This is a genomic window from Bacillus haimaensis (genome assembly GCF_048270625.1).
GTDB classification, from domain to species: Bacteria; Bacillota; Bacilli; order Bacillales; family Bacillaceae_I; genus Sutcliffiella_A; species Sutcliffiella_A haimaensis.
Map to the genome: position 1 here is coordinate 3,340,909 of NZ_CP158164.1, position 57,671 is coordinate 3,398,579.

Below are 57,671 nucleotides of genomic sequence, written 5' to 3' on the forward strand. Positions count from 1 at the left end.
ATGAGATCCGCCGGCAACTACCTTCCGCTCATCCAATAAGGAGACAAGACGGTCAAACTGGCGCTCATTCACAATGCGTCCATAGTCTCTGCTCTCTTGCGGGTTTTCCCCATAAAAATCCTTGATGGTCCTAACCAGATTTTTTACGAGCTGTTCCTTTACATCACGGTGGACGAGAATATAATCAGGAGCGACACATGTTTGTCCTGCATTCATGTATTTCCCCCATACGATTCTTTTCGCCGCTACTTCCAGGTTCGCATCCTTGTCGACAATACAGGGACTTTTTCCGCCAAGCTCCAGCGTGACTGGCACAAGATTCTCCGCTGCCGCCTTCATGACGATTTTCCCCACTTCGACACTTCCCGTGAAAAAGATATAGTCAAACGGTGCATGGATAAGCTCGGAGGTGACGTCCTTTCCACCCTCCATAACGCTGATATATCCTTCTTCAAAATTCTCCTGAATGATTTTGGCCATTACCTTTGAAACGTTGGGGGTGAACTCGGAAGGCTTGAGCAGGACACAGTTACCCGCGGCCATTGCTCCGATCATCGGCTCCATCACAAGCTGGAACGGATAGTTGAATGGACCGACTATCAGTACGGTTCCATAAGGCTCCGGATAGATATAACTTTTCGACCCCAAGTGAACGAGCGGCGTTTTCACCTTTCGCACCTTTGACCAATCTTTTACATGCTTCATAAAAAGACTGATGCTGTCCAATACAAAACCGATCTCGGAAGCATAGGCCTCAAATGCGGATTTTCCCAGGTCCTTCGTCAATGCCTGGTTCAATTCCTGCTCATGCTCCACAATCGCCTTTTTCAGCTTACCCAGCTGAGAAAGGCGAAAATCCACATCCTTTGTCCTGCCGGTCGCAAAGAAATTTCGATGCTGCTCTAATCTATGTAAAACGGTTTTCATTATAGCGAATCCTCCTCTTACAGTTTGTTTGTTTAAACAATCAAACAAACGGCATCTCCACATCCAATCAATACTTTCATTATATCCCCTTGCCTCAAAATAAAGAAGTTGGGAAGCGCCGAACATGAAAAAAAGCTGCGAGTCGAACACTGCCCGCAGCTTACCAATTTACACTTATTATCTTTCCACTTTTACAGAAGCCATTACAGGATAGTGATCGGAAGGAAATCCCCCATCTATACTGTCCCTGATAATGGTCGTCGAAGAAAGCTCTGCCCCATTATCCGCAAAAATATAGTCAATCGGAGTGCCAGTAGTCCCACCTTGATAGGCATGGAAGGTCAGGCTGTTTCTCAGCTCCTCGTCCGTAAATTCGGCATAGCAGCTTTGCATCGACGCTACCGCCTGCAATGCTTCACTGTCCGGTGCATCATTGAAATCCCCTGTCAAAAGAACAGGCAACGCGTTTTCGAAGTCCATCTCCTTGATCACGTCCATGATCAGCTTCAGCCCTTCTTTTCTTGCCTGCTGCCCCATATGATCAAGATGTGTGTTGAAGAATCTCAGTACAGGTGCGGCTTCACCTTGAGGAATCAGCTCCACCCACGAACAGATTCTGGCACAGTGCGCATCCCAGCCCATGCTCCCGATCACTTCAGGTGTTTCCGAAAGCATGAAGGAACCCTTTCTGCCAATGGTGAATGTTGACTTTTTCACAAAAACCGCACTGAATTCCCCTACTTCAGTCGATGTCGTGCGGTTGACCCCATACGCCTCATAGCTTTCCTGCAGCATGTCCTCGAGCCAAGCCAGCATCGGGATATTCGCCTCTTGTGTCCCAATGCAATCCGGCTGGTAATTCTCTATCGTCTGTACAATCCAGTTCTTTCGATCCTCCCAGACAAAAGGGTCTGTCTGAACATCAACTCGCAGGTTAAACGTCATGATATTAAATGTTTTACTCATTTTTCTCCTCCTGATCATTTATGAGGTAAACCCCGCCTCTTTTTCTCAACTGACCTGGCGACATTCCCATTTTCTTTTTATACGCCTTGGAAAAATGGTGAATATTTGCAAAGCCGCAATATGAAGCAATCTGCTCCAGCGTCAAATCCGTTTTCTCCAGAAGCTCCTGAGCATGATTGATCCTCATCTCCAGTAAATATTGATGCGGAGAGCTTCCGAATTGCTGCTTGAAAAGGGTGCTGAATCTTGATATGGAAAGGTTTGCCCTTTTGGCCATCTTATGGAGCGTCAAGCGTTCGGACAGATGATTGGAAAGATACGATGGAAACCAGCTCAGCGGTTTTGATGAGGCCGATTCCAGGTTGGACGCGGAATGATGCTCGTCCAAAATGATCAGCAAAAGCTCGGTAGCAAGATGCTGTGCTTTTAGCTGCTGAATCGGGTCCCTGTTCTGCCAGGCCTCCACCATCTGCATTAGGTAGTCCCGAAACCTGCCGGGGTTTTTCAACTGAAGCCTCACCGGTACATGGATTCCATGCAGATCGTTCAATCTGGGCTGTAAAAGATGCAGATATCCAGCGAGATCTAGCTGCCCAGGCTTGGTCGGGAAGCTTTTTGTCCGTTCAGGATGATAAAAGAAATCCAGATGGGCAAACGGGGTAATCGTGGACGTCACCCCTTCAAGCTCTACAAGGCTCCCCGGTTGGATTAGACAAAACTCCCCACCTTGAAACATATACTCTTTTCCATCCACCTGAAAGCGGCATTGCCCCTCCTGTATGTAGATCAGCAAATAATCAAGAAGCCTTCTGTTTGGGGCGTGCCAGGGCTTTCGAACGGCGTAGTCGCTTTCCCTGATAAAAGGGACAATCGGCCTTACTTCAACAAGCTCCGATAAATGCTGTATGGACCTCACCCCCGACTACCTTTCATTCTCCTATTATTATACCTTAATTAACAGTAAGTTTTGACAACTTTGAAGGAATCTTTGACAAAGCCAGCCTGCGGTTTTGGATTTATAGTTAAGCTACCAAACTATAAAAAGAGGTGCAGGATAATGACAGTAAAAGAGAATATCGACTTGAGCACATTGCCATCCCTGGAGGAAAGCTATGACCTGACAAAGGAACAAATTGAAAGCTATCAGGAAAAAGGACACATCCTGCTGCGGAATGTGGCAACGCCGGATGAAATGGATATCTATGAACCTATCATCAGCCATTGGGTCAGAGAATTGAATTATCACGATAAGCCTGTCGAGGAAAGGGATACTTATGGGAAGGCCTTCATCCAGATAGGGCGCCTTTGGGAGCGGAGCGAGGCAATCGCGCGATTTGTTTTAGCGAAGCGTTTTGCCAAGATTGCAGCGGAGTTGATGGGAGTGAATGCTGTCCGGATCTATCACGACCAGGCACTATACAAAGAGCCTCATGGCGGCCATACCCCTTGGCATCAGGACCAGATCTACTGGCCGCTTGATACGGATAAGACTATCACCATGTGGATCCCACTCGTTCCGATCAGCGAGGAGGTCGGCTCGATGACATTCGCCTCCGAATCGCATAAAGAGGGATATATCAGCAAGGTGGTCATATCCGATGAATCTCATCGCACCCTGGAGCAATACGTAAAGGGCAAAGGGCTCGAGACGGTCACCTACGGGGCGATGGCTGCAGGTGATGCAACGTTCCATGCAGGCTGGACGCTCCACAACGCACCCGGCAATCCAACTAATATCATGCGAAAAGTCATGACGGTCATCTACTACGCAGACGGGACACGTGTAGCCGAACCTGACAGCAATGCAAGACGCGGGGACCTGCAAGCGTGGCTGCCTGGGCTGAAACCTGGCGACCAGGCACAAACTCCGATCAATCCGTTGCTATATAAAAAAGGGGAATAATCTTCATAACAGGAAAAAGCGCCGAAAATGGCGCTTTTTTCAATCCTCATCCTTAATATCAATATCCTCCGGAACCGGCTCATTGCGAAGCTCTTCTACAAGCTCCTTATACTTTTCCATCTGCTTTAAATGTGTGGCGAACTGTTCCTTATTAATCAAGTAATTCTCGCCATCGAATATTGCACGGATCTTATTTTGCTGAATCAGGCTTTCCACATACGAGGTAGAGCAGGATAAATATTCAGCTGTTTCTTTTATGGATAAATACATAGCTATCATTCCTTTTTATCGTACATTAGTTGGATGGCAGCGGCAGCGTGATAAGAAAAGTCGTCCCTGCCGCGGAGCTTTCCTGCACCTCTATTTTACCATGATGGTTCTCAATGATGCGCTGGACAATGGTCAGTCCCAGCCCCGTTCCTGTATCTTTCGAGGTGACAAACGGATCAAAGATCGTTTGCTTCATCTTTTCGGATATGCCTGAACCCGTATCCTTCACAAATATCTGGTAGACATTTTCGAGCTGCTTGGAATAAATGGTGATCGTCCCTTCACCCTCCATTGCCTCTTTGGCATTGCGAATCAGATTGTGGAATACCTGCTTCATCTGCTTCGCGTCCACCATGAGCGGTACCCTTTCCAATTCTACTTTTAAGGATATCCCCTCTTGAACTACTGAAATATAAGGAATCTCTTTTACTACATCCTCTAAAAATACGCACTTTAACACAGGTGCACCAGGCTTTGCTATCATCAGCATTTCCTCCACGATTGTGTTAATCCGGTCAAATTCCTTAAGGAGAAGAGGGATTTGATACTTATTTTTATCTTTTTCGGTGAAGGATTGCTTCATCAGTGATACAAAGCCGTGAATCACCGTGAGCGGATTCCGGATTTCATGTGCCGCCCCTGCCGCAAGCTCCCCGAGGACGGCAAGCTTTTCCGATTGATAGATCCGCTTCTCGAGTTCGGCAGTAGAGGTAATATCTATAAAATGAAAGATTCGTCCGATCAGGGCTCTCTCCTGGTCAAGCAGTTCGGATTGAGAGACTAGGAGATAATGGTCCCTGCCCTCTTTCACATAAGGAACTTTTATATTTTGGCAGATCTTTTGGGAAGCAAGAATACTCCAGAATGAAGCATTAATCGGATTCCCTTCCTTCACGCTGACCATTCCTTTCACTTCTTCCCCATCCATTTCCAATATGGTAGACGCAGCCGTATTCAGTGAAAAATTGGTAGAGTCATTGTCCACCGTAATGATTCCAACGGGAAGCGAGTTGAGGATCTGTTCTTGATAGATTTTGTCTTTGGTCATTTTTTCGTAGAGATGAAAATATTTTTTAAATGCTATAGACAATAACACAATGATAATGGTGTATAAAATTATTCCGAAAACAGGATATCCTCCTAATAGGATTGCCAATAAAAAAGCCATCACAAGAGAAATTAGATAGTTCAGGATCGACTCTTTTCCAATTGAGATAATAACCCCAGCCAGTTTTTCAGATAAATATAGGGAAAAGAAACTACTTATTACTAGTAGGTTAATGGAGTAATAGGCAACCAGTGACAATACATATGAAAGGAGGTAGTGGAGATTGAACACCCCAGATTCCCCTCCGGATAATAGAAAAACATAATTTGCTCCAGTTATCATTAATACGTAAATGGCGAAATTGAACACATGTCTCCGCATTAATATTTTCCGTTCAAATACCAAGTAGAGAAAACTACTGAAAAATAATAACCATAGTGTAGTTTCCAGCCCAAATATGAATAGGGAAGCAAGGTAGATGGAAGAATCCATACAAAGGGAATTTCCTTTTGGTGGAAGGACAATTGTAAAATGAAGGAGTAATAGAAGTGCTCCAACTAACAGCAAAAATAGAGGGAAATCCAAAAATATGATCTCTGAGGTAAATTTTATATGTACAATAAAAATACCTATTCCAAACAATGACATAATCATTAGATATATATTAGATTTATCCTTAAATAAAGAAAGTTCCTTCAAACTATATCACTCTCAAATCATTCTTTTATTAATTTGCTTGCAGTTCAAATAACAACCTTAATTGTAGATGAAAACGTATCCCAAAGCAATGAACACTCCTTAATCCTCCATTTATCCCAGGAAGTATTTTCCGAAATATCCTACTAAAAATTATATTTTTCAGAAAAATCTGTTGTTTTCACGCTTAATCATGTTAAAATGTTTCATAATTCTAAAACATTCGACAACAGGAGGCGAACAGAATGATTACTTTTTTTGGAGCACTAATTTTATTGATTGCAGGCTATGCCGTATATTCCAAATTTGTAGAACGGGTTTTTGTGATAGATGACAACAATCGGACCCCTGCCTATACAAAGCGTGACAATTTCGATTTTGTCCCGATGAACTGGTGGCGGGGCAACCTGATTCAGCTTTTGAACATCGCTGGTCTTGGTCCGATCTACGGTGCGGTTATGGGCGCGCTTTATGGCCCTGTCGCCTTCATCTGGATTGTCATCGGTACGATTTTTGCAGGAGCTGTTCACGATTATTTCTCCGGTATGCTGTCCATGAGACATGGCGGGGCTCAATATCCTTCCATTGTGGGCCGTTATTTGGGGAATACAGTAAAATCGTTGATAACCGTTGTTTCTCTTGTGCTGAGCGTGCTTGTTGCAGCTGCCTTTACAGCTGGACCGGCACAGTTGATAGCACAGCTGACACCACTCAGTTTTACCGTGGCATTATTGATTATTTTCGCCTATTTTTTATTGGCGACACTCTTGCCGATCAACCGCATCATCGGAAAGATTTACCCATTGCTTGGAGGTATTCTGCTCTTCATGGCGGTGGCAATCGGTATTTCCCTTCTTTTTCAGGACAACCCTATTCCGAACCTGACTCTTGCCAATATGCATCCTCAGGAGCTTCCGATCTGGCCATTGTTGATGGTTACTATCTCCTGCGGTGCAATTTCCGGCTTCCATTGTACACAAAGTCCGATTGTGGCGTGTACCATGAAAAGGGAATCCCATGGACGTAAAATCTTCTACGGTGCGATGGTCATTGAAGGCGTCATTGCCCTTGTTTGGGCGGCAGCCGGAATGACATTTTTCAACGGAACCGGCGGCTTGCAGGAAGCACTTGCACAAGGCGGTCCATCCTATGTAGTCAACGAGATTTCCGTTTCCCTGCTTGGAACACTTGGTGGGATCCTGGCCATTCTTGGTGTCATCATCCTTCCTATCACCACCGGGGATACAGCCTTAAGATCATCCCGTATGATTCTGACCGAAGGCTTATCCAAGTTTTTTAACATGGATGGTAAAGTGAAGGTCCTGATTGTGACTTTGTCAGTTGCTGCTCCAGCCCTGTTCCTGGCAACCATCGACTACACCTTCCTCTGGCGCTATGTCGGCTGGACCAACCAGGTGGTGGCGACCGTGATGCTTTGGACTGGAACGATGTATCTGTTGAAAAACCAGAAGCTCCACTGGATCTGCGGGGTGCCTGCGATGTTCATGACCGGAGTCGTTTGCACCTATATTTTCTACGCCCCAGAGGGATTGCATTTGAGCTATGGGCTTTCTGTGATCATCGGTTTCTCACTAACAGCAGTAGTTCTTGGCTGGTATGTAAGACAGATATTGATTCACCGTAATGCAAACCATGCAAAAGCACCTAATAAGGCGGCTTAAATCAATCTATACGAGAAAAACCTTCCCAAATGATGGAAGGTTTTTCTCGTCTTTTGTGTGATAAGTAATAATTTCATAGAGTGGAAGCTTGCAAAAATGATTAAACCTCCAGTCCTTTCTTCTCCCATTTTACAATCGAGTCAAAATACTTCAGTGCTTTGTTGTCACGGTCAATCCATGTAACTCTATTCCAAGTCTGCGCAAGAAAAATCTCCGCTTTGGCTATCTCGCGTGGGTCACCTGAAGCTGCACCTTCCAACGCTACAACACTTTCGAAAATCTTCACCATCAGATTGGCAATTTTTTTGGAATGGAAGGTTTGCAGATCATTGCTGCAGCTTGCTACATAATCACAGAGCTCCATCAGGGTGGAAATCGCGGACTCCACAGGCTCCATCAGGTCTTCTGAGACATTTACGATGCTGGTCAGCCTTGTGCGCATTTCCTCCACGAAAAGCCGGTGTACGTGATACTTTTTCATCAAACGCAACACCTCTAAGCCCAGGATATTAGCCGTCCCCTCCCATACCGTCAATACCTGTGCATCTCTAAGCAGCCTTGGAGTGACAAAGTCCTCGATGAACCCATTTCCGCCGTGCATCTCAATCACTTCATGAGAATAATGGACTGCCTGCTCTGCTGTCTCCTTTTTCAACAGGGCAATGAGCAGCCTATTCAATGCCACATCCTTTTCCGAAACAGTGCCGACCTTCCTCATGACCCGGTCAAACAAGGCAATCAACTCGAAAAGTGCGCTTGTTTCGACCTCCAATTTTACGGCCATCTGTACAAGTGACTCCCGGATCATCGGAAAATTGATCAAGTGATTTCCAAAGGTGTGTCGGTTTCCTGCATACTCCCTTGCTTCCACATAAGCCCTTCTCATGATGCCTATGGAAGCTACTGCATTACATACGCGCGATAAATTCAACGCCTCCATCATATAGTAGATGCCCTTGGATGGTTCCCCGACCAAATACGCTTCTGCACCTTCAAACACCACTTCAGCCGATGGAACGGCCCTGACGCCCAGTTTGTCCTTAAGCCTGCGAATCTGGATTCCATTCAATGATCCATCCTCCCGCCTCCAAGGAACAGCAAACAGGCTAAGTCCCTTCGTTCCTAACGGTGCCCCTTCCATTCTTGCAAGCACCATGGCTACACCACACTGGCCGGCGTTGGATGCAAAGTATTTTTCGCCATGGAGGCGATAATGACCTTCCTCCTGAAGGACAGCCTTCGTTTCGTTTGCCCCCACATCGGAGCCACCCTGCCGCTCGGTAAGGAAGGTCGCTCCTTCATAAAGATCCACTTCCCCTGTTGAAATGACATGTGGCAGGAATCTCCCCTTCACTTCCTCGTCCGCATAATGCTCAAGCATATAGGCGGTTGCCATCGTTAATGTCACCGGACAATAGAAACCCGGTTCCGATTGGGATAACAGGTAGCCCTGTGCATAGGAATACAGATAGTTCCCCTGCTTACCAAGCTCCGGAATCTCTTTATGGACAAAGCCGACAATGCCCCTATTGTACGTTTCTTCGACTGTTTTTTTGTATCCGTCATTGACCCAGACTTCTGAAATGTCCTCTCCCATCCGGTTGTACTTGATGAGTTTTGGTTGCCCTTCCCGGTCGGTATGCACCGCTCTTTCGTCAATCTCACCGGCACAGCTCTCCCCGAACTCCGTCAGTTCCTCTTTTGCCCATTGATAAAAGGAAGGCTCCAGATATTTTTGAAGCACCTCCTGTAAATGTTTATCCTCCGTGAAAAAATTACGCTCTTTTCCCATCTTCCTCATCGCCCCTTGTCGATTTTTTTGTTAAAACTCTTCAGCAAACGCTGCATTTCCTCCTTCAGTTCGGTCAGTTCACGGATGCGATTCTCCACTTCTATCACTTTTTTCGTTCCATACTCAATCGTTTTCTCGAGCTGCTTTTCCCCTGTACGGTCCTCGTCGAACAGCACCACCATCTCCTTGATCTCCTCAAGCTGAAAGCCGAACCGCTTTCCCCGGATGATCAGTCTGAGCCTGGCGTGCTCCCGTTTCGAGAACACACGTTGGTTTCCATCCGTTCTATCCGGCTTGATAAGTCCTAGCTCTTCATAATAGCGGATGGTACGGGTCGACACCTGAAATTCTTTTGCCAGTTGGGTGATCGTGAACATTTTATGAAACCCTCTTTTGTTAGAATATTTAGATTTATTTACATATTATCATTGACGTTAACGTAAAGTACAAGGGGTTTTTATTTGCAGTTTAAGAAATACATACTACCTGTGGTTTAAACGGAATGGTCTTATTAGAGGTAAGTGATGAGTTTGCGGATTTTCTTTTTTAGTAGGATTCTCCTAACTGGGCTGTTGTTGGTATCTTAACTACTTATTCTTAGACTGAGTGAAGGTATCATTCCGGTGTTTTGATTCCCTCACTAACTGATTTTGAGCAGAGTGAAGGTATCATTCCGGTGTTTTGATTCCCTCACTAATTGATTTTGAGCAGAGTGAAGGTATCATTCCGGCGCTATGTTGCTTCGATTCCCTTTCTACCTAGTAGATTCACTTGGGCTCCACGGTAGGCAAAAGTAATAAACATAATCTTTGATGCAAAAAAATCTGGTACCGACAATTATCGGGCCAGACTCTCTTTTGCTCAATCGATTTCCTTCTTATTCTTCCCTTTTACAAAACGGTACGCAAGGTAGGCAATATATAAGGGAATCGCGATATAGATCAGATATGGATATTGCTGATAGGTACCTTGGTAGATGATAAACAGCAAGCAACCAAGGAACACGGTGACGATGGTTCCGTACTTCGGTAACGGCACTTCCTTGAAGCTGGGAATCTTCAGGCGGCTGACCATCAAAAAGCATAGAGCTGTGAAGATGACGGTTGTCACGATCTGCGGAATATAGTTTCCGAACAGGGTTAGCAGGGCCATGATACCACCAGCCGCTGTTATTGGGACTCCCGTAAAATATTTTCCGGAAGAATTAGGAGGACTCACATTGAAACGTGCCAAGCGGTATGCCCCAAATAACGGGAATAGTCCAGCAATCGCAAGTCCAAGTAAGCCGAACTGATAGAAATATGTATAATACACCAAAAAGGATGGCGCCACACCGAATGTCACTACATCCGCAAGCGAATCCAGTTCTTTTCCTAGATTGCTGTCTGCTTTAAGCATGCGGGCAAGCCTTCCATCCATGCTGTCGAGCATCATCCCGATCAATATAAGAATGGCAGCGTTGCTGTACTGGGCGTTCGCCGCAAAACCTATCGATAAAAATCCACAAAATAAATTCCCAAGCGTGAACATGTTGGGAATGCCTTTAATAAAGCGCGTGCGCATCTGCATGTAATCACTCCGTCAACGTAAAATTTCCTATGTAAAAGATTAAGAAAAAAACTTCTCTGTTTATAGTCACCTTCAGCTAATTATATCATTCCGTCCTAATTTATGGATGAATTTTTTATCAGTTGAAAATGTTTCATCAAAAAATGCACAGGAAAGTGGACCGGGTGTTTAGCTTGAATGTAAACAATATCAAATTACTAACCATCTCCATAATTAAAAATCCCCTAACCTATCTGAATGGAAAACGGCACAGGATTTAATTCCTGGCCGTTTTCTCCTACATACATTCAATCCTCTATAATCAGCATATCGTTCTCGTCAAACTTCCAGTCTACGCCATAGGCCACTTCCCAATAATAGCCGTCTGGGTCCCGGAAGTAGCCACTATAGCCTCCCCAATCCGTTTTCGTTGGTTCTTTTGGAATCTCTGCCCCAACCTCTTTAACCCTGTGGAAAATCCCGTCCACTTCTTCTTTGCTCTTGGCATTATAGGCGAGCGTGATGCCAGGGAAGCCGCCTGTTGAAAGTGCGGGTGGATCTTCCTTATTGATATCCTTGGCCAACAGCTCCAAAGGGTAAAGCTCCAGCTTCGTCCCCTGATTTTTGAAAAACACGATGACTGGCGCCTCCTCGGGTCCTCTTACGGAAGCTTCAAAGCCGATCTCTCGGTAAAATTTGAGTGATGCTGCAATATCTTTTACTCCCAGGGCGATAAGATTGATTCTGTTCATCTAAGCCATCCCCTTAATATTTCGTATATGAATTCATTCGACAGAAACAGTCGATTTCCTGTAATAAAAACTACGCCTTCATCTTTTGCATCAGCCTTCCTGAAACGCTTCCGAATAGAAATACCAGACCTAAAAACATCGCGCCCCCTGTCCAATAGGTGATGCCTGTAGAGATGGATTCGTAAACGCCATCGAAGTAATTGGTTTTGGCACTGTTGATATTGGATATCATGATTGCTGTTGTGATGTGTTTTGCTGCATATAGAAAGGCTGCTATCATGATAAAAAAGCAACCGATTGCCGCTGTTGTTTTATTCACGTTTCTTCCCCTCCGCACTCCATTTTCTCCATTATACCTATTCATAAAAATTCAGTCCCGGTTTTAGAGTGATAAATGTTATGGTCCATTTTGAGGTATAATAACATCTGGAAGAACTTAACTTGTTGCTTTCTTTGCTAAATAATGGCACCCTTAATAGGTTGACTATTTTACTATAAATGAATGGCGAAGGTGATAACTATGATCGAAGTAAAAAAATCCCCAATTAGCGATGGGGAATTTAATAGAGGGGTTTTTGCAACCCAGGATATAAAAGAAGGCGTCATGTTCCACGCAGCACCAGTTATATCCTACTTGAATGAAGAACATCAGCATATCGAAAAGACGACTCTTGCGGACTACGCTTTTGAATACGGAGTGAACCACTCTGCCATTCTTCTTGGATACGGAATGCTATTTAACCACTCGTATGAACCGAATGCGAGATACGAAATCAACTTCGACGAGCACACTTTTGACTTCTACGCATACAAGGATATCAAAGCGGGAGAAGAAATCCTTATCAATTATAACGGCGACGTCGACCAGATGGATCCGCTCTGGTTCAACAAAGAAGACGGCGAAGAAGAAGAATAAAAACAAAAACCACCAAAGGGGCCAGACCCCATCCGGTGGTTTTTCACATTATTAAACCAATTCTTTGATTTCCACTCTTCTTCCCTGATCATGGGAAAGTCTTGCCGCGTGGTTGATGAGGGTAAGGTTGAATCCGTCCTGGTGTGTGATGCTGGGTGTCTCTCCTGTGCGGATTTCCTCAACCCACTGGTCCATAGGCATGATCAGTGGAGCAGGCAGGTCTTTCACTTCATGCCAGCCTTCTTCCATCAGGTTGCTGAAAATACGAATTTTTCCGTCTTCAATTAGGACCGTACCCTCAGTACCATACAGCTGCAATTGGAATGGACTTCCATTTGCAACAAAGCCCGTTTCAAGAATGCCCATGGCACCTGATACATATTCCACAATGGCCACTGCATTGTCATCCACATCGTACCCCAGTGTCTGCTGTAGCCTTGCAGTTACGGCAGAAGCCTGACCTCCGAGACGGTTCGTCAAATAGATCGGATGGGCACCCAAATCGATAAATGCTCCGCCTCCGCATTCTTCCATGTTATAAAAATGCTTCGGCAGCCAGCCATGTGGACTATTTTCATATGGTACCGCCCCATTGTGCGCCACCCTGCATCGGATGGTCGTCAGCTTGCCAAGTAAGCCTTCATCCACTACTCGCTGCGCATAGAGATAATAGTCAGCCGTTAAACGTGGCAAGGAAACCATCAGCTTCACGCCATTCTTTTCCACCACTTCCAATATAGCCTCTGCATCTTCAACGGTGATTGCCAGCACTTTTTCCGTAAAAATATGCTTCCCGCTCTCTGCTGCTCTAATAATAACATCCCGATGCATGGAAGTAGGGGTATCGACAATGACTGCATCAATGTCAGGATTGTTAAAAATGGACTCGATATCCTGGACAAACTCAACACCAAGCTCATCTGCCCATTCTCTGCCTCTCTCTTCCTTCTCATCCCAAACATGCGTGATTTCCACATGCTCATTTCCCTTTGCATGCTCTGCATATTCCGCTGCATGCACATGCCATTTACTTAGCAAGGCAACTCTTATCATCCGATTCATTCCCTTCTATGTATCTATCATCTTTACTATACCACGGTTATCGTAATATGTTTCATGCTAATAGACTGCTTTATCAAAATAGTAGAAAAGAGCGAAACTATATGTTACCTCATACGTATAGAGTGGTACAGGAGGTGCTCTAGTATGGATTTATGGTTCTATATTACTGTGATTGTTGCATTATCACTGATCTACTACGGCTATGATAAAAAGAAAAGCTATGAACTGCAGGAAAAGAAAGTAGAGCTGGAATATTTAAGATTGGAACTGGAAATGAAAAAAATAGAGATGGGGCTTCCTATCGAAAAAGACGAAAAACAAAAACCTTGAGGGGACGTACTCTCAAGGTTTTATACTTAACTATCTATTAACCCTTCAGTTCTACCTTGATATCAAGGTCTTCCCCGATTTTTTCATTGCTTTCGTTGGTTGGAGCTTTCATTACAAGCCGAACCCACTCGACATCTTCAGCTTTCGACTTTTCCAAAACATAGAAAACAGAAGCCTGCTTCTTTTCTTCGCCTGCAAAGTTCCCCTCTGGAAGCTCTCCCAATTTCGGGTTCGGAGCTGCGATCTCTTCTCCGGTACTTGTAATCAATGTAGCCTGATATGCATCAAAATTAATAGGATCTGTAGAAGTATTCGTCACTTGGATATCCACTTGAATGTATTCAAGTTTATCTTGTCCAACATGCTCTGCAAATTCCGGGGAAAGCACGCCGCTGATTCCTGCAACCTGGTCAAAATCGAGGGTCAGGGCTCCAGCCTCCACCGGTTCCACCTGATCGTTTCTCGTATGGAAGGTAAAGTCCCCACCTTCAGTGGAGATGGTTTCCCCGACAGGTGTAATCCAATCCGGATCTGTCTGTTTGCTCGGACTCTTCGGACTTTCCGTCTGCTGTGCAGGTTCCTTTTTTGTATCTGTCGCACTATTATCATTTGAACAAGCCATCATGGACGCTGCCAGAATCGCAGTCATCGATAACACTACTAATTTCTTCATCTCTTTAGTTCCCCCTTGATTGTATGTGTCTCTATTCTACTATTGATTATACTTATTTTGTCGGTAAATTGGTAGTATTGTGACAATTTTCTTTTAAGAGGTATTTTTTTGCAAAAAAACATCTAGATTTTGCGGCACTTCACGAAAAGGATATCATTCGGATAAGTATGGGTTTGCTGTTAGGCACGATTTTTTGGATTTTCGCCCGATTTTTCTGATTTACGCCCACAAAGTGAGATTTGCGCCCGATTCGGGGAGCTTTCCGCCCGGTCTCACCTACTTTTCGCCCGTACACCAAATTCAACCAGTTTCTGTTCCACCGATATCCATAGACAGCGGTCTAATCCACTGAAAAAACCGCTATCCCATCTCGGGACAGCGGCTCTCATCAAATATCACTAGATCAGCCTTCCAACAACAAATCTTCCGGATCTTCTAGCAATTGCTTCACTTTTACAAGGAACTGTACAGCATCCTTACCGTCGACGATGCGGTGGTCATAGGAAAGGGCAATGTACATCATCGGTCTTACTTCCACTGTGTCCTTGTCGTCCACTACTACAGGACGGCGTTGGATGGTGTGCATGCCAAGGATACCAACCTGAGGTGTGTTCAGGATGGGAGTGGAATACAGGGAACCAAAGATTCCTCCATTTGTGATGGTGAACGTTCCTCCTTGAAGGTCTTTCAGTGCCAATTGGTTGTCACGCGCTTTTTTACCTAGCTCACCGATTTCTTTCTCGATCCCGGCAAAGCTGAGTTTGTCTGCATCACGGACAACTGGAACAACGAGACCTTCCTCGGTGGAAACTGCCACACCGATATCATAGAATTTCTTCATCAGGATTTCGTCACCTTGGATTTCCGCATTCAATAATGGGAAGGACTTCAGCGCTCCGATTACCGCTTTGGTAAAGAAGGACATGAATCCAAGCTTTACGCCATTCTTTTTGAAGAAAGCATCCTTGCGGCGGTTACGTACGTCCATGACGGCCGTCATATCCACTTCATTGAAGGTAGTAAGCATCGCAGCAGTGTGCTGTGCTTCCACTAAGCGCTTCGCAATCGTTTGACGGCGACGGGACATTTTCACACGCTCGATACGGTCATCCTGTACTACAGCTTTCGGTGCTGCCGCTGGTTTAGAAGGAGCTGCAGGTGCTGGCTCGCTCTTTTTCCTTTCAGCGGAAGCCTGATGCGCTTCGACATCCTCTACGCGCACGCGGCCCATCGGATCACGGTAGCTCACTTCGTTCAGGTCGATTCCTAGCTCACGTGCTTTTTTGCGAGCTGCAGGAGATGCGACAGCAGTACGGGTTGCCACAGATTTCTTCTCCGCTTCCGGAGCTTTGGCAGCTGGTACTTCCTGCTTCGGCTCTTCCACTTTCTCCTCTTTCGGGGCTGCTGCTACTGGAGCTGCTACTGGTTCTTCAGTCGGAGCAGATCCTCCTTTCTCGCCAGCTTCACCAAGTACTGCGATGACCTGGCCAACTTCTACGTTGTCACCCGGCTCAAAAAGAAATTCCTTGATGACGCCAGTGTGCTCACTCTTTATTTCAACGTTTACTTTGTCCGTTTCAAGCTCAGCGATCGTCTCACCCTTTTCAATGGACTCGCCCACACTTTTTGTCCACTCTGCAATTGTTCCTTCTGTAATGGATTCCGCTAATTCAGGTACTTTAACTTCGATCATATGAATTCCCCTCCATGCCCTTTGCTAACATTTAATGCCGCTTGTACAATTCCAGCTTGCTCTTGTTTATGAATATGTGGCTCCCCGGTTGAAGGACTGGAACGTTTTGGACGTCCAATGTATTCAACAGCCAGGCCACTTGAAGCGATCTCATGCAATGGCGCCTTTACCACAGGCCATGCGCCCATGTTTTTCGGCTCTTCCTGTACCCATACGATTTCCTTCAGGTTCGGATACTGGGCAACAAGCTCTTCTACTTCCTTTTTCGGGAATGGATACAGCTGCTCCACTCTCACTATATGAAGGTTTTCGACATCTTCTCCAGACAACTCAGACAGTTTGCTTGCTAGGTCGATGGACACCTTTCCAGTACATAGAACAAGACGTGTAACCTTAGACTTTTCCAGCCCTGTTCCTTCCTGCTCTACAAGAAGCTTGAATGAGCCTTCGCTCAATTCGGAGCTGTTGGAAACTGTCATGGAATTACGCAGCAAGCTTTTCGGCGTCATCACAATCAATGGACGTGCATCCTCCGTTTTTGTGAGAAGCGCCTGTCTTCTTAATAGATGGAAATACTGGGCAGCACTCGTTACGTTTGCGACAATCCAGTTGTTCTCTGCAGCTGAATTCAGGAATCGCTCCACTCGACCGCTCGAGTGCTCCGGCCCTTGACCTTCATAGCCATGAGGCAGTAGCATTACAAGGCTTGATTTTTGGCCCCATTTCGCTCGGCCTGCAGCAATGAACTGGTCAATGATAACCTGTGCTACGTTCACGAAGTCCCCGAACTGAGCTTCCCAGATGACAAGGGATTCTGGTGATTGCACACTATATCCGTAATCGAAGCCAAGTACCGCAGTTTCAGACAACGGGCTGTTGTAGATGGAGAACGAAGCTTTCGCCTCCGGGATATTGTGCAAAGGCACATATCGTTCTGCCGTCTGGTGGTCATGTAAAACAAGATGGCGGTGGGCAAATGTTCCACGCTCACTATCCTGGCCCGTCAAGCGGATCGGTGTGCCGTCTGCCAGGATGGAAGCAAAGGCAAGCGTTTCTCCAAGCGACCAATCCACTTTTCCTTCCTCGCTCAACAGACTCTCCCTCTTTTTGAGGATACGTCCCAATTTCGGATATACCTTAAAGTGGGAAGGCCATTTGGCAAGGTTTTCATTAATGGAACGAAGGAGGTCAACAGAAACTGCAGTCTCCATTTCCGGTACATGTTCGACGATCTTGACCGGCACATATTTGGTGACTTCTTCTTTATTTTCTTTTTCTTTTAATTTATCAAAAGTCTCCTGGAACTTTTTCATCATCTCGGACTTTTTGTTAGTCGTGTCCTCTTCAGTCAAAATACCGCGGGAAACCAGTTCCTGTGCGTACTTTTCTGCAATGGTCGGATGATTATTAATCTTTTCATAAAGGTACGGCTGTGTCACGTTCGGATCATCCATTTCGTTATGTCCGAAACGGCGGTATCCTACTAGATCGATCACAATATCCTTATTGAACTTTTTGCGGTACTGGTAGGCAAAATACATCACAGCCAAGCAGCTTTCCGGATCATCCGCATTGACGTGAATAACCGGGATCTCGTATCCTTTTGCCAGATCACTTGCATATTTGGTCGAACGGGAATCCTGATAGTTCGTTGTGAATCCTAGCAGGTTGTTTGCAATGATATGGATTGCTCCGCCTGTCGCATAGCCTCTCAGCTTCATCAGGTTCAAGGTTTCCGCAACTACCCCTTCTCCAGGGAAAGCCGCATCTCCATGAATCAATACGCTGAAAGCAGATTGTTCATCCAGCGATGGATAGCCCTTTTCACTGCGGTCTTCCTGTAAGGCACGCGCAGCACCTTGTACAACAGGATCGACAAATTCCAGGTGACTTGGATTGTGCGCAAGATGGATGCTGATCACATTTTCCTTATCGCCTTTAATGTTGCGGTCTGCACCAAGATGGTACTTTACATCCCCGGACCAGCCGAAGTTGATTCCACGGGAACCCTCTGAAGGAACAAGCTCCTTGTTCGGCGAATGGTGGAATTCAGAGAAAATAAGCTCATACGGTTTTCCAAGTACATGAGCGAGAACGTTCAGACGGCCACGATGCGCCATTCCGATGCTGATATTTTTCGTACCTTCCTCACAGCCGGATTGTACCAGCTTGTCGAGCATCGGTACCAGCATATCCAAACCTTCAATAGAAAAGCGTTTCTGACCGACAAAAGTTTTGTGCAAAAACTTCTCGAATCCGTCCACATGCATCAAACGCTCGAACAATTCAATGCGCTCCTCTTTGGACATCGGTTGATGGATGCGGGACTTCTCGATGTAGCTGTTCAGCCAGTTCTGTTCCTCTTCATCATGGATATGACCAAATTCGTAAGCGATGGTACTTGTATAGATTCGTTTCAGGTGTTCATATGCTTCCCAACCATTTGAAATCGCGTCAGGTGCATCCTCCCAGACAAGATCAGCCGGAATCTGTAAAAGGTCTTCCTTGCTCAATCCATAAGTTTCCACATCCAGAAATCCTGCAGGATGCTTCTCCTCAAATTGGATCGGGCTTATATTTGCAGCCAGATGGCCTAATGTACGAATATTCCTTAAAAGCTTTGTTGCAGCAATGACTTTTTTAATCGCCGATTGTGGAGCTTGACTAGGTACATCTTTCTTTGAGGACGAAGACGTCTCCGTCTGCACTCCATACTCCATTTCCGGCGGTGGACCCATATCATCGAACAATTTCCGAATCGTATCGTCTACTGATTCCGGATCCTCCTGATACTTGTCATACTCTTCATAAATATAGCCCATATTCGGCCCGTAGAAGCGCTCCCAAATATGCGCACGGTCTTGATTACTCATCAGACATGCCTCCATTATTATTGCCTGTAACTGCTAGCTAATATATCAGAATAATAACTATATACGTACTATATTACATCATAACTGTAACTTATTAAACCGTTTACATTCCAATACCCTAAAAAAAGTATGAATAACAGGAAAATAGGTAGAATTCAATGCGAATATTGTCGAATCTTGTTATCAAAAACACTGGTTTAATGCGCTTTTTGACAATGAACCTATTCAGATCAATAAAAAGCACTTCTCCTAGATTTAGGAAAAGTGCCAGAATATTATTCTAGGTCGCCTTCATTAATAAAACGTAGGGGCTCGGTGTAGCTTCCAGTAGAATACCCACCGCCTCCCTCCCCATATGTTTTTTCCAAGCGAATCTCTTTGTCCATCTTGTTGAATGCCTGCCAGGCGAGATATGTTTGATGAGATTGATAATCCATAAACCATCCATGAAAGTCATTTACCTTATTAAAAGATTGGATGATTCCTGCCCATTCCTCAGGGATCGGGACGGCGCCGTATGATGTTGCATCAACTGGTACACGATGCCCCATCTGGATTTTCGGCAAGTATATTTCAATCCTATCATTTGCATTCACATTGGTCACCTGGAAGTACCTATCCGATAATAGATAGAACTGAAAATATTCTATCTTGTCATCGGGATCGACATTCCAAGTAAAAAAGGTTTTCGTCCCATCCTTACTCGTCCATGAAATCGGTCCCGAGGAAGTGGTCACCGAAACATTTTCCCACTTGCCGCCAAGCCACATCCAGATGCTCGAAGCATAGCGGTCACCTTCGAGGATGAATGGCACAAACATGCTCTTATCATCAAGAGGAACGATATCCTGAATCTCCTTCACCCTTGCAGTTGAATTTGTGAGGTAAAGCTCATCCATGATTTCTTCTTCCGTAAGAAAAGCTTTCGGCGTTTGCAGGTAGAAGACAGCCACAAGGATCACCGCTCCCGCTAGAAGAAGCCCGATAAGAAGTACTACTTTTTTATTCATCTGTCCCGCCCCCTTCGATCTTCAGAAAGGATTGCTCAGATCGAAAATAGTACTGCCTTTGGTTATCCGTTGTGACCAGCACCCCTTTGCCATCACTCTCGACGAAAATCTGGGTGGCAAGACCGCTGCCAAACTGAGATTTTGTTCCTGCCAGTATGTACGGAAACCTCTCTACTTTCTCTTCTTCCAATACAATGGAATTATACAATCTTTGAGTATCAATCTTACTTTTCTTCATATTCCCTAATGCTTGTTCAAAGGCTTCATTGTTTAGAATCTTCTTTTGAGCGGAGGGATGGATGACATGGAGGCTCGCATTTTCCGCCTCCCTGATGAATGTAGATGCCTGATCCTTCGGGTAGATTATTCCATGAAACAAAACCCCCGCCAAAGTGGTGGCCAATAGAATATAGTTTGCCCCAAACCCAAGCCACGCATATTTCCGGTAGGTTTCCCATTTACCCTTTCTAAGAGCGTATAGTATTAACACACCAAGCGGTAGGACGGCGATGGAAATCGGCGGTTGAAAAAATGTCAGCGGAAAAGTAAAAGCAATTAATCCGATGATAATAGCCAATATCCCTTTCCATAGCTTCGGACGCACTTCCTTTTCCTGCTTTTTGTAGATCCGATAAAAGAAAAAGAATACAATTCCCCAGCCGAAGAGAACGAAAATCGTTTCCAATCCATATAAATTAATGTTTAAGTTAAATTCCATTGTTGCTCCCCCTAGTATATATCTTTCTACATTTTACCAGATTAATGGTAGCTTATGTCTAAAAGATTGGGATTTTTCAAAGGGTTGGTTAGTGGGGTTTTTGTCCCGGACTTCTTGAGGAATTTTGTCGAATGGTGCGATTTGTGCATAAGTGGAGTATTTTTGAGCGCATTTAAAAAAATTTAAGCGCATATTCTATTTTTTGTGCATAACAGTTTGTAAATTGTGCACAAATCGGAATTTTTGTGCATAACCGTTTTTTCAGCACTCAAAGCCCATATAAAAGGCCGCCGATTCGAGATCAGCGGCCTTTCTTTTCTTATTCTTCGTTTGATTCCTCTGAATTTGTTTCAGTTCCGTCGTTATTGTTGTTCATTTCATCGTTGTTGCAGCCGGTTGCAAGTCCTAATAGCATAAGGGAAGATAATAAAGCGATTAATCCTTTTTTCATCTTTAGATTGCCTCCTTGGATTGCTTGCATGATTTGTACTACAGGACTATCATACAAAAAAATCGGGCAGACAGAAGTTAATTTTCAAAAAATTAACACAACTCATACAGTCGTTAACGAGGGGTTTACAATTTTCACAAACTACACAGCTACTCTAGCAAGCGACATTACTTCTCGTTGTCCTCGATAATCACCTCATCAATATGCCGCTTATTCATCTGGCTGCGCAGCTTGCGGTTTTCCTTGGATTCAAAGATGATATCATAGTCATAGCCTTCCTCGTAAAGCTCTTCCGCCTTGATGTAGAGGGTCAGGCGCTTGTGATTGAAGGTCCTCATCTCTCCTTTTACCTGCACCACTACATTTCCGCGTTCATCTGCCGGCTTATAGACAATCCCGAACTCGCCGATCGAAGGAATCTTCACGTTGTCCCCCATTTTAAAGACGATCTCCCGGGCACCTTTTTCCACAGCAGCATGCTTTTGCTTGTGGATATATTTCTTGTTCATCGCAAGCTGCCTGTTAAGCTCATGCAGGGATTTATCTGTTGCAGCCGTATAATCATGCTTTTCCTTATACGTGATTTCATGGGCACGTTCAATCAGCTTTGGATGCATCCCGAGGCGAAGCGCGATGGCAAATGCCTGGCTGGCCCCGCCTTCACCGACAATCAGGCGATATGTCGGCTTTAACGTTTCCACATCAAATTCCATCGAGCCGTTCATGAAGCCTTCCTGGGCATTGGCAAATTCCTTGATTTCGCTGTAATGCGTCGTAGCAAGCATAGTGGTTCCTTTGTTAAAGAGCTCTTCTAAAATCGAAGTCGCAAGCCCCATCCCCTCCGCTGGATCGGTTCCAGATCCAAGTTCATCGAGCAGCACCAATGTCTGCGGTGTGCTTTCCGCGAGAATGTCGATAATATTCTTAATTCGTGAGGAGAATGTGCTCAATGATTGTTCAATGCTCTGTCCGTCCCCGATATCAACGAGGATTTTTTGGAAGATGGCGATTTCACTGCCTGCTTCTGCCGGGATATGCATGCCACATTGCGCCATCATGGTAAGAAGCCCGACCGTCTTGATGGTCACCGTTTTGCCTCCCGTATTCGGACCAGTAATGACAAGCGCGTCGAAATCCTCTCCGATTACCAGGTTTAATGGCACGGCACTCTTACCTAATAAAGGATGGCTGGCCCCCTTCAACCGAATCAGGTGATGCTCATTCATTTGCGGCGCTATCCCGTTGATCGCGATGCTATACTTCGCCTTGGCAAAAATCAGGTCGTAGCTAACCATCATATCCATCGCAATTTTAATTTCGTGTTCATGCTCCTCCACGAGTCCCGTCAGGGCAAAAAGGATCTTTTCTTCCTCTGCCTCCTCCTGGAACTTGAGCAGGTTGATGGAGTCCTGGATGACGCTTACCTCCTCAGGCTCGATATAGACGGTGGAGCCTGATGCGGAAATATCCAACACTGCTCCCTTGATGTTGTTTTTGTACTCCTTTTTCACCGGGATGACGTATCTGCCATTCCGGATGCTGACGAGGTTTTCCTGCATATATTTACTGTATTTTGCCGACTTGGCAAGCTGTTCGACACGCTGCTTGATCCGCTCCTCCAAAGTGGAGATCTGCTTGCGGACCTTTAAAAGCTCCTTGCTTGCATAGTCATCCACTCTCCCGTTACGGATACAGCGAATGATCTCAGCCGCAATATGCTCCAGAGCAGAAATCGAGTAGACATAGGAAGTGATGGTCGGTGCCACATATTCCTTATCCTTCATAAATCGTCTTAGCTTCTCGATGCATTCCAGGAATTCGTATAGCCCCATGAGCTGATCTGGACGGCAGGGCACACCTTTATGAAGATTTTTCAAGATGTATTCGATGCCATGGAGGCCGTGGATCGGCACGCTTGCGCTAATTTCAAGAATCTTTTTTGCTTCTGTCACTTCATGGAGCCACGCATCTATCCTCTTCTTATGCGTGGATGGCTCAAGTGATGTGATGGCCTCTTTCCCAAGTTCTGAGATGCAATAGGATGCTGCCTCTTTTTTCAAATCTGTGAATTGCAATGCTTGATTGGTTGTGTGATTCAATGTTTTTTCCTCCTAAGATTTAATCTGCTTGATAAAGCTGATACGTGCGAGGAAAAGATGGAACAAAGTCTTCACCTTATTTTTGCATATAAAAAAACGCAGAGAACAACACTCGTTCTTTGCGTTTTGAATGGTAGTTTAATTAGAAGAAAGGTGACAGGCAGAAAAATACCTATTCACTCATCTCAACTAACATTTTATGGAGCAGGCGCAAACCCGTGTTCTTAACCTTTTCGCGAGAAAAAAAACATACTTAAACAGAGCCCGACCTTTAGCCGAACCAGCGTTTTTTCCACACGCACGTATCAAATTACGTTAGTTAAGAACTACACCTTCCATAAAACAATCTCCTTTATAGGTAAGATACTTACATTATATAGGATTGAAAGTTGGTTGTCACTAGCAGGTATCTGAATTATTTTTCTTCCACTTTTTAAAAAGTAAAGGTTTACCGTTATAAACGGTAATGAGAAGGGAAACGGAATTAAAAAGGAGGTCATCATTATTTCTATCATACTTATCTTTCTGACGATTTTATTTCTGTTAGCCAACCTTTACTATTTTTTCACTAATAAAACGTATAAGAAAAGTTATGCCAATTCCGCGCTTTTCTATAAACTCTTTTTTGTCTTGCTCAGCATTACCTTTGGTTTTGCCGTACTTTACTATCTATTATCATTTGAGGAAGTGATTTTAAAAATACCCAACTCTACTGGTACTCAGGGAAAAGGTGATTTTTTTACTTATCTTTATTTTAGTGGAGTCACGATTCTTTCTGTCGGCTATGGAGATGTGGTTCCGGTTGGCAGTGCTAGATTTTTCTCTCTTATACAAGCAAGTATCGGCTTGTTATTGCCAACCGCCTACTTTATGAAAGCGATGAACGGTTCCAACGATGAAAATTAATCCATTCTACAACAAGGAGGACAGGAAGGATGCAAACAACACCGATCATCATCTTGTTATTTATCGGATATATTATTTTCTCCATCGATAAAAAGAAGGAGGATTTCCCTGTCCCGCCAATATTGGTGCTACTGGGAATCGCTCTGTCTTTCATTCCTTATTTCTCTTCCATCGAAGTGACGAAGGATTTGATTTACCACATTCTTTTACCTGCTCTCCTCTTTATATCTGCATACCGCTTCCCTCCTTCTGCATTAAAGCGGAACGGCGGCATTATCGGTTTTTTTGCCACCATCGGGATCATATTGACAATTCTTCTTTTAGGAGGTGCCATTTATGCAGCGGCAAGTCCATTTGTTTCTTTATCCTTTATCGGATGTCTAGTGATCGCGTCGATGCTTACCCCAACTGACCCTGTATCGGTTGTATCCATTTTGGAGCAGTCTACGGGAAACAAGTTGATGGCGGATATCGTGGAAGGAGAGTCTTTAATCAATGATGGAACGAGTATTGTCATCTTCACCGTCCTTTCTGGGATGTATCTTCAAAATACCCAGTTTTCCATCGGCAAGCTTTTAGGTGAGTTTTTTATTATCTCTCTTGGAGGAATTATTCTCGGGTTAGCGGTTGGATGGTTATTCAGTAAAGCTATACACATTACCCATCATAAAGAGTACCAAGTAATGCTGAGCATCATCCTTGCATATGGGGTATTCAATGCAGCCGAGCTCGCAGGTGTTTCCGGTGTGTTGGCGACAGTATTTGCCGGTATCATGCTTTCCTTCGAGTTTGAGCGGTCGATAAAGGAAGACCATTTCAGAGAGTCACTGGATGGTTTTTGGGGTGTTATCGAGATATCGATCTTGTCCCTGTTATTCTTACTGATCGGGATTGTAGCTGCCCACCACCTATCCTTTAATAATTTAGGACTCGCCTTTGTTATTTTTCTTGCTTCTTTGGTTGTAAGGATTGTTATCATTACAGGAACTACCCAATTGTTTCCTGCATGGCGGAATAAAATCACCTGGAAGGAATCTATACTTTTAAGCTGGTCAGGGCTAAAAGGCTCCATGTCTGTCTTTTTGATATTAAGTCTGCAGGCAAAGGAATCACAGCATACGGACTTAATTATTTCCCTCACATTTACAGCCGTTTTATTATCGCTTTTTGTCCAAAGCATTGGGATCCATCCGCTATCCAAAAAACTGAGGTAAGAACTTTTCCGTAAAAAAATGCCTGACCATAAAATTGGTCAGGCATTATACTTTCAACTTGCTGTCTTTTCCGGCTTTGCTTTTTCTTGTTTCTTCCAATCCGGATTCATTTGCTTTTTATATTCTTTTCCTAGTTCTTTATACAATCCGTAACACATCACCAGAACAATGAAGGTCAGCGGAAGTGCACTGACGATGATGGCCGTTTGCAGCCCGGTCAATCCGCCTGAAGCAAGCAGGACAAGTGTTGATGCAGCCAAGATGATGCCCCATACCACTTTTACACCATTAGGGGGATTCAATTTTCCGCCTGTAGTCAGCATCCCGAGGACAAAGGTTGCCGAGTCTGCAGAAGTGACGAAAAAGGTCGTAATAAGCGCAACCGTCAGTACGGAAAGAAGCGCACCGAAAGGTAACTGCTGAAAAACAAAGAATAGGGCAGTTTCCAAGCTTTGGCTTGATACATCCAAGCCTTGAACGACCTCAAGGTAAATTCCTGTCCCTCCAAAAACCGTGAACCATAGTGCACATACAAGAGATGGAACAAGAAGAACCGCTATGGTAAACTCCCTGATTGTGCGGCCCTTGGAGACACGGGCAATGAACATGCCGACAAATGGAGTCCAGGAAATCCACCATGCCCAGTAAAAGACTGTCCAGCCTTGCGTCCACGCTGCTTCATTTGCATCAAAAGGAGCTAATCTCAATCCCATCAATGCAACATTCTGGACATAACTCCCTAACGTGGAAGTGAACATATTCAATAAAAATAAAGTAGGCCCAAGGATAAGCATGACGAAAAATAATACAACAGCAAGAGACATATTAATATTGCTTAAATATTTGATTCCTTTAGATATTCCTGTAGTTGCTGAAACAATGAAAAGTGCTGTAATGACAGCCATGATGATAAACTGCACGGTAAAGTTATTGGGAATTCCAATTAAATACTCCAGGCCGGCATTAATTTGCTGGGATCCCAATCCCAATGAAGCTGCAACACCAAACAACGTAGCAAAAACGGCAACCACGTCCACGGTTTTGCCTATCGGTCCTTTCACCTTTTCACCAAGCACAGGATGAAGCGTGGCACTCATTAATCCAGGGGCATTCCTATTATACTTTTGATAGGCAAGCGCCAATGCCACAATCGCATAGATGGCCCAAGCATGAAGACCCCAGTGAAGCCAAGTATAGCGCATGCCAAGTATGGCTGATTGTTCCGTCCCGCCTTCACCTATCGGAGGTGCGGAGAAATGAGAAATCGGTTCCGATACCCCATAGAACAAAAGGCCTATCCCCATTCCGGCAGAAAAGAGCATGGCAAACCAAGTAGGGCGGCTGAACTCCGGCTTGGTATCTTGTTTTCCGAGTTTAATTTTTCCATATTTACTGAAGATCATAAATGCGGCAAATAAGAGGAAGAACGTGGCAACCAACTGATAAAACCATCCGAATTTCTCTAATACGAAGCCTTTAGCCACTTCCATAGCAGCTCCCAATTGCTCCGGAATCAACACTCCGATCAGAACAAATACCGCTGCTATTCCAACCGAAATTTTAAAAACTGACCTGTCCATAACGCATCAACATCCTTCTACAATTTAATAAATTTACTAACCCTAAGTCTATCTAACTATTAAACCATATTAAGAAAAAATAGAAAAAAGCGCCCTGCACGGAAATACACGGGTATTTATCCATTTTACCCATCCAGCTACAAATAGCCTGATATGAAGCAATGTTACTATCGTATAGTTCCATATACTCTGGATAGCTTTTAAAAAAGATGGCTGTGTTAAAGACCGCTGTTGATTTCCGCACTAGGCTGCGCTTTCCGCGGGCGGTCCGGGAGCCTCCTCGGCTTCGCCTGTGGGGTCTCCCCTGTCCCTTCCTCCCGCAGGACAAGGAAGGCTGCGGCAGCGATACATCGCACGAAGAAAATGCTCGCATTTTCGAGGAGTCTTCGCCTATTGCTCCAATCAACAGCTAGATTCTTAGAAAATCAACACTACTCAATAACAGAGCCAAAAAGATAAAAAAATCAGAAGTTCACATCCTCATGAGTTTCTTTTTCCTTTTTCAAGCCCGTTTTTCCAGATCCTTCGCCGTTTTACTCGTCTCTACCTCTTTTTCATCCTTTAGCGTCCCAAACAGCACATCGACAAAGGGAGTGGAAACGCCATACCAGAAGTTTTCATTCTTATAGTGATGAAGGATGTGCATCTTTTTGACCCATATACCGAACCTTGATTTAGGCTTGATCGGCCGGTGTGCCACATAGTGCTTCCATTCATACAGGAAAAGCATTGTCTTCAGTCCGGCAGCAAACGCCAAGGTCAGCCAGATATCACCCGCAATCAGGTAAAAGATGACGGCCAACACCGACAAGTTCGGCAGACTGTACCATAATGGTAAAAATAAAAGATGCAGGTCATTCGGATTTGTATGGTGGTCATAATGCAGGCGTTTCAGCATTTTCAAAAGGATTGGGCTCTTCGGCGGCTTCAAATGGAAAACAAACCGGTGGGTCATGTATTCACTGAACATGAAAACCAGGAGTCCAAGCGCAAGACAGGCAACAGCGGCCCATGTGAGTCCATGCCAGACCTGGTAGGTAATACTCAGGAAAATCAATCCTATTAATATCGTAATATCAGGAAACAAAAGGAACTCTTTGTAATACCCTTTCACTGTACCCCACTCCCCATTCTTTTATTTAACTTTGGATTGCTCTTTCCACAATCTAATACTCTTTTCCATAATCTCCTTGACCAGGTTCTTCGCCTGTGTGCCGTCCCCAGACAGGGTTGCCGCCATCAGCTCACGATAATAGGCTCTCGAGGCATCGCGGTAAGTCTCTTCATAGAAGTAATGCGTTGCCATCTTCACATAAAGATGACCGAAACTGTTCAAGATCAGTAGATAGATAGGATTTGGCGATGCGGCAGCAAGCCCCCTTTGAAGTCGCCAGTCATATTCGGCAAAGTCGGCAGGCTTATCTGGAACTGTCTCGCTTTCTTTGAGGAGCGCGACGACGGATAAGGGCTTATACGTCACGGCATCTTTCACATACGCCGGCGACAGACTTTTTCGGAACTCTAAAAGATGCACAATAAATTCGTTCGGCATGCTCTCCTCCTCATCAAGAAGGTGCACTATGGTCATCAAGTTGCCTTCTTTCCAATAATCATTGACCACCGCCCTCTGACCACTGCGGATTGTCAGCCACCCATCCCTTTCGAGACGCTGCAGGACCTCACGGATTACCGGTCTTCCCACTTCATACTCTGCTGCCAATTCCCTTTCGGATGGAATCTGGGTTCCTGGTGAATACTCCTGCTGCAGTACTTTACGAATGAACAATTTTTCTATTTTATCGGTTACTCTCATTCTTACACCCCAAACTGGTAATACCAATATTTTATCTGGTATTACCAGTTTACGGCGTACCCCGTATTAAATGCAATAATTTTCAGAAAATATAATCTCATTAGTTTTCTACAAATCCTTTTTTAAAAGTATATTTTTTTCTAACCTCTTAACCGCTTCTCCCTGCTGCATTTCACATTTGGATTAAACAAACGTTTGTTTAAAAATTGCTATTTCAGGAAAGTCATAATAGTTCCTATGCTCGAGACGCTACTTTAAAAGACATACGTTTCTCTCTGAACTCGGAAGGGAAACTAAATAAACAAACATAGAAAAACCTGAAAGGATGATGACCATGAAAGAAACTGATAGATATTTTAAAAACAGTTATGAGGAATCCCGCAATACCTTCCGAGGACACCTGGTTAAAATAAAGGAAAAATGGCCAGAAGCGTTGCTGTCGAGCCACAAAATCGGACAGGAAAAAGATAACACAGTTGACATGATCTATTCCGAAGCACTAACTGACAACAGGCAGGTCCTATTTTTCACATCCGGGGAACATGGCATTGAATGGTATGCAGGTGCAGGTGCCATCCATCTGTTTGTGGACGAATATCTTGACTCCATCGATCCCAATACGACGGGAATATGCCTGATTCACGCATTGAACCCTTGGGGAATGAGGCATTTCAGACGGGTGACGGAGAATAACGTCGACCTGAATCGAAATTATTTATATGACCCGGATACTGTTCCAAGAGACGTCAATCAAACCTATGCGCAGGAAAAGGAGCTATTTCTCCCTAATGGAAGAATAATGGACATAAAGGAAGAGAAGGCAACCTTATATACCCTGCTGGCTGAGGGGGCGGCGCAGGCAAGCTATAATGCCATGAAGGAAGCAAAAGGCATGGGACAGTTCGAGTTTGAAAGGGGGGTCTAATACGGTGGAAGCAAAGAGGAAGAATCGACAGCCTTTCTTAAATCCATACAAAAGAAATTATTATCCACCTATCCACGGGTCATACATATGGATTGGCACACGGCGCTCGGCCCAACCAATGAAGTGACGATGTTGGCATCAGAGCTTGATCCCCGTTGCGAAGAGGAATTAAAGGCCCTTTACCCCTTAAAGAATATTCAAACGTTCACACCGAAAAAAGTAAAGGGTGACTCTACCAACCATTTTCATAAACTCAAATGTGAAGAGTATCCCGGGACCCACCTCTTCTCTGCTCTTTTCGAATTCGGTACCTTCGGAGAGGGAATCAAATCAGAATTACGCGAATTCACCACCATCATTTTAGAAAACCAGCTATATTGGGAGGGTGCTGAAAAGGAAGAAGACATGCAGTGGATCAAGAGTGAGTTCCATAAAATGTTCTATCCCGAAGATGAACAATGGCGTCAATCCGTATTGAATGAAGCGCGTATTGCGATGAAAGCAGTTTTAAAAGCGGAAAAGTTGATGAAGTAACGAGAAAGCACCTGCTTCCTTTTACGGGAAAAAGCAGGTGCTTATCTATGAAAATATTAGGCGAACCACTTATGCCAAAGCCTGTTGTTGCCGCCTCGGACAAATGTGTCGATGCGGTTTCGGTCCCACGAAACCGCTGCCGGTGAGGATTGGACCCCGCCACGAGGGGCACCAAGGTTTGCCCACTCGCTCCAGCGTCGGCCATTCCAAAATATCTGCCACATCCGGTCATCTCTGCCTTTTAAGAAGACATCAAGCCGGTTTGGTGCCCAGCTTGCTGCAGCCGGGGCGCCATCCAAGCCTCCACGCGGGGTACCGAGATTCTCCCATTGGCGCCAGCTTCTTCCGTCCCACCATTTGTGCCACAGACGGTTGTTGTTGCAGATGGCAAAGACGTCAATGCGATTCGGTCCCCATGATACAGCACCAGGAGATCCGCCTAGGCCGCTGCGTGGAGAACCAAGGTTTTCCCACTGACTCCAGCTTCTTCCGTCCCACCATTTATGCCAGAGGTTATCATCCATCCCCTGGACAAAGCAATCCAGGCGATTTTCCTGCCAGGATGCAGCTGCCGGTGATCCCTTGAAGCCGCCTCGGGGGGAACCTAAGTCCTCCCATTGACTCCAGCTTCTTCCGTCCCACCACTTATGCCACATACCATCATTCTGGCCCTGGACAAAGGTGTCGATTCGATTCGGTCCCCATGATACGGCACCAGGAGAACTCCTTAAGCCGCCTCGAGGGGAACCCAGGTCCTCCCATCTGCTCCACCGTCTGCCGTCCCACCATTTATGGAACATCCGGTTGCTCTCGCCGCGTACAAATGTATCCAGGCGATTTGGCGCCCAGGATGCTACGGCAGGTGCCCCTCGGAATCCTCTAAGCGGTGCTCCAAGATCCTCCCACTCCCGCCAGCTTGCACGCATATCAGACTGGGATACTTCCCCCACCAGGGCCTCCTGGTTGCGGTAATATGGTCTCGGATAAGGATATGGGTAATAATAAGGAGCCGGATAGTAAGGGTATGGATAATAAGGATAGTAAAAAGGACGTCTCGGACGCGGATAAAAATAGATGAGCCGTTCATTCGAAAGGTTGTTGCGGTAATCTAATGAACCATGCTGATAAATTTGATTTTGATTTTGTGGAAAGTACAAAAAGAAAACCTCCCCATAGTTGTTTGCCTAATAGCGTATGCTGCGGTAACGGGTGGAGGTGCGTGTCTATTTTTTATATTCCCTTTAAACGCAATTGTTTTAAAGAGCCTTTTTATAAAATATGCTTTCCTATAATTCTATCAAGCTTCCTGATATCCACTTTCTTATTTAGATTCAGCTTGAACGTTCCAGCCTTTGTCCATAGCTCCAGTTCAGCATTCATATCAAGCATTCCCCGTTTTCTGAGGAGTACATGATAATGCTCTTGAACGGAATGGTATAAACTTCGACTTTTTTCCCTGTAATCCCTTGGCGGTCTGCGATGATGATACGTTTGTTGGTGACAACCGCTACGTCTCGAACAGTTTTATAGGCGATTTCTGCCGTTTCACCATCAATAAGTACTTCTTCAATTTCCCTTGGCACACTTGTTTCTTCATAAAATGTCCATGTCATAATTGCATTTACTGCCATGACGTTTACCCCCATTCAATCTTCAAAATTAGTCTCTCCCTTTGACGATAGTACAAATATTGGGAATTAGCAACTTTTCCACTAACACTATCACTTTCTTCGTTTACTATGCAATAAACCGTAATAACCCTGTTACCTCTTTGTAAACAATCTTTACAGCTGCTACAAACGCACTTAATAGTATGGCAATATAATTACGCTTGTAAGTTATTAAACTTCAGGAGGTCCAAATCAATGGCATTATCCAAAAAGTTATTAACCGTAGCAATGGCGTCATCACTTGCAGTGAGTGGCTTGGCGTTTCATCAGGCTTCTGCTGAAAAAGGTGGAAACAAGAAGAAAGGTGAAATCCAGAATGTTATTTTCCTGATTGGAGATGGTATGGGAAATTCCTATACGACAGGATACAGGACGTTAAAGGATGATCCGAATACCCCGGAGATGGAAGATACAAAATTTGATCCTTATCTAGTAGGCATGCAATCTACTCATTCTTGGGATCCGGAAGAAAGTGTCACAGATTCCGCAGCTGCTGCAACGTCGATGTCAGCAGGTATTAAAACGTACAATGGTGCAATTGCCGTTGACCTGGAAAAGAAAGATGTCAAAACCGTTCTCGAACAGGCCAAGGAAAACGGACAATCCACGGGGCTGGTTGCCACTTCCCAGATTAACCACGCAACCCCGGCGGCATTCGGTTCGCACGATGAATCCCGCAACAACTACAATGAAATTGCCGATGATTACTATGATGACCTGATTAACGGAGAACATAAAGTGGATGTGCTGTTGGGTGGGGGGACAAGCTATTTTGTCCGCGACGACCGCGACATCACGAAAGAGTTTGAGAAAGATGGATATTCTTATGTTACAACACGCGATGAAATGCTGAATGATAAAAACGAGCAGATCCTTGGTCTTTTCGCTCCAAAAGGAATGGACAAAAAAATTGACCGTCCTGCAGAACAGCCTTCATTGAAAGAAATGACGAATGCTGCTTTGGAGCGCTTGGATAAGAATAAAAAAGGATTCTTTTTAATGGTAGAAGGAAGCCAGATCGACTGGGCCGGACATGATAATGATGTTGTGGCGGCAATGAGTGATATGGAAGATTTCGAAGAGGCGTTCCAGGCGGCAATCGATTTTGCCAAAAAAGATAAGAACACCCTTGTTATCGCGACGGCTGACCACTCGACTGGCGGGATGGCACTGGGCCGTGACGGAGTGTACAAATGGGATCCATCTGCAATCAAGGCAGCGAAAAAGACACCTGACTTTATCGCAAAAGAAATTGCAGAAGGTGCCCCAGTGGAAGAAACGTTGAAAAAGTATATTGACCTTGAGCTGACTCCAGAGGAGGTTCAATCGGTCCAGGAAGCAAAGGATACTAGCGGCGATGTTCTGGAAATCGACAATGCCATCGAGAAAATTTTTGACCTTCGCACCGGAACAGGCTGGACGACCGATGGACACACCGGTGAGGATGTAACGGTTTATGCATATGGCCCTGGAATGGAAAAGTTTGCAGGGAAAATTGACAACACCGACACGGCAAAAGAGATTTTCGCTATCTTGGAAAAGGCTCGACCTTCTCATAAAAAAGAGTAAAGCTTCAAATCAAAAAGCATTCCGCGGCCACGCTACGGAATGCTTCAATTTTTAGGAGGTTGCTAAAATGCGTTTGAAACCATGGATTGCACTTACCTTAACTGCCGCTCTTCTGGCGGGATGCACGGCCAATAGCTCAACCAAAAACGCTTCCGAGGTTCACGCGGTAACGCAAGCTAATGAAAAAAGCACCGAGATCCTTTCATTCAAAGACAGTCCACAAGCACCGGATGATAGAGAACTAACAATCAAGGATTCACAATTTCAAGACGAGGATGGCTCTATCACCCTTAAACAATTCGCACAGGTACATGAAAAGAAACAGACGGGAGATATATCGATGACCATTGCGGATGTAAAAGTCATGCAATACAAGCCATCCCCGGACCTCATCGACTTCTTTCACGGCTTCACCCACGAAGAAACGGAGTTCCCCTATGTCAGGGTCAATGTGGTTGTGAAAAATAACGGCGACAAGCCCGTGCATATTGCACCCGTTTCGGAAATCACCACCAACCAAGGGGAAACCGTTACCTGGGAGGATGATTTTTATCTGGAGAAACTAAACGGTGAACTCAAACCCGGAGAGGAAAAAGTCGGTAGCCTAGGGTTTATCCTCGATGAAACCAAACCGGAAGCGCTAGAAAGTCTTACTATCTCATCAAGTGAGGTGTTGGATGGTAAGAAGGATAAGGTAGCGGATGGTGTTGAGTTTGAAGTGCGATTTTAACTTTAAGATAGGTAAAGCGAATGGGTTTTGTACCGTCTCCTCTGTCGTTTTGCATGGGTGACGGTACGAATCCTTCTTTTTTTACCGTCTCTCCGAAAAGGGGCCTGACCCCCTCGCTTTAAAGCGATGGGGGTCAGGCCCCTACCAATTAATTCATCACCCATTTATCCTTCATAAACATCACTCTTGCGATTATAAAAGCAACCACGATACATACCAGATTGCTTCCTATCATGAGACCTAGGTGCTCGTAGTTGATGATCCCGAAGCTTAGTTCCTTAAGAATCGTGAATACGTTCATGATCGGGATGGCAAAGTGGTGGAATTGGAGCTCATTGATTCCGATTCCGGAAATCATCATGATCGGGAACATCCCTACCATCATGATTGGTGTACTGTAGCTTTGCGATTCTTTTACCGTTTTACCCATGATGCTTGTTACCATGAGAAGAGTTGCCACAAACATGGCGTAGATGATGGAAACAAGTATCGAAAAGGCGACTATAGCGTACACATTATCCCCTAATGAAACGGCACTCCTAAGATTTTCTGTCAGGTAGTTGATTTCCAATGCAACCACAATCAGTGTGATGATTCCAGTCAGCGATCCCAACGAGACAATCGTGAGCCACTTTGCTACAAGCAAGGTCATGCGGTTTACCGGTGTCATCAGTAAAGCTTCCATCGTTTTCTTTTCCTTTTCCCCAGCGAACAGGTCTGATGCTGCCGGCCCTGCTCCGATTCCGATCGCTAACCCCAAAATCAATGGAATTAACAACGCGACAAGGTTAATGCTAGGATTGTCTTCGGTGATTTCCTTTTGCTCCAACATAAATGGCTGAACCAATTCCTGTGCAGTTCCTTGCGCCTCTAGACGCTCTGCAATCACTGATTTTTCAAAGACTGCCAGTGCACTTGTTACCATATTCATTAGATTGGAGGACTTTTGGCTAAAGGAGTTGCCTAGGACGGTAACTGTTGCAGCCTCTCCCGCTTCCACGCTTTCCAAAAAACCATCGTTTAAAATAAGTGCTGCCTGCGCTCCCCCCTCTTCAACCACTGCTTCCGGATCATCCGACTCGACAAATTCAATATTTTCATAGGCAGCAAAAATACTCTCTTCTTCTGCGGAGAAATTTGTATCCACTGCTAGCTGATAAATTTCGTCCTTCCCATCCGACACCATGCTTTCATAGAATAGAACCAGGCCAGTCATCATCACAATCGGCAATAACACTGTCAAGAGCAGGGTCCGCCTGTCGCGGAAGGAGTCTTTCATTTCTTTCAGATAGATTTTACGAAGCATAATAATCGTTCCCCCTTACCAGTTTGCTCATAAAGATATAGTTAAGATCGCGGCTGCCCTCTGATTTATAGAGCTGCTCGAGATTTCCGTGATGAACAAGCTCGCCCTTGTGCATCATCGCAACGGTGTCACACAGCATCGACACTTCCTCCATGATATGGCTTGAGAAAATGATCGTCTTCCCTTCGCGCTTGAGCTGATGGACAAGCTGACGGAATACGTTTGAAGATGTAATATCAAGTCCTGTTGTCGGCTCATCGAACAGGATGATCTCCGGGTTATGGATGAGTGTTCTTGCGATTGCCACTTTCTGGCGCATCCCTTTGGAGAAGCCGCCCACTTTGCGATTCAGATAATCCTTCATGCCGAACATTTTTGCCAAATCGTCTATCCGCACCTTCGTTTCGTGCTTGCTCAGTCCGTATAATGCCGCGAAATACTCGAGGTTTTCACGGGCGGTCAGGCGGTCATACAGCCCGGTTTCCCCGCCGAAAAGTACACCGATTTTCCTCTTGATCGCGTCCGGATTTTTCACGGTGTCATATCCACCGACACTTACGCTTCCTTCAGTCGGAGTCAATAATGTGGCAATCGTTCTTAGTAGAGTCGTTTTTCCAGCTCCGTTTTCACCAAGCAGTCCGACGATCTGGCCTTTTTTCACAGAAAAGCTAACATGCTTCAACGCCGTTACAAACACTTTTTTATCCTGAAATTTTTTCGTCACTTCATTTATTTCAATCATGCTCTCAGCCCCTCATTTATTTCTTGTCTTCATCTTAAAATAAATGAATCTCGGAATCTCTAGTTATGTCGTGAATATTCCGTTTAATGTCGCGAAAATGTCCATTCCTCCCTTTTACATGGTAATATAAAGATAAAAATGGAAAACAACAGGAGAGGGAAATTGCAATGAGGGTTGGGCTTGTCGATGACAGATACATAGATTTGGATAAACTGAATGGAATTGTGGCGGGGATCCCAGAGATTGAGATCATCTTTTCCACACAGTCCGCAGAAGAAGCCTATGAGCACATTAAAAAGGAATCGGTCGACCTGTTGATTGCCGACATTGAGATGCCGAACCTTTCGGGGTATGAGCTGGCGGACATCATCCATTCCCATGCCCTGAACATTTCCGTCATTTTCGTGACAGGAAGCAGCGGCTACGCTGTCCATGCCTTTGAACTGAACGTGCATGACTACATCATGAAGCCCTACCCTAAGGACCGCCTGATCAAGTCCATCGAACGGCTTCTCGAAAAGTCCAAATCCGCGGAAATTGCCGGAAGACTCTATCTTAAGCAAAAGAACGACATACATATTATCCAAAAGAAGGACATCGTGTTTATCGAGCGTTCCGGACGCTCTACGACCATCTACACGAAAACAGGTCCGGTCAAAACCTACCAGACCTTGAACGAACTCGAAGGCGAGCTGAGAGAGCGCGATTTCCTCCGCTCCCACCGCTCCTTCATCATCAACATCCACCATGTTAAAAACTTTTCCCTCTATGCGAAGAATTCCTATATCGTGAGCTTTGAGGGGATGGAAGAGCAGGCGATGATCACGAAGGATAAGGTCGAGTTTCTGCAGCAGCATTATTTTTGATTGGGAGGGATCATCGTGAAAACTTCACTTCTATATTGGGTCCTCCTTGCAGCGGTCGGAACCTTTCACCTGGAATTTCTTTTGAACAACCTGACATGGAATGTGCCTATCTATCTTGTGAGTTTACCTGTCATCGGGGTGGTGTATTATTTATATAAAGGAACCCTCCTAGAAATCTCGAGTATCGGAACTCGCTGGAACTTGATTCTGCTTACCATGCAGCTCTTGCTGGTGAGCCTTTATTTTACGGTTGAGCTTTCCTGGGCCACTTTTGTCCCCTTTTTCATTTTTGTTAGTTTGGAGGCAATCCGCCTGAATGGGTCCCGGAAGATTTCTGACTTGACCCGCAGCTTGCTTGAATATGAAGAACAGCAGGAGCAAATCAACGAAACCTTCCTAATTGTCCGCGGAGAGCGCCACGAGTTCCTGAAGCACGTTTCCGCAGTTCATTTTATGCTCGAAAATGGCAAGGATAAAGAGGCCAAGCGCTATTTGGATGATCTCGTGGATGGCTACGAAGAGACCAACCTTTCGATAAAAGGGGAGCGTGGTGTGGTGGCAGGCGTCCTGCACCAGATGTATCGCAGAGCCCAACGCAGCGGTATTTCCGTCGTCTACGACCTGGATCTTCCGCTCTCGACTCTGCCCGTTACCGATTCCAACATGGTCAGCCTTATCGGCAATCTGCTTTCCAACAGTATCGATGCCTGCTGTGAATGGCAAAAGCATTACAAGAAGCAGGCCGTATTGACCCTGCAATTTTACAAAAGAAGCGGACTGTATCTGCTCGTCTGCAAAAATAACAGTCTACCCATTCCGACACCAGTGCTCGATGAACTCTATCACTCCTATGGCCATACGACGAAAGGCCAGGGACACGAAGGGCTTGGCACTAAAATGGTAAAGGATATAGTCGAGGGCCATCAGGGCTTCCTCGACTTCGTTTATCGGGACGAAGAATTCACTGTAAAAATAAAGATACCTGCGATACGTTAAAAAATTTTTAGGAGGGACTAAACATGAACCTACAACAGAAAATAAAGACCCTCCCGTCCACCCCTGGCGTCTATCTGATGAAGGATTCGTACGGTACCATCCTCTATGTCGGAAAATCGAAAGAGCTGAAAAAGCGGGTTCAATCCTATTTTCGCGCTTCCACCGTCCATTCCCCAAAAATCAAGCGGCTTGTGACCCACGTCAGCGACCTCGACCATATCGAGACGGACACGGAGTTCGAGGCGTTTTTACTGGAGTGGGAGCTGATCCAGGAATACAAACCGCATTATAATCGGAAAATGAAAAGCCCCCAAGGCTTCATCTACCTCGCGATCCCGAAGAAGAATAGGGAGTTCCGCAGCCTGAAAATAACAACCCAACCGATGAGCAGCGACCGTTTCCACTGCTTCGGCCCCTATACAAGCAGAAAGACCGTGGTCCGTGCCATTGAAGGCTTCAAGGACATCTTTCAATTCCAGTGCAGCCATCCAAACAATAAAAAGTCGCTTTGCCTGAACTATTCACTTGGATTTTGCAACGGGCTCTGTCTGGGCGGAGTTGCTTTAGAAGAATACGATTTGATGTTAGATATGCTGATTTCCCACCTTGAACATCAGGACACCCGGTTAATCGAGCATGTAAAAAACAGGATGGAATCAGCCGCTGAAAAGCTGGAGTTCGAACAGGCTGCAAGATACCGCAATTACCAGAACATCCTGAACTCCTTGTTCTATAAGGAGGAAGTGATTCATTTTACAGAAGCGAACCATAAGCTTGTGATTGTGGAAGAAATCGATGAGGAAACGGGAAAAGTATTTATCATAAAGAGGACTTATGTGGTCTATGCGGAGAAATTCGCTTTTGAGGATGGTCTGGAAAGTCTAAGAGGAAAAATCGTAGAGCATCTCTCCTCCTCTTCTACGAATGCACCATTTCAAGCAGTTACTAAGTTCGAAATAGATAAGGCGCAGATCATTTATAGCTATCTTAATAGTGGGAATTGCCGGTTTGTCATTTTGGAGGATGCATGGTTAGAGGAGGAAAACGAACGGATACTTTTGGAACAGCTTAATGAATTAAAATCGCAAAAGAATGCCTGAATGAGCATTCGTAATAAACTGGACGAGCACACTCATTCCCTCACACGCCTAGAAAAAAATTGGATGCCCAAACTGATATAGTAAACTCATTCAAAATCGATATTGATTATCTAGTGCAATAACAAGCAAAACAAGACATGGAACTGAACAGAATTAACAAGCTGATTAAGATATAGTCAGGAAAATAAAAAGGTTGAGAAACTGAATGCCCAATCAGTTTCTCAACCTTTTTTTAATAAGCCAACCCATAAATCAAAAACCGCTCATTTTCATTCTGTTCATACCCCTTCAACCGAACCTCCCGTTTCCATTCGAACGAAGGATGATTCTCCAGAAAATACACGTAATCCTCAGATGGATAATAGAAAATAAGTTCAATGTCGTGGTAGTGCTGCTCCACGGATGCCAGGATATGATCCGCAACCTTCATGAAGATCTGCACAGTAAAAGGGTTAAAGAAATAGAAGCGGTTATCGGAAGGATGAACCTCGTATTCTTCTGCCAGACAACATAGGAACTTTATATCTCCATCCCCGATTCTGTGCTTCGTCAAGTAACGCTCGCGATTTTCCAGTGCTTCCCTATAAAAGTCTTCGTTCATTTCAATCCCAGTGACACTTGCGCCAAAACGATAATGAAGATAGAAATTCAACCGTCCTTTGCCACAGCCATAATCCACTACACGGTCCCCGCTATTCAGTTGACATTGTTCAAACAGCTCGTCCAGGGCCTCATAAGGTGTAGGCTCATAACGGTGATAATGGTAGGATTTAAGAAAGCCCTTTTGTTCTTCTGAAGTATGGATGTGAAGTAGTTTATCGTAGTCTTTTTTGATCATGATGTCCTCCTGGAGGGGTACTACATTTCATTATACTAGACTAACTTCCCCTTCCCCCTCCATTATAACCCATGGAAAAATTCAGTAAAAAGAGAAACATCATTCCTACTTCAGCCTTTTAGCCATCCCATGCCATACATATTGCACCTCTTCTGCCATTTTTGCCGCGTCCTGTAAAATCCAGCCCGCCAGATCCCTGAAGCGTCTTTCGTCTTCTTCAATGGGGACAATACCTCTCCCCACCTCCAGCATTATCAACACAATACAGTCATTCCTTAGGCGTTCTTCTTCCAGGAAGCACTGAAATAACCTGCTGAATTCTACCCGTATGACAGCATCCTCTACTTCTTTTTTCAGCTGCTGTTTTACCCATCTCTCCCAGCCTTCCAAAACTAGAGTAGTTCCACTTTGCCATTTTAGATCCCAGTTTGATAACAGGTCGTTGTGGTAGGAAGAAACCCAACTGAATTCTTTATGCTTTTTCCTCACTATATCCCTTTTTCCGGCAAAAGCACCTCCGATAACGAGTTGCATGTCCACTCCCCCTCTTCTCGTGTCAAAGAAATCCGCACACCCTGCCCATGCTGGATGGCCCCCTCCCAGAAGGTGTCGGTCGCTTTAAATCTAGCAAGTAGAAACCGAATTACTCCACCATGTGTCACCAAGAGGATGCGAGCTGATGGTTTTTCTGTTATATGTAGAAACCGTTCATGAATAAAGTCGTCCAATCTTGCTGTGAATCCCCTTCCAGATTCACCATTAGGCGGAGATTCATTTTCCCAATCTGCTAGCCATTTTCTGTAATGATCGTTATCCTTTAGTTCCTCATAGGTTTTACCTTCCCACTCACCGAAATTCAGTTCCCTCAATCTCCTATCCGTACATGCCATCGCACCATAACCCAAATAGGATACAGTTTCCTGGCAACGCATCAGGTCACTTGTATATACATAATCAAATGAGTGGTTCATCAGTTCCTTCCTCAACGCATACAACCTAAAGAGTTCATGTATCAATACTCCCCTATCCGTATGCCCTAAGTATCTTTTATCCCTATTCCAATCCGTTATCCCATGGCGAACAAGAAATAGATCCACGTTACCGCAAGTCCCCATAACTCTCCTCCTTCAATGGCGGTTCCAAGCAAATCTCCATTGATCCCTTTAAATGCTTTTTTTACCCACCATCCAAACACCAAAATAAATAAAAGATAGCTCGGCAGTAAAAAGAGAAACTCATGCAGAAAAAGAAAAGCTGCCGCAACAGGAAGGGAGGCCAAAACCACATCCCACCCATTCAGATTCCGCCTCCATTCCCATGCTAGGCCGCTTTTCTTTGCAGGAGGCAGTATGTACATAAACACTACTGCACCAAACCGGGATAAAGCCAGAATCAGCAGAAATGAATAGATTAACTGTAGCGAATCCTCCAAAATCATGTAAATAAACATGACCTTCCACGCCATTAAAAAGAGGAGCGTTATTATTCCGAAGCTGCCTACATGCGGATCCTTCATGATTTCCCATTTCTTTTCGATTGGAGCATTCGAGCCAATCGCATCTGCCACGTCCATCCACCCGTCCAAATGCAGGCCTCCTGTTAGCCAAACCCAAAGTGTGAGGGCCAGTAGGGATAAAAAGAATAGTGGCAAATGACCTTCCAAACTATTAAATACAAGAACGATCACGGTCCCTAAAACCGTTCCGACTAGCGGGTAGGCCCTGATTGCCCATCTGCTCGTTTGTTTGGTCCATGGACAAGAAACAGGGACAGGTAGACGCGTCAAAAATTGAAATGCCAATAATAAACCATATAGGCTATTCTTCATTCTTCTCCCCCTTCCAGTAGGTCGGAATTCCAGCTATAGTCTGGATTGCATATTGTGCTTCTTGAACAACCAGTTGATGGAGCCGTTCCAGGTTATACATATATTCGTTTACTAGTTCAAAACGGGAAGGGCACCCTTCATTCAAATCATTGGACACGATGATGAGCTGAAGCTGTTTTTCTTTAGCGATACTGCACCATTTTGAAACCTCATCGACTAGTTCGGAATAAGAATATGTTCTATCAAACATCATGTTGCTTAACCAAATCGTCAGACAATCGATTAAAATCACATCTCCAGGTTGGAAGTTTTCAAGAATTCGAGATAGTTCATAAGATTCTTCCTCTACCTGCCATTCATTCGCTCTTTCCTGCCGGTGAATCTTAATACGCCGCTCCATTTCTTTATCGCTTCGTTTAGCGGTAGCAATATAGATTAACCGTGCATTTTTTGCATTCGAATAAATAGAGCGGGCCATCTTCTCTGCATACGTGCTTTTCCCTGACCGTGCCCCTCCGGAAATAAAAATAATCATGTAACTATCCTCCACTTTTGAAGAGCTGAAACTAAGTAGCCGTTTTCCTCTTCAGACCGTATGGCAAGCCGTAGAAAATTCCCGTCTAGCCCTTTAAAGTTATGGGTATGTCTCGCCAGCACACCATGGTGAAATAAATATCGGAATAATTCGTCTGTCTGTTGGGGATGTTGACTATCTTGCAATAGATAAAAGTTTGCTCGAGATGGGGAAACATAGAACCCCATAGAGGCAATGGAGGACCTTACTTTTTGCGATTGCTCCTGCAGCCATAATTTCGTCCGGTCTACAAATCTTTTATCTTCCAGCAGCTTTGGCACAATAGCGTCCGCATATGCATTGATGCTCCATGGAATCTGCTCCGCTTTCAATATATTTATCAATCTATTGTTTCCCATCATGTATCCCAGGCGAATCCCGGGGATGGTATACATTTTTGTTAGAGAGCGCAAAAGTAGTAAATTCGGATACGAAGCGACCAATGCAGACAGCGAAAGGTCCGGAACAAAGTCCACGAACGCCTCGTCCACCACGACATATGTATTCGTCTTTAATCCTTCGTCCAATAACGCTCGAATTTGTTTTTCCGGAACAACCGTACCTGTCGGGTTATTTGGTCGGCACAGGAACAGGACATCCTTTTCGTGGAGCTTTTCCATAACAAGATCAAAAGGTAAGGCAAATCCATCCTGAGGCAATAACCCTATATCCTCTGTTTCGATATGATAATGTTTGCACGCTCGCGCGTATTCCACGAACGTGGGCTGCAAAATCAAAGCCTTCTTTCCTTCAAAATATTTCGCTGCCAAAAAGATCGCTTCTGCTCCACCATTAGTCAAGAGTACCTCTCCCTCTCCCACCCTCTCATGATAAGCGAGGCTGGCGATGCTACGAGAATAGCTTGGATCGGGATAACGAGTAAGGCTCTCATACTGGCCATTCAACTCCTTTTTCAGCCATTCTGGTGGCCCTAAGGGATTTAAATTTGCGCTGAAATCAAGGATGGTTTTCTCCTTATCTAGTTGAAAAAGCTGTTTCATTGTTGCTGGTTGTCCGCCGTGCTCTGGCCATTTCATCGATGATCCCCCTCCATTACATGAACTGTCCAATATAAAGTGCTATTAATAGAAGCCCTAAAAACCCAAGCCAGCCTCCATGCATATAGCAGATGGCTTTATCAATATCTGAGATCAATAATTTTCTGGTGGAATTACCCATTGTCGCCCGTTTTGAAATCTTGCCTTTATAGTAATTGACTCCGCCCAATTGAACGCCCATCAATCCAGCTACCATTGCCTCAGACCAACCGCTGTTCGGACTCGGATGCTTTCTGGCATCTCTCCATGTAGTTTTCAGTGCTTCCATATGCCTTGAGCCCCGCAAAAAAAATGAAGAAAACCACATAGTCAAAGCAGTCAATCTGGCCGGAAGCCAATTGACGATATCATCCAATCTCGCAGATGCCCAGCCAAACTGGATGTACTGTTCATTTTTATAGCCAACCATGGAATCGAGCGTATTTATCGCCCGGTACGCCATCGCTAAAGGAGCACCGCCAATCAATGCCCAGAACAATGGCGCTGTTATCCCATCGACAGTATTCTCGGAAACAGTTTCTACCGCTCCCCTCACAATCTCGCTTTCCTCTAGATGCTCGGTATCCCTTCCGACTATCATGCTGAGGCTTTTCCTCGCCGCCACTAAATCCCCATTAACCAGGGGCTTCTCTACACTTTTCCCGGCAGAAGCAAGCCCCTTTATCGCGATTGTGGTGGATATCAAGCAAATCTCCATCACTATACCAACTGCATAATAAATGTGATAAGCGATACTGACGAAGAAAAATGTCACAACATAAACGGTCAAAACGACGGTACCTGTAAGAAGCACGCCTTTTATCCTTCTATTTGTTCCACGGTTCCATTTTCTCTCCAAAAATGTAATGAGCCTTCCCATCTGAATGACAGGGTGCGGCAGCCATCTTGGGTCACCAATCCATAAGTCCAGTAAAATCGCTCCTATCAGTATCAAACACCCTATGTAGAACGGTGCTTCCATCATCCCTGGACCCTTTTCAAATACTTCCGGATCGCTTGCGCTGTAGCCTGATAGACAACATGGCCAATTCCCTTCCCGACAACCGTTCCCGACCCTGCATAAGGTGTCTGTACCCCTTGCTGCGTGACAGCTAGAACCATCGCATCGGTAGAAGTCCCGGTTGCAAGCGTTTTTGTTTCCGGATCCATAATTTCCAGATCCTGCAGCGCCTTCACTTTGGCTTCCGTTGCAGACATAAGTCCATTAACTAGTGCTCCGTCCGTAAAATGGGCATCGATAAATATCATCATATTGATGGTCCCGATCTGGAGCGGTAAATTGGCTGGATGCCCCTTCGAGATATCTACCGCATTTCCAACCCCGGCAGTAACGACTGCCAAAAATTCAATTCCCTCTATTTTCTCCATCACAATCGTGACATCCTCAAGCTGTACAGCCGTCATCAATCCTACAGCCTGTTCAGGGGGGATATGATATTTTCCCATCCAATCATATAGATCTTTTTTCGGATTGGAGCAATTATAGTTTTTTGAAACGTGAAAATTACAAAAATGCTTCAGCCATTGAATGCCATCCCCCACCACACCATTGGAGATACAACGCATTGGCTGATTGAATTGAACATGAATATAATCGGTCGTCTGTTCTATCTGGTAGGCTTCGCGAAGGCTATAAGATTGATTTGGCTGCTCAAAGCTTGGCGTCATAAGGAGCTGAGGCTTCGGTACGATTGGGTGTGATTGCGTTTGGATCTCTACTTCATAGACTTTTTTCAACTGATCTTCCTTGCGCAATGTGTCGGTGTCCCCCACTTCAAGAAACGAACCCTCATAAAGCAAGGCAAGTCGATCGGCATAGAGGGAAGCAACATTCAGATCATGCAGAATGGAAAATATGGTCAGTCCTTTGGATTGCTGCCATTCCTTTATCAGATCCAGCATTTGAAAGGTGTGCTTGATATCCAGATGGTTGGTGGGCTCATCCAATAAGAGAATTTCCGGCTCCTGAGCCAATGCTTTTGCCAATAGTACCCGCTGCTTTTCCCCTCCGCTAAGCTTGTGGAATTGCGTGTCGCGAAACTTGGTTATTCTGGTTTTTCTCATCACATATTCCATGACCTTCTTATCTTCTTTGGATAGGCTTTTAAAAATCCCTGTTTGATGTGGATAGCGGCCAAGGCTAATGATTTCCTCCACCGTATAATCAAAAGACACCTGGACCTCCTGGGTCAGTACGGCCACTTTTTTCGCTTTTTCCAGCTTAGAAAAGGAAGTAATTGGTTTTCCATCGATAAGAATTTCTCCTTGCTGAATGGGAAGTTGTCCTGTAATCAATTTAAACAAGGTCGTCTTCCCACTTCCGTTCGGTCCCAACAGCGCGAAAAACTCCCCTTTTTGAATATCCAAATCAAGTTCTTTAATTACAGGGCCAGCTGAATAACCACCTGTCAGCTTTCTGACCTTAATCAATTGCCTTCCCCCTTCCTATTCTTTCTCGAACCAGTAACACTGCAAAAACCGGTGCGCCAATCAATGCCGTAATGACCCCAATCGGCAATTCCTTTGGTGCGATAATGGTTCTTGCTCCCAGGTCTGCCAAAACGAGAAACCCTCCACCAACAAGCATGGATAAAGGCAGGACATGCCGGTGATTGGGACCTGTTATGAGCCTTATAAGATGAGGAATGACCAAACCGACAAAACCGATGGACCCAGAAACCGCGACTGCCGACCCTGTTAAAAGGGAAGCCCCCACTAAAATGAAAATCTTACCCCGTTTCACATCTACCCCGATATGATCGGCTGCCTCCTCTCCCAAAGCCATGGCATTCAATTCACGATAATGAATGAAGAGGAGCAATGTACCAAGTATCATAAAAGGAACGATTAGCTGTACATGACTCCAGCCTCTCATTCCGACACTTCCATAAAGCCAATAGATGATCTGTGTCATGGAATCCCGATCCCCTAAGGAGATGATCAAGGAGATGATAGAGCCGATAAAGGCACTGATGATGATTCCTGCCAAAATGATTGTTTCTATTGCCAACCCTCTGTTACTTAAGCGAACCAATCCAAAGACAAGCAATAGGGAAAGCAGTCCACTGATAATAGCGACAACCGGAAGGGTAAAGCTCCCTAAACCAATAATCGTAACCTGAAAGAACAGAACAGCAACCGCTCCGAGTGCCGCTCCCGATGAAACACCGATCGTATAGGGATCTGCCAACGGGTTGCGTAACAGCCCTTGAAACGCGGCACCCGCCAACGCCAATGAAGCTCCCACAAAAAGGGCAAGAAGGACCCTGGGAAAGCGGATATTCCAAATGATCATCTCTTCATTTTTCGGGACTTCCTCCAACCACCCCAGCCCAAAACCATTTTCCAGGACAATATGGAGGACGGTAGTGATGGGAATGGTTACACTGCTGCTTAATAGACCAAGGAGGGCTGTACCAAGTACAAACCCTCCACATCCTATATAGAGCCAAACGAGCTTATTAGTTAAATATTTCCGGATAAACGATTTTTGCAAGTGTTTCCACCCCTTCAATTAAACGAGGACCAGGTCTCGTTACCATATCGCTATCCACATCATGAACTTCTCCAGATTTTATAGCAGGAACCTCGGCCCAGCCATCACGTGTCATCACCGCTTCCCTTGGACTTTCCACATAGTATCCGTACGTGGTGACAATCACATCAGGATTTAAATGAACGATTTCTTCTTCGGTCATCTTGACCCATCCCTCTTGGTCGCCAGCTGCATTTTCAGCTTGGATGGATTCCAGCATTTCGTGCATAAACGTTCCTTGGCCGGTCGTGAAAATATCCGGAGCCGGTGATACCTCGACCCACACTTTCTTTTTATCCGTTACAGCTTGTGCCTTTTCCTTCACCGTTTCAAGACGTTCTTTCATATCGGAAACCAGCTCTTCGGCCTCCGCCTTCTTACCTGTTGCAGTACCGATCAAATCGATTGTTTCGTACACATCATCAAAAGAAGTCTCACTGCCAATAACAATGACCGTAATTCCCGCTTCTTCAAACTGGGACAATATTTCAGCATGCGTTTCCAAATGATAGTCCGTCACAAGGGCAATATCCGGTAGTAGTGTAAGGATACGCTCGACGTTCATATCCTGCGCCCCAACCTTTTCTACTTCCAGTGCTTCTTGTGGATAGTTGCAATAGTCGGAAACCCCCACCATTTTGTCGCCTAATCCTAATGCATAAGAGATTTCAGTACTGCTGGCCTGTAGGGAAATAATAGATTCCGGTTCCGCTTCGATGACAATTTCCTCGCCGGTTTCATCTTTGATGGTGACAGGAAATTGCTTCGCTTCTGTTCCTTGCTCTTCATTCGCAGCAGTTTCATTTACTTCGCCACTTGACTGCTTGTTCGTATCAGTACCATTCATTCCACATCCCGCTAAAATTGCCATTGCCATTATTAGCGTAATAATGCTCCACTTTTTCCATAATTGCTTCATGTTTTTTCTTCCCCTTTTTCTGCTTTTTTGTCAAATAAAAAAACGCTATCCAAAAGGAAAGCGTTGAACGTAAAAATGCACCTATATTCCCTGTCTATGAGACTGGCAAAATAGGAATGGTCTCTGAATAACCACGCACTTTAAACATCCCTTTCCTCGAAGGTGTTTAAAAACAACATAGGCAGGTCTCCTGACTTGCACTTCATCAGTTGGCTACTCCTTCCCATGCATCATCATGCAAAGTGGAGATACGTTAGCCTTCCTCAGCGCTTACAGTGGCGGGACCGTGTTGGACTTGCACCAACTTCCCTTTTCACCTTAAACTTCATTGTCATGAACATTTAAGGAACCTATTTGTCTTAATATTCGTTTTTTTATTCTAAAAGTCATTATAGTTTAACTTCATACGCTTGTAAATTTAATTTTTCCGCTTCAGGAGATGGTCGATTCCGATACTCCTGCAGAGGAAAAAGTGGCCATGTCCTTCAGGATCCTGACAGAAGCCTCGACGATAGGATAAGCGAGGGCAGCTCCCGATCCCTCCCCGAGCCTCAATTCCAAATCAAGCATGGGCCTCTTTTTCAGCAGCTCCAAGGCACGCCTATGCCCAATTTCCTTTGATTGATGACCGATTATCAAATATCCTTTGATAGGCTGGCACATTTCTACCGCTAATACCGCAGCCACTGTACTAATAAATCCATCTATTAAAATAGGAGTTCTCTTTTCGGCTGCAGCAAAAATTGCTCCTATCATTCCTGCTATTTCGAGTCCACCAAGCTTCGCCAATATATCCAATGGATCTCCTGGATCAGGATGACGATTTTCAATGGCCTGTTTGATCACCTGCTGCTTATGCTTGATCTGCTGCACTGATATTCCAGTACCTGTACCTACTATTCTTTCCAGGTTATTTTCCCCGAGAAGCACAGATAGGATAGCGCTGCTGCTTGTTGTATTGCCTATTCCCATTTCCCCGAGCAGTAGACACTTAGCTCCCCGTTGAATCATATCATTTGCGACGTCCATACCCACTTGGATGGCTTCCAGCGCTTCATCCGGACTCATGGCATCTTCCTTTAAAAAGTTCCCTGTACCATAACGGACTTTTCTTGAGATGAGCCCTTCCCTTACGATCTCACCTGCTACACCAATATCGACAATATCAAGCTTTGCTTCAATCTGTTTTGCCAGCACATTAATCGCAGCTCCGCCATTCAGGAAATTATGTACCATCTGGACAGTAACTTCTTGTGGATAAGCAGAAACTCCCTCTCCTGCCACCCCATGGTCCGCAGCAAATACGATCACACCAGGGGGAGAAACCGTCGGAAAACGGCTGGAAGTGATCTCCCCGAGCTGAATTGCCAATTCCTCCACCATTCCTAGGCTTCCAATCGGTTTTGTTAAGGTGTCTAAATAAGCACGCACTTCATTCCCTATACTTTTATCAACTGGTTGTATTTTCTCACATATCTTTAACATGGCAGGCACCTTTCTGAAATTCCTTCATTTTTTGATAGATTGCATCCAATTGAATGTGTTCCCTCACAACATCCGCCAACCGGTCAAAGGATTCTTCTCTTTTTTTGGCAAAGGAGACCCTGTCATGGATAGGATCCAATCCTTTTTTCCCTCTTAATTCATTCAGGAGGAACTCCCTGAACTCGTCGTTATGAAAAATCCCGTGAAAATAGGTCCCCATTATCAGCCGATTCTCACTCCATACTCCCTCTACCCTGTCGTCCAGTTCGATTAAATGATCGAACCCTGATTCAAAATGTGATTTTCCCATATGTATTTCATAGCCGGAAACAGGAATTGTATTATCTTGAATCGTGATGACCCCTTCGGAGCGGATGGTTGTTTTATTAGGTGTGATGGAGGTATTCATGGGAATCAGCCCTAATCCCGGAGCCTGCTTAATAGGAGATTCAACTCCCAACACATCCTCGATTTCTTTCCCCAGCATTTGAAAACCGCCACAAATGCCGACTATCATCGTCTTTTTTTCCGATAATGACAGAAGACGATTAGCCAATCCGCTGTTATGTAAAAATAGTGAGTCCTCCACCGTATTTTTACTTCCAGGTAATATGATTAAGTCCGGTGTCCCTACTTCTTCTGCCCGGCTAACAAATCGCACATGACAATCAGGCTCCTCAAAGAATGGATCGACATCTGTAAAATTTGAAATCAGCGGGTAGCGAATGACGGCAATATCCAAATCCTTGGACGTATCTGTTTTGGTTGAATAATTGCCTAACACTACCGAATCCTCTGCCTCTATTGTCAAATGATCAATAAAAGGGATGACCCCAAGGACAGATACACCTGTATACTCCTCAAACCATTTCAAACCTGGTTCCAACAGGGATACATCTCCACGAAATTTATTGATGACCACCCCGATTACTCTCTGTCTGTCTTCCGGTTCAAGTAGTTGCAGCGTTCCTACCAGACTGGCAAATACCCCGCCCTTCTCAATATCTCCAACCAAAATGACTGGCGCATCGGCCAGACGCGCCACACGCATGTTGACAAGCTCCCTATCATTCAAATTGATTTCAGCCGGACTTCCCGCTCCTTCTATCACTACACATTCATAGCCTTGCACCAATTTCTCATAGGAATCCTGAATCAGCTTTAATCCTTGTTGGAAAAAGTCCTGACGGTACTCACCTGCTTTCATATTTTGATAAGGGACACCATGCACTACGATTTGTGATTCATAGTTTCCGGTAGGCTTGATCAGTATCGGGTTCATATCGGTGGTGGCGACAATACCTGCCGCTTCCGCCTGAACACCTTGCGCTCGTCCTATCTCCTTGCCATCGAGGGTGATATAGGAATTCAGGGCCATGTTCTGCGATTTGAACGGAGCTGTTTTAAATCCATCCTGTGCAAATATCCTGCATAAGGCTGTGACAATCGCACTTTTCCCTGCATCGGAATGAGTGCCTTGAATCATGATGGGCATCGCTTTATCCACTTGCTTTCCACTCCAGACATTGGTTTATCCAATTTTACTTCTATCCATCATTCCGCTTCCTTCACTCAGAATTAAAACTCGATTCCTTTTACAGCCGGCACTCCATCGTTGTAATAATGCTTTTCCGGCTCAATGATGGATACTAGATCTGCCAATTCCTTTATTTCATCCTTTGCATCTCTGCCGGTGATGACCAGGTGCACGTGTGCCGGTTTATTTTTCATCACATCCATGACCTCTGCTAAAGGAAGAACATCCTCTATCGGAAAACGGTCGATTGCCAATGCATTGTTCAATTCATCTAAAACCACTACATCGAATTCCCCACTCAGCACAGCTTCCTTCGCCTTGGGCCAACCACTTCTCAACGCCTCTCGATGGTCCTCCGGTGTTTTCGTCCAAGTAAAACCAGCCCCAAGCTGTACCATCTCAACTCCGAGTTTCTCTAAAGCTATTTGTTCCCCATAGGAACGCTCCGGTGACTTGATAAATTGAAAAATTCTCACTTTCATCCCTCTCCCTGTTGCCCGAAGAGTCAGTCCCAACGCCGATGTCGTTTTCCCTTTCCCATCACCTGTATAAATAAGTGTCAACCCTCTTTGCTTTTCTTTGCCCATATGAACCTCCTGTAAAAAAGTAATGTAACAGTTTAAGAGAATAAAAAAACGCCTCTCCTATATTAGGAAAGACGTTAAAGCGCATTATGAATCGCATATCCACTTTTCACAAAATAAATCTATGAAAGCAGCGAAATAGTAATGTCACTTTAAGCATTCCTTCCTCGTAGAATCCTTAAAAACAAATAGGCAGGTTTCCTGACTTACGTCTCATCACAGCGTTAATCCTTCCCATGCAAGAAAAGCACAGTGGATAAAAGCTAACACGGTTCAACGTTTACAGTGGCGGGGTCCGTGCTGGTCTTGCACCAGCTTCCCTTTTAACCTCCGAAAAGGCACCTAAATGTTACTATGTAATTGGGTAATTTATTTCTTCACCATATAGTGTATCGTATTGCACTTTGAATGTCTTGAAGATTTTTTGTATCGTATTGCACTTTGAATGTCTTGAAGATTTTTATCATGCATGTTGTTTCGCAGCGGCAACATGGTGCTTCAACGCATGGCGCTCAATTTTAGCCAGTTCCTCTAACAAATCATTGATTGCTATTAATTTATAAAAAATAACGGTGTAGGACGCTAATTCTCTATGCATGACGGATTCTCTTATAAAAATAAACAATGCAACAACCTTATTTGTTATAATTTTGGTATACATTGGAATTAACGGGGAGATGGTAGATTTGTTGTTTAAGAAGAAAGCATCCAGTGGTGAGGTTAATGGTGTCTCCTATTTGAATGGAGAAATATCCTTGAAGGGTGTTTCTTTAAATGTTTACAGCTATTTGATTGATGGCATGTTAATCGATACCGGGGCACACTCTCTACATAAATTTTTTGAACCATTCCTTGATGAAGCGGATTTTGATCAGGTCATGCTCACTCATTTTCACGAAGACCATACTGGCTGTGCCGCATATGTCCAAAAAACGAAGAATGTGCCGGTCTATCTTAATGAAATATCTATCGCTTCCTGTTTGATGCGGGCAGATTATCCGCTCTATCGACAGCTATTCTGGGGAAGACGCAAGCCGTTTCAAGCCCAACCTGTCTCAGGGAGCTTCCAATCCAGAAGTGCCACTTGGGATGCCATCGACACCCCCGGTCATGCCTATGATCACAAAGCCTTTCTTAACAGGGAAACAGGACAGTTGTTCACCGGCGATTTGTTTGTAAGTGCGCGCACCAAGCTGGCATTGGCTGATGAAAGCACCCCTGAAATCATCCGCTCCTTGGAACGTATTTTATCCTATGATTTTCTTGAAGTTTTTTGCAGTCACGCAGGATATCTGGAGGACGGCCGTAAAGCAATTGAAAGAAAACGCGACTATTTACTTTCTATTCAAGCGGAAGTACTATCCTTGTATAAAGACGGCTATTCAGCTGAAGAAATTCGTCGCAAGCTTTTCCCCAAGACCTTCCCAATCGTAAAATTTTCGCGAGGGGAATGGGATTCAATCCATATTGTCACATCTATTCTGAGAGAACATAGTTTACAACCGCATAAATAAGAAAAACGAATTCGCAAAGGAATTCGTTTTTTCTAGAAGGAAACTACAGGCTGCAAAAGGGGCCTGACCCTCACTTTGTTAAAGTATTAAAGTGTAAAACCCCTGATACACGAACCAATGTCACGGAAGCGGCATGGAAGGGCCGCCATGGATAGTTAATAGAATAGGATTTTCCGAGTTTTCAGCCTGGATGAGGATCGATTGGTCCACTCCGCCGATATGTAACTGTTAAACAGAACTGATTCCGTTTTCTCCAATAGCGAAATCCCTTTTATTTTTGATTATTTTCACAAGCCTGCTCCCTTTCCTCATCAGCTTTTCTTCCAAAACTCTATTATCGTTTTCAGGAAAATATCACCTATTCGGCGGATTTTATTATTTCACTATGTTTCGCTGTAGCCAGACGGTGCTTCAACGCATGGCGCTCAATTTTTGCCAGTTCCTCTAACAAATCATTGATTGCTATCAGCTCATAAAAAATAACGGTGTCCGTCGATAAAATATGATAATAGGCTTCTGTTGCAGCAGGAATTCTTTCAGCAAGCTGATCAAAAAGCCTGTCCACCGATTGATGATGCTCTTCCGTCATGTCATATTCTTCATTTTGTAAAACTTCATTCATGTTTCGTACGGTTGAGAGTATGAGAGACGATTTGTCCTGATCGGCTATCCGTTTGTGACTTGGGATGAAAATCAAATTCCCGACGTGATAGGTCAGCTGTGTCAAGACTTTCAATTTTCTATTTTCATAATAGAAATGTCGCATGTCTTCTCTCTTGTAGCGATGGTATTTCCACTCCTCTTTCTGATAACGGCAAAGGTCCTCGACACGCTCCACCTCTCTCACTATCTTATGAAAGGCCAATCTTGTCTGCCTGGGATTGGCGTGCATTTTCCCTTTTATCAGCTCCCCGCCGCTTCTTTCTATTAAGAGGCCTGTTTCCTTTAACAGCCCCCTGATTTTTCCGGAGATGGCTGGCGTGTAGTTCGGCTTTAACACCAGCAGATTCACAAGCGTGGATACAGATAGTCCAGTGATGGTCGTCCCCAACCTGACCAAAAAGGAGGAAAGATAGTGATCATGAACGGTCGTAATCATCGCCACACCAGTCAAGGTGGCAACTAGGATTCCATCATCCAGGTGCAACTTATGGCAGGTGATGATGGTTGCAAGTGCCACCAACGTGTACGTTACAGGATTATCGCCAAAACCCATATAAAATAAAATGGCATATCCTGCGCCGATGCCCGAGGCCGGAAACCGGACAAACGCTTTTTTTATCGAATTGGCAGCGGTCGGTTCAATGGTAACGATTGCAGCAATGACAGCAAACATCGCTGGCCATCCCAAAGCCTCGCAAATCAACGCGGTAATGAACACCGCAATGCCTGTTTTGAGTATCCTTCCACCAACAAAGTGCTTTAGTTTATGTATGTAGGTCATTATGTTCAGTCCCTTTAGTAAGCGTCTACTACTATTATAACGTAAAGGGTTAGTGGAATAGGGAATTAATTGAAACACTGTTTTAAGCAATAAAAAATGCCGCTCTATTCAGGGGCAGCGGCGAATTCGACCTTCTAACAAAGAATCCGATGGAGACTTTAAGGCACCATCGGATTCTTTTGGAATTTATACTTTACCCCTTTAAAGCAGCGGGGGTCAGGCCCCTACATACAAGTTCATAAACTCCCTCCACCGCTTCCTCTACATTACTTGCTTCCAGCACTATTCTTTTGCAGTCTTTGGCACTATGCAGGTATCTTGGATCGTAGTAATGCTCCAATAGTAGGTGGATGGCGGGTTCATATTGTCGCTGCTCGAGTTGGGTTTCAATATCGGCTGCGATTGGGGTGTGGATGTATTTTTTTATTCTGCGGAATGCCAGTACACATTCATCGTGATAGTCCCATGGTTTATATTCATTCATTATATTTTGCACGCGGACCTCCATGGGCATTTTGATAAAGATGTGCGTGGATTCCTGTTTTTTCTTCGTAATGAATTCGGGAAGCAGGATTTTTCCCATTCGTTTGCTTTCGGCTTCCACAACCAGGTAGGGTGCTTGCTGACTCTTCAGGACCTCTTGAAGGAGATTTGCCTCGAACATTTTCTGGCTGGTGGACGTCAAGCCTATCTGTCCGAAAACGGAACCGCGGTGCATTGCCAGCCCTTCCAGATCCAGAACCGGAACCCCTTTTTCCTGTAGCTTGTGGAGAATGGCGGTTTTCCCTGTACCAGTCCCCCCATTTAAAATATAACCTTCAGGAAGAATGTCCATATCCTCCAGTTGCTCCATTACCCAGCGACGGTAAGCTTTGACCCCACCCTGAAGCCGTCGTACTTTTATGCCCATCAAATCAAGGAGCGTAGCAGTGGTTTTGCTTCTCATCCCTCCACGCCAGCAAAAGACAACAAGTTCCCCTTCAAGCTTTTGGAACGCCCGAATAAAGTCAGGCAGTTTTGCAGATACAATTTCCAGTCCTCTGTCCTTGGCCGCGTCCACACTTACCTGCTTATAGATAGTTCCCACTTCGGCCCTCTCTTCATTATTGAAAAGCGGGATATTGATGCTTCCCGGGATGGTCATCTCTGCAAACTCTGCAGGAGAACGCACATCGATTACCGTACATCCAGGTTCACCAGTGCGTCCAACCAGTTCCTTCACAAATATCTCTCGAACCATCGTTATCAACCTCTCCATCTTTCACCGAATAAAGAAAATTCAGATACTACCATTTTAGCCGAATGAGGGAAAGGTTAACAGATTTGAATAGATAAATTAGTCCAGGTTATATATAAAAGACTAATTTTCCCGTTCCGATTGAGCATATTAATAATGATTGTACTATTGGAAAGCGAGATGATGAGTGATGTCAAAGCAAGGTAAAGTGAAAAAGGAACAGACAAGAGAGCAAATTGAAAAGCAGGATAACAACAATAATAATATGGAATTCGGCAATGAATACACTATCGGAAACACAGCTTCACAGAGCCAGAAGAAAAGCGGGACCCAAGCAAATAAAAAATAACCTTATAAACTAAAAAACAGCCTCCATACTCGAGGCTGTTTTCTTATTAGTTTTCCGCTAATTTAGCTTTTACATCGGGATTTACTATTTCTGCTTCCACTTCATTCCCTATCGGATCCTCCGCCTGCTTAGCCCTCTTAATGAAGAAGGAAAGAACAAGCGCTACTGCTGCGATAAAGACGGAAACGAGGAATGCAAAGTTGATGCCTTCCAGTGTCGATTGCAGCATGATTTGCTGCTGCATTGCACCGAGCGCTTCTGCAGAAGGATCTGCACCAAGCTTAGGCATTTCTGTCGCAGCAAGGTCACGGCCATAGCTTTCGGCACGGGTGGACATGAGCGTTACGAGGAATGCCGTACCGATTGCCCCTGACACCTGCTGCAACGTGCTGTTCATAGCTGTACCGTGTGGATAGAACCTTTTTGGCAGCTGGTTCAGCCCGTTTGTGGAAACTGGCATGAATACCATCGACATCCCGAACATCCTTACTGTATAAAGAATGACCAGTTGTGTATAGGATGTTTCCAGGGTCAATTGGCTGAAGAAATAGCTCGTTACGACGGTAATCGTCAATCCTGTTATCGCGAGTACTTTTCCGCCGTATTTATCAAACAGTTTCCCTGTGATAGGAGACATCAAAGCCATCACAATTGCACCAGGCAGCATCATTAGGCCTGCATCCAAAGGGGAAATCCCACGCAATGTCTGTACATATATCGGCAAGAGGATCATCCCGGAAAACATCGCCATCGTGATGACCATCGAGATGGCGGAGGATAAGGCGAACATCGGATACTGATAGATCCGGAAGTTCAGCATCGGTTTTTCCTGGCGAAGCATACGGAGGATAAACCATGTCAGGGCTACCACTCCAATAAGGATTGTTCCATAGACAAGCGGACTGTCCCAGCCTTTTGAACCGGCGGAACTGAAGCCGTAAAGAAGTCCGCCAAATCCAAGGCTTGATAAAAGGACAGAGAACATATCGAGACGAATATTCGGTTTCACTTTTTTATCCTTTAATAGGAAAATCCCTAACAAGAGAATAACAGCAGCAATCGGCGTAACAAAATGGAACAACATTCTCCAATCATAATGTTCAATGAGCCAGCCGGATAAAGTAGGACCGATTGCCGGAGCTCCCATCATGATAAGCCCGAATACCCCCATTGCAGCTCCCCTTTTTTCAACTGGAAAGCTGACGAGCATCACATTCATCAATAGCGGCATCAAAATGGCCGAACCTGATGCCTGAAGCATGCGTCCCGTGAGAAGTACCGGAAAGACATGGGCAAAGCCGGCCAGGACGGTACCGATTGTGAACAGCCCCATTGCCGCGATGAATAGATGGCGGACAGAATATTTTTGAATGAGAAATGCAGTGGTCGGAATCAAGATCCCGTTCACC

Annotated in this window: 54 protein-coding genes, 2 pseudogenes and 2 riboswitches (2 of these 58 only partly in view); of the genes and pseudogenes, 14 read left to right on the plus strand and 42 right to left on the minus strand. The window is 44.8% G+C overall.

The window, feature by feature from the left end:
* The 3 genes from ABN702_RS17005 to ABN702_RS17015 form a co-directional block, all read right to left on the minus strand.
* Positions 1-930 carry the 5' portion of an aldehyde dehydrogenase gene (locus ABN702_RS17005; RefSeq protein ID WP_417900947.1) on the minus strand. It extends 447 nt beyond the left edge of the window, so the window shows 930 of its 1,377 coding nt (coding positions 1-930); its start codon is at positions 928-930; the stop codon falls past the left edge of the window.
* A gap of 174 nt (positions 931-1,104) precedes the next feature.
* Complete coding sequence (locus ABN702_RS17010) at positions 1,105-1,893, minus strand: endonuclease/exonuclease/phosphatase family protein (protein ID WP_417897948.1); 789 nt, start codon at positions 1,891-1,893, stop codon at positions 1,105-1,107.
* On the minus strand, positions 1,886-2,809 hold the full coding sequence (locus ABN702_RS17015; RefSeq protein ID WP_417897949.1) for a helix-turn-helix domain-containing protein: 924 nt from the start codon (positions 2,807-2,809) through the stop codon (positions 1,886-1,888). Before ABN702_RS17015 ends, ABN702_RS17010 begins: the two co-directional genes overlap by 8 nt.
* Before the next feature lie 141 nt (positions 2,810-2,950).
* On the opposite strand from ABN702_RS17015, the gene ABN702_RS17020 reads away from it, so the two are divergent.
* The gene (locus ABN702_RS17020) at positions 2,951-3,796 is read left to right on the plus strand and encodes a phytanoyl-CoA dioxygenase family protein (protein WP_417897950.1); all 846 of its coding nucleotides are present in this window, start codon (positions 2,951-2,953) and stop codon (positions 3,794-3,796) included.
* A gap of 39 nt (positions 3,797-3,835) precedes the next feature.
* On the opposite strand, the gene ABN702_RS17025 is transcribed toward ABN702_RS17020, so the two are convergent.
* Together ABN702_RS17025 and ABN702_RS17030 are read right to left on the minus strand one after the other, a co-directional pair.
* Positions 3,836-4,066: an excisionase family DNA-binding protein gene (locus tag ABN702_RS17025; protein WP_417897951.1), complete on the minus strand. Its 231-nt coding sequence runs from the start codon at positions 4,064-4,066 to the stop codon at positions 3,836-3,838.
* 25 nt (positions 4,067-4,091) lie between these two features.
* A complete protein-coding gene (locus ABN702_RS17030) occupies positions 4,092-5,405 on the minus strand; it encodes a two-component system sensor histidine kinase NtrB (protein WP_417897952.1) in 1,314 nt (437 codons plus the stop codon).
* Positions 5,406-6,055: 650 nt separating this feature from the next.
* Between ABN702_RS17030 and ABN702_RS17035 the strand changes: the two genes are divergently transcribed.
* Positions 6,056-7,492 carry a carbon starvation protein A gene (locus tag ABN702_RS17035; RefSeq protein ID WP_417897953.1) on the plus strand — a complete coding sequence of 479 codons (1,437 nt, stop codon included), beginning with the start codon at positions 6,056-6,058 and terminating at the stop codon, positions 7,490-7,492.
* Between the two features lie 100 nt (positions 7,493-7,592).
* On the opposite strand, the gene ABN702_RS17040 is transcribed toward ABN702_RS17035, so the two are convergent.
* The 5 genes from ABN702_RS17040 to ABN702_RS17060 all read right to left on the minus strand — a co-directional run bounded on the left by ABN702_RS17040 (position 7,593) and on the right by ABN702_RS17060 (position 11,903).
* Positions 7,593-9,284, minus strand: a complete 1,692-nt coding sequence (locus ABN702_RS17040; RefSeq protein WP_417897954.1) for an acyl-CoA dehydrogenase family protein — start codon at positions 9,282-9,284, stop codon at positions 7,593-7,595.
* 5 nt (positions 9,285-9,289) lie between these two features.
* Positions 9,290-9,661, minus strand: a complete 372-nt coding sequence (locus ABN702_RS17045; RefSeq protein WP_417897955.1) for a MerR family transcriptional regulator — start codon at positions 9,659-9,661, stop codon at positions 9,290-9,292.
* A 484-nt stretch (positions 9,662-10,145) separates the two neighbouring features.
* The gene (pssA, locus tag ABN702_RS17050) at positions 10,146-10,853 is read right to left on the minus strand and encodes a CDP-diacylglycerol--serine O-phosphatidyltransferase (protein ID WP_417897956.1); all 708 of its coding nucleotides are present in this window, start codon (positions 10,851-10,853) and stop codon (positions 10,146-10,148) included.
* A gap of 287 nt (positions 10,854-11,140) precedes the next feature.
* Positions 11,141-11,584 (minus strand): VOC family protein, encoded by a 444-nt coding sequence (locus ABN702_RS17055; protein WP_417897957.1) that lies wholly within the window; start codon positions 11,582-11,584, stop codon positions 11,141-11,143.
* A 70-nt stretch (positions 11,585-11,654) separates the two neighbouring features.
* Positions 11,655-11,903: a hypothetical protein gene (locus ABN702_RS17060; protein WP_417897958.1), complete on the minus strand. Its 249-nt coding sequence runs from the start codon at positions 11,901-11,903 to the stop codon at positions 11,655-11,657.
* 201 nt (positions 11,904-12,104) lie between these two features.
* Between ABN702_RS17060 and ABN702_RS17065 the strand changes: the two genes are divergently transcribed.
* Complete coding sequence (locus ABN702_RS17065; RefSeq protein WP_204415145.1) at positions 12,105-12,500, plus strand: SET domain-containing protein; 396 nt, start codon at positions 12,105-12,107, stop codon at positions 12,498-12,500.
* Between the two features lie 51 nt (positions 12,501-12,551).
* On the opposite strand, the gene ABN702_RS17070 is transcribed toward ABN702_RS17065, so the two are convergent.
* Positions 12,552-13,553: a Gfo/Idh/MocA family protein gene (locus ABN702_RS17070; RefSeq protein ID WP_417897959.1), complete on the minus strand. Its 1,002-nt coding sequence runs from the start codon at positions 13,551-13,553 to the stop codon at positions 12,552-12,554.
* A gap of 153 nt (positions 13,554-13,706) precedes the next feature.
* Between ABN702_RS17070 and ABN702_RS17075 the strand changes: the two genes are divergently transcribed.
* Entirely contained in the window at positions 13,707-13,892 is a 186-nt protein-coding gene (locus tag ABN702_RS17075; RefSeq protein WP_417897960.1) for a hypothetical protein, read from the plus strand.
* A 37-nt stretch (positions 13,893-13,929) separates the two neighbouring features.
* On the opposite strand, the gene ABN702_RS17080 is transcribed toward ABN702_RS17075, so the two are convergent.
* The 7 genes from ABN702_RS17080 to ABN702_RS17110 all read right to left on the minus strand — a co-directional run bounded on the left by ABN702_RS17080 (position 13,930) and on the right by ABN702_RS17110 (position 23,409).
* Entirely contained in the window at positions 13,930-14,565 is a 636-nt protein-coding gene (locus tag ABN702_RS17080) for a hypothetical protein (RefSeq protein ID WP_417897961.1), read from the minus strand.
* A gap of 403 nt (positions 14,566-14,968) precedes the next feature.
* Positions 14,969-16,258: a 2-oxoglutarate dehydrogenase complex dihydrolipoyllysine-residue succinyltransferase gene (gene odhB / locus ABN702_RS17085; RefSeq protein ID WP_417897962.1), complete on the minus strand. Its 1,290-nt coding sequence runs from the start codon at positions 16,256-16,258 to the stop codon at positions 14,969-14,971.
* Positions 16,255-19,131 carry a 2-oxoglutarate dehydrogenase E1 component gene (locus ABN702_RS17090; protein ID WP_417897963.1) on the minus strand — a complete coding sequence of 959 codons (2,877 nt, stop codon included), beginning with the start codon at positions 19,129-19,131 and terminating at the stop codon, positions 16,255-16,257. The genes odhB and ABN702_RS17090 overlap by 4 nt, the downstream gene beginning before the upstream one ends.
* Before the next feature lie 275 nt (positions 19,132-19,406).
* Positions 19,407-20,141 (minus strand): hypothetical protein, encoded by a 735-nt coding sequence (locus ABN702_RS17095; protein ID WP_417897964.1) that lies wholly within the window; start codon positions 20,139-20,141, stop codon positions 19,407-19,409.
* Positions 20,134-20,859 (minus strand): hypothetical protein, encoded by a 726-nt coding sequence (locus ABN702_RS17100; RefSeq protein WP_417897965.1) that lies wholly within the window; start codon positions 20,857-20,859, stop codon positions 20,134-20,136. Before ABN702_RS17100 ends, ABN702_RS17095 begins: the two co-directional genes overlap by 8 nt.
* Before the next feature lie 319 nt (positions 20,860-21,178).
* A complete protein-coding gene (locus ABN702_RS17105) occupies positions 21,179-21,310 on the minus strand; it encodes a hypothetical protein (protein ID WP_417897966.1) in 132 nt (43 codons plus the stop codon).
* Positions 21,311-21,477: 167 nt separating this feature from the next.
* Positions 21,478-23,409, minus strand: a complete 1,932-nt coding sequence (locus ABN702_RS17110; protein WP_417897967.1) for an endonuclease MutS2 — start codon at positions 23,407-23,409, stop codon at positions 21,478-21,480.
* A gap of 630 nt (positions 23,410-24,039) precedes the next feature.
* Between ABN702_RS17110 and ABN702_RS17115 the strand changes: the two genes are divergently transcribed.
* Both ABN702_RS17115 and ABN702_RS17120 read left to right on the plus strand, forming a co-directional pair.
* Positions 24,040-24,315 carry an ion channel gene (locus ABN702_RS17115; RefSeq protein WP_417897968.1) on the plus strand — a complete coding sequence of 92 codons (276 nt, stop codon included), beginning with the start codon at positions 24,040-24,042 and terminating at the stop codon, positions 24,313-24,315.
* Between the two features lie 29 nt (positions 24,316-24,344).
* Positions 24,345-25,529: a cation:proton antiporter gene (locus ABN702_RS17120; protein WP_417897969.1), complete on the plus strand. Its 1,185-nt coding sequence runs from the start codon at positions 24,345-24,347 to the stop codon at positions 25,527-25,529.
* 53 nt (positions 25,530-25,582) lie between these two features.
* On the opposite strand, the gene ABN702_RS17125 is transcribed toward ABN702_RS17120, so the two are convergent.
* The 3 genes from ABN702_RS17125 to ABN702_RS17135 form a co-directional block, all read right to left on the minus strand.
* Positions 25,583-27,109, minus strand: coding sequence for a glycine betaine uptake BCCT transporter (locus ABN702_RS17125; RefSeq protein ID WP_417897970.1), 1,527 nt, complete (start codon positions 27,107-27,109; stop codon positions 25,583-25,585).
* Between the two features lie 502 nt (positions 27,110-27,611).
* Complete coding sequence (locus ABN702_RS17130; RefSeq protein ID WP_417897971.1) at positions 27,612-28,223, minus strand: sterol desaturase family protein; 612 nt, start codon at positions 28,221-28,223, stop codon at positions 27,612-27,614.
* A gap of 21 nt (positions 28,224-28,244) precedes the next feature.
* The gene (locus ABN702_RS17135) at positions 28,245-28,922 is read right to left on the minus strand and encodes a GntR family transcriptional regulator (protein WP_417897972.1); all 678 of its coding nucleotides are present in this window, start codon (positions 28,920-28,922) and stop codon (positions 28,245-28,247) included.
* A 334-nt stretch (positions 28,923-29,256) separates the two neighbouring features.
* On the opposite strand from ABN702_RS17135, the pseudogene ABN702_RS17140 reads away from it, so the two are divergent.
* Positions 29,257-30,381, plus strand: a pseudogene (locus tag ABN702_RS17140) (M14 family metallopeptidase).
* A 56-nt stretch (positions 30,382-30,437) separates the two neighbouring features.
* Here ABN702_RS17140 and ABN702_RS17145 read toward each other — a convergent pair.
* Entirely contained in the window at positions 30,438-31,538 is a 1,101-nt protein-coding gene (locus ABN702_RS17145) for a carbohydrate-binding protein (RefSeq protein ID WP_417897973.1), read from the minus strand.
* Between the two features lie 112 nt (positions 31,539-31,650).
* Positions 31,651-32,012, minus strand: a pseudogene (locus tag ABN702_RS17150) (PH domain-containing protein).
* A gap of 234 nt (positions 32,013-32,246) precedes the next feature.
* Between ABN702_RS17150 and ABN702_RS17155 the strand changes: the two are divergent.
* Together ABN702_RS17155 and ABN702_RS17160 are read left to right on the plus strand one after the other, a co-directional pair.
* Positions 32,247-33,620, plus strand: coding sequence for an alkaline phosphatase (locus tag ABN702_RS17155; RefSeq protein ID WP_417897974.1), 1,374 nt, complete (start codon positions 32,247-32,249; stop codon positions 33,618-33,620).
* Between the two features lie 67 nt (positions 33,621-33,687).
* Entirely contained in the window at positions 33,688-34,350 is a 663-nt protein-coding gene (locus tag ABN702_RS17160) for a DUF4352 domain-containing protein (RefSeq protein ID WP_417897975.1), read from the plus strand.
* Positions 34,351-34,498: 148 nt separating this feature from the next.
* Here ABN702_RS17160 and ABN702_RS17165 read toward each other — a convergent pair whose 3' ends face one another.
* A complete protein-coding gene (locus tag ABN702_RS17165) occupies positions 34,499-35,656 on the minus strand; it encodes an ABC transporter permease (protein ID WP_417897976.1) in 1,158 nt (385 codons plus the stop codon).
* Positions 35,646-36,398, minus strand: coding sequence for an ATP-binding cassette domain-containing protein (locus tag ABN702_RS17170; RefSeq protein ID WP_417897977.1), 753 nt, complete (start codon positions 36,396-36,398; stop codon positions 35,646-35,648). Before ABN702_RS17170 ends, ABN702_RS17165 begins: the two co-directional genes overlap by 11 nt.
* A gap of 167 nt (positions 36,399-36,565) precedes the next feature.
* On the opposite strand from ABN702_RS17170, the gene ABN702_RS17175 reads away from it, so the two are divergent.
* The 3 genes from ABN702_RS17175 to ABN702_RS17185 are packed head-to-tail and all read left to right on the plus strand — an operon-like array spanning position 36,566 to position 39,360.
* Positions 36,566-37,264, plus strand: coding sequence for a LytR/AlgR family response regulator transcription factor (locus tag ABN702_RS17175; RefSeq protein WP_417897978.1), 699 nt, complete (start codon positions 36,566-36,568; stop codon positions 37,262-37,264).
* Between the two features lie 15 nt (positions 37,265-37,279).
* Positions 37,280-38,260: a sensor histidine kinase gene (locus tag ABN702_RS17180; protein ID WP_417897979.1), complete on the plus strand. Its 981-nt coding sequence runs from the start codon at positions 37,280-37,282 to the stop codon at positions 38,258-38,260.
* A gap of 23 nt (positions 38,261-38,283) precedes the next feature.
* Positions 38,284-39,360 carry a GIY-YIG nuclease family protein gene (locus ABN702_RS17185; RefSeq protein ID WP_417897980.1) on the plus strand — a complete coding sequence of 359 codons (1,077 nt, stop codon included), beginning with the start codon at positions 38,284-38,286 and terminating at the stop codon, positions 39,358-39,360.
* Positions 39,361-39,592: 232 nt separating this feature from the next.
* Here the strand turns inward: ABN702_RS17185 and ABN702_RS17190 are convergent, their stop codons facing one another.
* From ABN702_RS17190 to ABN702_RS17255, 14 genes are all read right to left on the minus strand, one after another.
* Positions 39,593-40,198, minus strand: a complete 606-nt coding sequence (locus ABN702_RS17190; RefSeq protein ID WP_417897981.1) for an SAM-dependent methyltransferase — start codon at positions 40,196-40,198, stop codon at positions 39,593-39,595.
* A gap of 105 nt (positions 40,199-40,303) precedes the next feature.
* Positions 40,304-40,732: a bifunctional adenosylcobinamide kinase/adenosylcobinamide-phosphate guanylyltransferase gene (locus tag ABN702_RS17195; RefSeq protein ID WP_417897982.1), complete on the minus strand. Its 429-nt coding sequence runs from the start codon at positions 40,730-40,732 to the stop codon at positions 40,304-40,306.
* The gene (locus tag ABN702_RS17200; protein WP_417897983.1) at positions 40,687-41,313 is read right to left on the minus strand and encodes a histidine phosphatase family protein; all 627 of its coding nucleotides are present in this window, start codon (positions 41,311-41,313) and stop codon (positions 40,687-40,689) included. The genes ABN702_RS17195 and ABN702_RS17200 overlap by 46 nt, the downstream gene beginning before the upstream one ends.
* The gene (gene cobS / locus ABN702_RS17205) at positions 41,265-42,026 is read right to left on the minus strand and encodes an adenosylcobinamide-GDP ribazoletransferase (protein WP_417897984.1); all 762 of its coding nucleotides are present in this window, start codon (positions 42,024-42,026) and stop codon (positions 41,265-41,267) included. Before cobS ends, ABN702_RS17200 begins: the two co-directional genes overlap by 49 nt.
* Positions 42,016-42,561 carry a bifunctional adenosylcobinamide kinase/adenosylcobinamide-phosphate guanylyltransferase gene (locus ABN702_RS17210; RefSeq protein WP_417897985.1) on the minus strand — a complete coding sequence of 182 codons (546 nt, stop codon included), beginning with the start codon at positions 42,559-42,561 and terminating at the stop codon, positions 42,016-42,018. Before ABN702_RS17210 ends, cobS begins: the two co-directional genes overlap by 11 nt.
* Positions 42,558-43,637: a threonine-phosphate decarboxylase CobD gene (gene cobD / locus ABN702_RS17215; RefSeq protein WP_417897986.1), complete on the minus strand. Its 1,080-nt coding sequence runs from the start codon at positions 43,635-43,637 to the stop codon at positions 42,558-42,560. The genes ABN702_RS17210 and cobD overlap by 4 nt, the downstream gene beginning before the upstream one ends.
* Positions 43,638-43,653: 16 nt before the next feature.
* Positions 43,654-44,622 carry an adenosylcobinamide-phosphate synthase CbiB gene (gene cbiB / locus ABN702_RS17220; protein WP_417897987.1) on the minus strand — a complete coding sequence of 323 codons (969 nt, stop codon included), beginning with the start codon at positions 44,620-44,622 and terminating at the stop codon, positions 43,654-43,656.
* Positions 44,619-46,088, minus strand: a complete 1,470-nt coding sequence (locus ABN702_RS17225) for an adenosylcobinamide amidohydrolase (protein WP_417897988.1) — start codon at positions 46,086-46,088, stop codon at positions 44,619-44,621. Before ABN702_RS17225 ends, cbiB begins: the two co-directional genes overlap by 4 nt.
* Positions 46,081-47,154, minus strand: a complete 1,074-nt coding sequence (locus ABN702_RS17230) for a FecCD family ABC transporter permease (RefSeq protein WP_417897989.1) — start codon at positions 47,152-47,154, stop codon at positions 46,081-46,083. Before ABN702_RS17230 ends, ABN702_RS17225 begins: the two co-directional genes overlap by 8 nt.
* Complete coding sequence (locus ABN702_RS17235; protein WP_417897990.1) at positions 47,120-48,112, minus strand: ABC transporter substrate-binding protein; 993 nt, start codon at positions 48,110-48,112, stop codon at positions 47,120-47,122. The genes ABN702_RS17230 and ABN702_RS17235 overlap by 35 nt, the downstream gene beginning before the upstream one ends.
* 162 nt (positions 48,113-48,274) lie before the next feature.
* Positions 48,275-48,481, minus strand: a riboswitch (cobalamin riboswitch).
* 63 nt (positions 48,482-48,544) lie between these two features.
* Complete coding sequence (cobT, locus tag ABN702_RS17240) at positions 48,545-49,597, minus strand: nicotinate-nucleotide--dimethylbenzimidazole phosphoribosyltransferase (RefSeq protein WP_417897991.1); 1,053 nt, start codon at positions 49,595-49,597, stop codon at positions 48,545-48,547.
* Positions 49,581-51,104 carry a cobyric acid synthase gene (locus tag ABN702_RS17245; protein ID WP_417897992.1) on the minus strand — a complete coding sequence of 508 codons (1,524 nt, stop codon included), beginning with the start codon at positions 51,102-51,104 and terminating at the stop codon, positions 49,581-49,583. The genes cobT and ABN702_RS17245 overlap by 17 nt, the downstream gene beginning before the upstream one ends.
* A 71-nt stretch (positions 51,105-51,175) precedes the next feature.
* The gene (locus ABN702_RS17250) at positions 51,176-51,721 is read right to left on the minus strand and encodes a cob(I)yrinic acid a,c-diamide adenosyltransferase (protein WP_417897993.1); all 546 of its coding nucleotides are present in this window, start codon (positions 51,719-51,721) and stop codon (positions 51,176-51,178) included.
* A gap of 170 nt (positions 51,722-51,891) precedes the next feature.
* A riboswitch (cobalamin riboswitch) is annotated at positions 51,892-52,079 on the minus strand.
* Positions 52,080-52,181: 102 nt separating this feature from the next.
* The gene (locus tag ABN702_RS17255; RefSeq protein WP_417897994.1) at positions 52,182-52,316 is read right to left on the minus strand and encodes a hypothetical protein; all 135 of its coding nucleotides are present in this window, start codon (positions 52,314-52,316) and stop codon (positions 52,182-52,184) included.
* Between the two features lie 88 nt (positions 52,317-52,404).
* Here ABN702_RS17255 and ABN702_RS17260 point away from each other — a divergent pair, with 88 nt between their 5' ends.
* Entirely contained in the window at positions 52,405-53,232 is an 828-nt protein-coding gene (locus ABN702_RS17260) for an MBL fold metallo-hydrolase (protein ID WP_417897995.1), read from the plus strand.
* Positions 53,233-53,590: 358 nt separating this feature from the next.
* On the opposite strand, the gene ABN702_RS17265 is transcribed toward ABN702_RS17260, so the two are convergent.
* A complete protein-coding gene (locus ABN702_RS17265) occupies positions 53,591-54,676 on the minus strand; it encodes an aromatic acid exporter family protein (RefSeq protein ID WP_417897996.1) in 1,086 nt (361 codons plus the stop codon).
* Positions 54,677-54,869: 193 nt separating this feature from the next.
* Positions 54,870-55,916, minus strand: coding sequence for a tRNA 2-selenouridine(34) synthase MnmH (gene mnmH / locus ABN702_RS17270; protein WP_417897997.1), 1,047 nt, complete (start codon positions 55,914-55,916; stop codon positions 54,870-54,872).
* A 187-nt stretch (positions 55,917-56,103) separates the two neighbouring features.
* On the opposite strand from mnmH, the gene ABN702_RS17275 reads away from it, so the two are divergent.
* A complete protein-coding gene (locus ABN702_RS17275) occupies positions 56,104-56,262 on the plus strand; it encodes a hypothetical protein (protein ID WP_417897998.1) in 159 nt (52 codons plus the stop codon).
* A gap of 46 nt (positions 56,263-56,308) precedes the next feature.
* On the opposite strand, the gene ABN702_RS17280 is transcribed toward ABN702_RS17275, so the two are convergent.
* Positions 56,309-57,671 carry the 3' portion of a DHA2 family efflux MFS transporter permease subunit gene (locus ABN702_RS17280; RefSeq protein ID WP_417897999.1) on the minus strand. Its footprint extends 179 nt past the window's final position, so the window shows 1,363 of its 1,542 coding nt (coding positions 180-1,542); the start codon falls outside the window, past its right edge; the stop codon is at positions 56,309-56,311.

Excerpts from the sequence above, each read along its gene's own strand:
- ABN702_RS17010 (WP_417897948.1), bottom strand. The coding sequence starts at position 1,893 with ATGAGTAAAACATTTAATATCATGACGTTTAACCTGCGAGTTGATGTT.
- ABN702_RS17020 (WP_417897950.1), top strand. The coding sequence starts at position 2,951 with ATGACAGTAAAAGAGAATATCGACTTGAGCACATTGCCATCCCTGGAG.
- ABN702_RS17025 (WP_417897951.1), bottom strand. The coding sequence starts at position 4,066 with ATGTATTTATCCATAAAAGAAACAGCTGAATATTTATCCTGCTCTACC.
- ABN702_RS17035 (WP_417897953.1), top strand. The coding sequence starts at position 6,056 with ATGATTACTTTTTTTGGAGCACTAATTTTATTGATTGCAGGCTATGCC.
- ABN702_RS17040 (WP_417897954.1), bottom strand. The coding sequence starts at position 9,284 with ATGGGAAAAGAGCGTAATTTTTTCACGGAGGATAAACATTTACAGGAG.
- ABN702_RS17045 (WP_417897955.1), bottom strand. The coding sequence starts at position 9,661 with ATGTTCACGATCACCCAACTGGCAAAAGAATTTCAGGTGTCGACCCGT.
- pssA (WP_417897956.1), bottom strand. The coding sequence starts at position 10,853 with ATGCAGATGCGCACGCGCTTTATTAAAGGCATTCCCAACATGTTCACG.
- ABN702_RS17055 (WP_417897957.1), bottom strand. The coding sequence starts at position 11,584 with ATGAACAGAATCAATCTTATCGCCCTGGGAGTAAAAGATATTGCAGCA.
- ABN702_RS17065 (WP_204415145.1), top strand. The coding sequence starts at position 12,105 with ATGATCGAAGTAAAAAAATCCCCAATTAGCGATGGGGAATTTAATAGA.
- ABN702_RS17070 (WP_417897959.1), bottom strand. The coding sequence starts at position 13,553 with ATGATAAGAGTTGCCTTGCTAAGTAAATGGCATGTGCATGCAGCGGAA.
- ABN702_RS17075 (WP_417897960.1), top strand. The coding sequence starts at position 13,707 with ATGGATTTATGGTTCTATATTACTGTGATTGTTGCATTATCACTGATC.
- ABN702_RS17080 (WP_417897961.1), bottom strand. The coding sequence starts at position 14,565 with ATGAAGAAATTAGTAGTGTTATCGATGACTGCGATTCTGGCAGCGTCC.
- odhB (WP_417897962.1), bottom strand. The coding sequence starts at position 16,258 with ATGATCGAAGTTAAAGTACCTGAATTAGCGGAATCCATTACAGAAGGA.
- ABN702_RS17090 (WP_417897963.1), bottom strand. The coding sequence starts at position 19,131 with ATGAGTAATCAAGACCGTGCGCATATTTGGGAGCGCTTCTACGGGCCG.
- ABN702_RS17095 (WP_417897964.1), bottom strand. The coding sequence starts at position 20,141 with ATGAATAAAAAAGTAGTACTTCTTATCGGGCTTCTTCTAGCGGGAGCG.
- ABN702_RS17100 (WP_417897965.1), bottom strand. The coding sequence starts at position 20,859 with ATGGAATTTAACTTAAACATTAATTTATATGGATTGGAAACGATTTTC.
- ABN702_RS17105 (WP_417897966.1), bottom strand. The coding sequence starts at position 21,310 with ATGAAAAAAGGATTAATCGCTTTATTATCTTCCCTTATGCTATTAGGA.
- ABN702_RS17120 (WP_417897969.1), top strand. The coding sequence starts at position 24,345 with ATGCAAACAACACCGATCATCATCTTGTTATTTATCGGATATATTATT.
- ABN702_RS17125 (WP_417897970.1), bottom strand. The coding sequence starts at position 27,109 with ATGGACAGGTCAGTTTTTAAAATTTCGGTTGGAATAGCAGCGGTATTT.
- ABN702_RS17135 (WP_417897972.1), bottom strand. The coding sequence starts at position 28,922 with ATGAGAGTAACCGATAAAATAGAAAAATTGTTCATTCGTAAAGTACTG.
- ABN702_RS17155 (WP_417897974.1), top strand. The coding sequence starts at position 32,247 with ATGGCATTATCCAAAAAGTTATTAACCGTAGCAATGGCGTCATCACTT.
- ABN702_RS17160 (WP_417897975.1), top strand. The coding sequence starts at position 33,688 with ATGCGTTTGAAACCATGGATTGCACTTACCTTAACTGCCGCTCTTCTG.
- ABN702_RS17165 (WP_417897976.1), bottom strand. The coding sequence starts at position 35,656 with ATGCTTCGTAAAATCTATCTGAAAGAAATGAAAGACTCCTTCCGCGAC.
- ABN702_RS17170 (WP_417897977.1), bottom strand. The coding sequence starts at position 36,398 with ATGATTGAAATAAATGAAGTGACGAAAAAATTTCAGGATAAAAAAGTG.
- ABN702_RS17175 (WP_417897978.1), top strand. The coding sequence starts at position 36,566 with ATGAGGGTTGGGCTTGTCGATGACAGATACATAGATTTGGATAAACTG.
- ABN702_RS17185 (WP_417897980.1), top strand. The coding sequence starts at position 38,284 with ATGAACCTACAACAGAAAATAAAGACCCTCCCGTCCACCCCTGGCGTC.
- ABN702_RS17190 (WP_417897981.1), bottom strand. The coding sequence starts at position 40,198 with ATGATCAAAAAAGACTACGATAAACTACTTCACATCCATACTTCAGAA.
- ABN702_RS17195 (WP_417897982.1), bottom strand. The coding sequence starts at position 40,732 with ATGCAACTCGTTATCGGAGGTGCTTTTGCCGGAAAAAGGGATATAGTG.
- ABN702_RS17200 (WP_417897983.1), bottom strand. The coding sequence starts at position 41,313 with ATGGGGACTTGCGGTAACGTGGATCTATTTCTTGTTCGCCATGGGATA.
- cobS (WP_417897984.1), bottom strand. The coding sequence starts at position 42,026 with ATGAAGAATAGCCTATATGGTTTATTATTGGCATTTCAATTTTTGACG.
- ABN702_RS17210 (WP_417897985.1), bottom strand. The coding sequence starts at position 42,561 with ATGATTATTTTTATTTCCGGAGGGGCACGGTCAGGGAAAAGCACGTAT.
- cobD (WP_417897986.1), bottom strand. The coding sequence starts at position 43,637 with ATGAAATGGCCAGAGCACGGCGGACAACCAGCAACAATGAAACAGCTT.
- cbiB (WP_417897987.1), bottom strand. The coding sequence starts at position 44,622 with ATGATGGAAGCACCGTTCTACATAGGGTGTTTGATACTGATAGGAGCG.
- ABN702_RS17235 (WP_417897990.1), bottom strand. The coding sequence starts at position 48,112 with ATGAAGCAATTATGGAAAAAGTGGAGCATTATTACGCTAATAATGGCA.
- cobT (WP_417897991.1), bottom strand. The coding sequence starts at position 49,597 with ATGTTAAAGATATGTGAGAAAATACAACCAGTTGATAAAAGTATAGGG.
- ABN702_RS17250 (WP_417897993.1), bottom strand. The coding sequence starts at position 51,721 with ATGGGCAAAGAAAAGCAAAGAGGGTTGACACTTATTTATACAGGTGAT.
- ABN702_RS17255 (WP_417897994.1), bottom strand. The coding sequence starts at position 52,316 with ATGCATAGAGAATTAGCGTCCTACACCGTTATTTTTTATAAATTAATA.
- ABN702_RS17265 (WP_417897996.1), bottom strand. The coding sequence starts at position 54,676 with ATGACCTACATACATAAACTAAAGCACTTTGTTGGTGGAAGGATACTC.
- mnmH (WP_417897997.1), bottom strand. The coding sequence starts at position 55,916 with ATGGTTCGAGAGATATTTGTGAAGGAACTGGTTGGACGCACTGGTGAA.
- ABN702_RS17275 (WP_417897998.1), top strand. The coding sequence starts at position 56,104 with ATGTCAAAGCAAGGTAAAGTGAAAAAGGAACAGACAAGAGAGCAAATT.